Here is a 40,829-nt window from a genome sequence, read left to right as displayed (position 1 = left end):
AAAGCGCAAAAGTAAGCAAAACGCTCTTGCCCCACCACTCGGCACCTCGCCTAGGCTCGGTGTGCCCGTAATCCGCCAGTGATTTGGGGGGCCGCCGCCACGCGCCATCCATGGCGCGGGGCGGCTAAACCGGCATCCCTGCCGGTTTACCCCCCAAATCACTGTCGAATTCCGGCCAGCGTGGTTTAACGGGGCGCCTGAGATCAAGATCAAAAGCAGATCAAGAGCAAGAGCGGCTCGCTTCGCATCGTGGTTACCGCCGATCGCAGGCAAGCCACATTGATCGCATTGCACGCTAGGGTTAGTGGCATTTGGTCATGGTTTGTAAAGGGCCAGCAAGGCGTGTCCCTTTAAATTGCAGGACGTTTCCTAGACAATCCTTGCCGCCTTGTGCCTGCTGGAATCGGTGGCTAGTCTGCGGTCCGTCACTGCCAAATCAGTGATCGGGTTTAGTCGCCCGGTTTGAGAACAGGCGCATGCTCCCATGAAGCTTTATGGTGGCTGTGCGCAGGGCGCCCTCGGGCGCGCCGGGTTCCTGTTCTGTCCGGTCGACTAACCTGCGTACAGCCGCCACCTTCGTTTAGTCGCGAAAAGTGTCAGCTCCTTGATATTCAGACAGGAACTACACCATGAACAAAGTACTACCCGACCCACCCATCGATCCCGCAAAAGACCGCGCCGCGTTCAACCGCGCCATCGACCATTACCTGCCTACCCAAGGCTTCCATTGCGTCAACGAAGACCTGAGTTTCGAAGACGCCCTGCTCTACACCGCCAGCCTGCTCGACAGCGCTTCAGCCACGGCACTCGATTGCGGTGAGCTGCTGCAAAGCCCTGAACGGGCGAAGATCCTGGCGGTGTGGCATCTGCTGGAAATTGCAAAAACCACGGTAGATCGCTCCATCGAGTGCCTGACCGATACCGAAGCCACTGCCTGACTGTAGGAGCGAGCTTGCTCGCGAAAAACTCACAGGCGCTGCGTTTATTCAGGAAGCACGCGTTATCGTTGACGTTTTTCGCGAGCAAGCCCGCTCCTACGATGGGTGGGGGGACAGCGCCCATAAGCCTCATTTTTCCCTCGGGTTATTGCGGATAAAAACTAAAAGTCCATAATGGACAAATTAGTTTACCCGGAGAACCCCATGTCCACGACGCCCCTCGTTATCGACCAGGCCCAGGCCCGTACCTTGCTGGCTCAAGTCGACGTGCCTTTGATCCTGCGCAAATTGTTTCGCGACCTCGCCGCCGGGCAAGCCGTGCAGCCGCCGCAACAGTGGGTGGAGTTTCCCCAAGGCGCCGGGGATTTCATCAACTACCTGGGCGTACTGGCCGAAGACGGGGTGTACGGGGTCAAAACTTCGCCTTATATCGTGCGTGAACAAGGCCCCCTAGTGACGGCCTGGACCCTGTTGATGTCAATGCACAGCGGCCAGCCGTTGCTGCTGTGCGACGCCGCTGAATTGACCACCGCACGCACCGCCGCCGCCACGGCCTTGGCGGTGGATGCGCTGGCCCCGGCGGCGGCGCAACGCCTGGCGATCATTGGCAGCGGCAAGGTCGCCCAGGCGCACCTGCGTTATGTACAGAACCTGCGCGACTGGCAGCAAATCCGCCTGTACTCGCCAAGCCTGGGCAGCACCAGCGCCGAAACGCGCGCGCAGTTGGCCAGCCTGGACCCGCGCCTGAGCCTCGTCGCAAGTTGTGAAGCGGCCCTGGAAGACGCGGATGTGATCCTGCTGTGCACCTCGTCCGCCGGGCCGGTCATCGACCCCTCGCGCCTGAGCAAACCCGCGCTGATCACCTCCATCAGCACCAACGCACCGCGTGCCCATGAAGTGCCGCCGCACTGCCTTAACCAGATGCACGTGTTCTGCGACTACCGCCAGACTACCCCGGATTCGGCCGGTGAGATGCTGATCGCCAGCGAACAGCACGGCTGGGACAAACGCACGATTGTCGGCGACCTGCCCGAATTGTTCAGCGACATGGCCCAACGTCCCGACTACGATCGTCACGTCTTTTTCCGCTCCATCGGCCTGGGCCTGGAAGACATCGCACTGGCTAATGCCCTGTACCGACTGTAGGAGCGAGCTTGCTCGCGAAGACCTCACAGGCACTGCGGTCACACAGGATGGGCGCGTTATCGTCAACGTTTTTCGCGAGCACGCTCGCTCCTACAAGGCTTATTTCAGGAGATCTCCATGAGCCAGGCAGACTTCATCATCATCGGCGGCGGCATTGCCGGCGCATCCACCGGGTTCTGGTTGTCGCAGCACGGCAAGGTTCTGGTGCTGGAGCGTGAAAACCACCCGGCCTATCACTCCACCGGGCGTTCGGCGGCGCTCTACACCGCCGCGTACGGCACCCCGCAAGTGCGTGCGCTGACCTTGGCCAGCCGGGCCTTCTTCGACCAGCCACCCGCAGGCTTCTGCGAACATCCCCTGCTGACGCCCCGGGGCGAAATGACCGTTGATTTCAACGGTGACCCGGCCGAACTCGACAGCCAGTACCTGAGCGCCAAGGCCACCGTGGCGCAGGTGCAGCGCCTGACGGTGGATGAAGCGTGTGCACGCTTGCCGATCCTGCGCCGTGAAAAAGTCCACGGGGCAATCTACGACCCCACCGCTTGTGACATCGACACCGACGCCCTGCATCAAGGCTACCTGCGCGGTATCCGCCGCAACCAGGGCGAAGTACGCACCGACAGCCATGTGCTGGGCTTAAGCCGCGACGCCGACGGCCTGTGGCAGGTGCGCACCCAGGATGCGATCTACACGGCGCCGGTCATCATCAATGCCGCCGGAGCCTGGGCCGACCATATCGGCGGGCTGGCGGGCGCAGCGTCCATCGGCTTGCAGCCCAAGCGCCGCTCGGCCTTTGTCTTTGCTGGCCCCGAGGGCGTGGACAGCCACGACTGGCCGATGCTGGTGGCCCTCGACGAAGCGTTCTACATGAAACCGGATGCCGGCATGTTCCTCGGCTCACCGGCCAACGCCGACCCGGTAGAACCCCAGGACGTGCAACCCGAAGAACTGGATATCGCCATGGGCATCTACCAGATCGAGGAAGCCACCACCCTGACCATCCGCCGCCCCACGCGCACCTGGGCCGGGCTGCGCAGTTTTGTGCAGGACGGTGATTTGCTGTCGGGCTTTGACCCGCAAGTACCAGGGCTGTTCTGGGTGGCAGCGCAAGGCGGCTATGGTATCCAGACCTCACCGGCCATGGGCCAGGCAAGCGCCGCCCTGGTGCGCGGCGAACCGCTGCCGGAGGCACTGACCCGGTTCGGCCTGGACGCTGGTATGCTCTCCCCGGTCCGCCTGGAGCCCCATTGATGAACACTGCTGAACAAGACAAGGTCATGCAGAACTTCCGCGCGATTGCCGATGCAATCGCCACGCTGTTCTTTCCCCATGCAGAAGTGGTGTTGCATGACCTGCGCACGCAAACCGTGGATTACATCGCCAATAACCTGTCCAAGCGCAGCCTGGGTGACGACTCGTCCCTGGAGGACATGCTCGACGGTGACGTCAGCGAGGTGAATATCGGCCCTTACGAAAAGCTCAACTGGGACGGCCAGAAAATCCGCAGCCTGAGCACCGTGCTGCACGACCACAAAGGGCACAGGCTGGCTGTGTTGTGCATCAACCTGAATATTTCAATGTTTGAAACGGCCAAGGCGGCGCTGGATTTGTTCCTGTCGCCGAGCAAGCTGATCGCACAGCCGGACGCGCTGTTCCGTGATGACTGGCAGGAACGCATCAATACCTTTCTGCATGCCTGGCTGCGCGAGCGTCAGTTGAGCCTGAACCTGTTGACCCGCGACCACAAACGCGAACTGGTGCTGGCGCTGCATACCGAGGGGGCATTCAAGGGCAAGAGCGCCTCCAACTACGTGGCCAATGTGCTGGGTATGGGCCGGGCGACGGTCTACAAGCATTTGAAAGAACTCAAGGGCTGACCCCTTTCTGACGACAACGCCGATCCCTGTGGGAGCTGTCGAGCCCCGGCGAGGCTGCGAAGGGGCCGGCAAGGTCAACATTTTCATTGCCTGACCCACCGCTTTCGCAGCCTCGCTAAAGCTCGACAGCTCCCACATTGACCGCGTCTTTGCCTGCGTCAGTCGCCGTAGATATCGGCCTTGAAGTACTGCTGTGAAATCTTCTGGTATTCGCCACTGGCGCGAATGCCGTCGATGGCCGCGTTCAATTCGCTGACCAACGCTGTATTGCCTTTGCGCACGGCAATCCCCGAGCCCTCGCCCACGTATTTCGGGTCCTTGAGTTCCGGGCCGACAAAGGCATAACCCTGCCCGCGCGGCATCGACAGGAAGTCGTTCAGGGGGATGGTGTCGGCAAAGATCGCATCCAGACGCCCCGCTGCCAGGTCCATGTAGATTTCTTCGTTATTGCTGTAGCGCTTGACGTTGATGCCCTTGGGTTCGAACACCTCGGTGGCATAGCGGTCGGTGGTGGTGGCGCGCTGTACACCGACGTTCTTGCCCTTGAGGCTAGCGTACTGGTCATCCACCACGGCGCCGTCCTTCATCACCAGACGCGAGGAGGTGAAGTAGTACTTGTGGGTGAAATCCACCGACTTCTTGCGGTCTTCGTTGATGGTCATGGACGACAACGCCATGTCGATCTTCTTGACCTTGAGGGACGGAATCAGCCCGTCGAACTCCCCTTCGATCCACACGCACTTGACCTTCATTTGCGCGCACAGGGCGTTGCCAATGTCGTAGTCGAAACCCACGATCTTGCCGTCGCCGGTCTTGGAGGCGAACGGCGGGTAGGCCGCCTCAATGCCAATACGCAGGGTTTTCTCGGCGGCCAGCAGGTGGCTGGAGGCAAACAGGCTCAGGGCCAGGACGGGAAGGAGATGGCGTTTCTTCATGGAGGGGTTCTCGCAAGTTGTTGTTGGTTTGGCAAGAGTGAAGAAAAACGGGCAGCGTCTATTTTGTACTTATAATTCCATACTGGACTTTTAAGTGTTAACCCGTCAACAGGCAAAAAAAATGTGGGAGGGCTTGAGCCTTCCCACATCAGATCCAGCAGCACCGCTTAAACCTTACTTGGACACCGGCATCGCAAACTCCGCACCCTGCTCGATGCTCTCCGACCAGCGCTGCATGATCGACTTCTGCTTGGTGTAGAAGCGCACGCCCTCGGTACCGTAGGCATGCATGTCACCGAACAGGCTCTTCTTCCAGCCACCAAACCCGTGCCAGGCCATGGGCACCGGGATCGGCACGTTAATACCGACCATGCCCACCTCGATACGCCGCGCAAACTCACGAGCAATGTTGCCATCGCGGGTGAAGCAACTGACGCCGTTGCCAAACTCGTGGTCGTTGACCAACTTCACCGCTTCGGCAAAATCGTTGACGCGTACACAGGCCAGCACCGGGCCGAAGATTTCTTCGCGGTAGATGCTCATGTCCTGGGTCACGTGGTCGAACAAGGTCGCGCCGAGCCAAAAGCCATTCTGCAGGCCGGGTTCGGTGGGTACGTAGTCGCGGCCATCGAGCAGCAACTGCGCGCCGGCTTGTACACCCTGTTCAATGTAGCCACTGATGCGTTCCAGCGCGGCCCGCGACACGATCGGGCCCATCTCGGCTTTGAGATCGCGGCCATCGGTGATGCGCAGCAGCTTGGCGCGTTCGCTCAAAGCGGCGATCACCTTGTCGCCCACATCACCCACCAGCACCGCCACCGAGATCGCCATGCAGCGCTCGCCGGCACTGCCGTAGGCGGCGCCCATCAGCGCATCCACGGTGCGTTCGATATCGGCGTCGGGCATCACCACCATATGGTTTTTCGCCCCGCCCAAGCCTTGCACGCGCTTGCCGTTGCGGGCGCCGCTCTCGTAGATGTATTGGGCAATCGGCGTGGAGCCGACGAAGCTCACGGCTTTGACGTCCGGGTGTTCGATCAGCGCGTCCACCGACTCTTTATCACCCTGCACCACATTGAACACGCCCTTGGGCAGGCCGGCTTCATGCAGCAGCTCGGCCATGAACAGCGAAGCGCTTGGGTCAGTCGGGCTGGGCTTGAGGATAAAGGTGTTACCCGCCGCAATGGCGATGGGGTACATCCACATCGGTACCATCACCGGGAAGTTGAACGGCGTCACGCCGGCGACCACGCCCAGCGGCTGGCGCATCGTCCAGTTGTCCATGCCACGGGAGACCTGGTCGGAGTGTTCGCCCTTGAGCAGGTTGGGAATGCCACAGGCGAATTCGAGAATGTCGATGCCACGGTCGACTTCGCCCTGGGCATCGGTGAACACCTTGCCGTGCTCGGCGACGATGATGCGCGCCAGGTCGTCCTTGCGTTCGCGCAGCAGGTGCAGGTATTGGAACAATACGCGGGCGCGGCGGATCGGCGGGGTGTCGGCCCAGCCGGCAAACGCGGCCTGGGCGGCGGCGACGGCTTCGGCCACCGTCTGACGGCTAGCCAGGGCCACGCGCGCGGTGACTTCACCAGTGGCCGGGTTGTAGACGTCCTGATAACGGTCATCGCGGCTGACGCGCTGGTCGTTGATGTAGTGCTCGATGGTTGCAGTCATGGCAGTCGATCCAGGTGGGTGGCGTTGGTCCACACGATAGGCTTTCGCTTTGTTCCTAACCAGAGCAGAATCCAGAACTTATTGTCCTTATATGCGAACAATACACCCATGGAAAAGGCTGAGATCGAAGGGCTGTGGACCCACATTCACTGGCTGTCAGTGCTGGAGGAACAAGGCACCTACACCGCTGCCGCCGCGCGCCTGGGGGTGAGTAAATCGGCGGTGAGCCAGCGCATTTCCGACCTGGAGAAGGCCACCGGCACGCGCCTGGTGACGCGCACCACCCGCAGCGTGCGGCTGACCGATGCGGGGCTGTCGTTGACCCGCGAGGTACGCAGCGCCTACGCGCAGATCGCTCGCAGTTTTTCCTCAGTGCGCGACTCGGTCGGGGAAATACGCGGGCTGGTGCGCCTGACCGCCCCCGTGGCGTTCGCCCGGCAACAACTGGTGCCGCACCTGTCCGGCTTTTTGCAGCAGTACCCTCAGGTGCGTATCCAACTGGACGTCTCTGATGCCTTGAGCTCATTGGCCGCCGAGGGTTACGACCTGGCGGTGCGTCACGGCTTCCAGGTGCCCGAGACCCACGTGGCCTGGAAGCTGTGCGACACCACTTCGGTACTGGTCGCCACCCATGATTACCTGCAACGCCACGGCAAACCCCGCGAGCCGGGCGAGCTGTCGGCCCACAACTGCCTGTTTTACCCACGCGGCACCGACCAGCCCGCCTGGACCTTCGAACGCGGCAGCCGCCCCCTAGAGCGCCTCACCGTGCCGATCGCCGGCAGCTTCGCCACCAATAACAGCGAAGCCTTGCGCGACGCCGCACTCAACCACCTGGGCATCGCCCTGCTTCCGGACTTCAGCGCCCAGGCGGCGCTGGCCGCTGGCACAGTGGTGCGTGTATTGAAGGACTGGACACTCAAAGGCGCATTTGCCGATGAAATTTACCTGATTCGGCCCTACTCACCCCATGTGCCCAAGTCGGTGAGTGCGTTGGTAGCGTACTTGAAGGCGCAACTGTCGGGCGGGTTCCAATAAGTGGGAGCGCAGGCCTAATCCTGTCAAATACTTGCCTGATCCTCTGAACTTGAGGGCAATCGGATAGATAGCCCTTGCGCGTTGGTCTAGAGTTCGACGATGGGCGACTTCCAGTCGCACCGCTCCTATAAGAACTCAGCACCACCAACCGATGATCAGCAGGTGAGCCCGCATGGAATTACGTATCAACCAAAAGGCCTATCAGGTCGATGCCGAAGCCGACACCCCGTTGTTGTGGGTGATCCGCGATAACCTGGGCATGACCGGCACCAAATACGGCTGCGGCCTGGCCCAGTGCGGCGCCTGTTCGGTGCTGGTGGACGGCAATGTGGTGCGCGCCTGCGTGACGCCCGTGGCCGGCGTGGTCGGTCGCGAGATCACCACCATCGAGGCCGTGGAGGCCGATGACGTGGGCAAGCGTGTGGTGGCGGCCTGGGTCGAACATCAAGTAGCGCAATGCGGTTACTGCCAGTCCGGGCAGGTGATGGCGGCCACGGCGCTGCTCAAGCACACCCCCGCGCCGACCAAGGCGCAGATCGACGCGGCGATGGTCAACCTCTGCCGTTGCGGCACCTACAACGCGATCCATGCCGCCATGGATGCCTTGGCCGCCGGGAAGGAGACCGCCTGATGAACACCAACGAGATCATTCCCGGCGTGACCCTGGGCGAACCGGTCAACCTGTCCCGTCGCCGCTTCCTGGCCAGCACTGCCGTGGGCGCGCTGGTGATCGGCTTCGGCTTGCCGCTGGGCACCTCCCGCGTGCAAGCCGCGACCGGCGCAGTCGCTGAACGCGGCACTCAAGTACCCGCCTTCCTGGAAATTCGCCCCGACGGCAGCGTGCGCCTGCTCAGCCCCTTCATGGAAGGCGGCCAAGGCACCCACACCGCCATGGCGCAGATCGTCGGTGAAGAATTGGATGCCGACCCGGCCACGTTCATTGTCGAAGCGGCCCCGCCCGGCGAAGCCTATGTGGTGATGGAAAATGGCCTGCGCATCACCGGCGGCAGTATGTCGGTGCGCATGAGCTACCCGACCATGCGCCGCCTCGGCGCCCTCGCCCGCGCGATGCTGATGCAAGCCGGCGCCGAGCAACTGCGCGTACCGCTCAGCGAGCTGACCACCCAGCCCGGTCGCGTGGTGCACGCCGCTTCCGGCCGTTCCCTGGGCTACGGCGAACTGGCAGGTGCCGCCCTGGATATGCCGGTGCCCGACCCGGCCAGCATTACCCTGCGCGACCCGAGCCAGTTCCGCTGGATCGGCAAGCCGGTCAAGCGCCTGGATGCCTATGACAAATCCACCGGCAAGGCGCAGTACACCATCGACCTGAAAATCGACGGCATGCTCCATGCCGCCGTCCAGCATGCGCCACGCCTGGGCATGACCGTGGGCAGCCTGCGCAACCAGGCCCAGGTGCAAGCCATGAAAGGCGTGCATTCGGTTCACACCCTGCCCGGCGCAGTGGCCGTGGTGGCCGAGCGTTGGTGGCATGCCAAGCGCGCCGTCGAAGCCATCCAGGTGGAGTGGCTTGAAGCCGCCGCCGACTCCACCGTGCGGGCGATGCCGGCGGACTTTTCCAGCGACAAGTACCGCGACTTCCTCGCCGCCCAGCAAGGCCCGGCCCGCGATGACGAAAACGAAGGCGATGTGGCCGGCGCACTGGCCAGCGCCAAGACCCGCGTCGACGCCACCTACCACAACCAGTACCTCAACCATGCCCAGCTGGAACCGCCTTCAGCCCTGGCACGCTTTAACCCCGACGGCACGCTGGAGGTGTGGCTGCCTAACCAGGCGCCGGATATGTTCCGTGCCGATATAGCCAAGCGCACCGGCCTGAGTACTGAGCAAATCACCCTGCACTCACCGCTGCTGGGCGGCTTTTTCGGCCGGCATTTCCTGTATGACTCCGCCAATCCGTACCCACAGGCCATCGCGTTGGCCAAGGCCGTCGGTCGCCCGATCAAGCTGATCTGGAGCCGTGAGGAAGAGTTCCTGCGCGATGTGCTGCGCCCCGTCGCCGTGGTCAAGTTCCGCGCCGCACTCGATGATAAGGGCCTGCCGGTGGCCATCGAAGCGGTCAGCGCCACCGAAGGCCCCACAGAAGCTCTCAGTGGCAAACAAGGCGATCAAATCGACCCTACCGCCCTGGAAGGCCTGTCGGGCAAGAGTTATGCGATCCCCAACAAGCGCATCGCGCAGATCTACGTCAAGGGCGCGCCGATGCTTGGCTACTGGCGCTCGGTGGGTAACTCCCTCAACGACTTTTTCTACGAAGCGTTCCTGGACGAACTGGCGGACAAAGGCGGCCACGACCCTTACGAGCTGCGTCTGCACCTGCTGCGCGACAACCCGCGGTTGACCACCTTGCTACAAGCGGTGGGCGAATTGTCGGGGGGCTGGAAGCGCGGCCCTTATACCGCAGAGGACGGCACACGCCGTGCTCGCGGGGTGGCCATGGCTTCGCCCTTTGGCTCTCACGCGGCGGTAGTCGCCGAAGTGTCGATCGAGAACGGCCAAGTCAAGGTCCACCATATCTGGGAGGCCATCGACCCGGGCAGCATCGTCAACCCGGCGATCATTCAAGCGCAGGTCAGCGGCGCGGTAGCCTTGGGGCTCTCGCAAACGTTGCTGGAGGAAGCGGTGTACGTGGACGGTATGCCACGGGCGCGTAACTACGACCTGTATCCGATCCTGCCGCCCTCGCGTATGGCGCAGGTCCACGTGAAGATCGTCGAGAGCGGCGAAAAGATGGGTGGCATCGGTGAACCGCCATTGCCCGCCGTGGCACCGGCGGTGGTCAACGCGGTGGCACAGTTGACTGGCCAGCGCATCCGCAGCTTACCGTTGAGCCGCCACACCTTCAGCTAACCGACAGGGAACGCCCATGAATAACCGCCGATTCGCAAGAACCGCAGGGTGGCTGGTGCTGCCCTGCGTGGTCGCCGCCGGCCTGCTGGCCTGGTATGTCACCCGCGAGCCTGCCTCGCCTTTTGAACAGCAACAGGCCACGAGCTTCGACCCCGCGTTGGTCAGTCGCGGCGAATACGTCGCGCGCGTGAGTGACTGCGTGGCCTGCCACAGCCTGCCAGGCAAGACGCCCTTCGCGGGCGGCCTGGAAATGGCTACACCACTGGGAGCGATCCACGCCACCAACATCACCCCCGACCGCGAGCATGGCATCGGCGCCTATAGCCTGGCCGACTTCGACCGCGCCGTACGCCACGGCGTAGCACCGGGTGGGCGGCGGCTCTACCCGGCCATGCCCTACCCGTCTTACGTCAAACTCAGCGATGACGACATACAGGCGCTGTACGCGTTTTTCATGAAAGGCGTGCAACCGGCCAACGAACCTAACCTGCCCAGCGGCATTCCCTGGCCGCTCAACCTGCGTTGGCCCATCGCCCTGTGGAACGGTGTGTTTGCGCCCACCGCGACCTATGCCGCCAAACCCGGCCAGGACGCGCTGTGGAACCGTGGCGCGTATATCGTGCAAGGCCCCGGCCACTGCGGCAGTTGCCACACGCCTCGGGGGCTGGCGTTCAACGAAAAGGCCCTGGACGAATCCGGCGCGCCGTTCCTGGCCGGTGCCCTGCTCGACGGTTGGTACGCCCCCAGCCTGCGCCAGGACCACAACACCGGCCTGGGGCGCTGGAGTGAGGAACAGATCGTGCAGTTCCTCAAGACCGGTCGCAACCAGCATGCCGTGGTCTACGGCTCGATGACCGAAGCCTTCAACAACTCCACGCAGTTCATGCAGGACGATGACCTGGCCGCGATCGCCCGTTATCTCAAGTCACTGCCAGGCGATCCGCAGCGTGACGGCAGCCCCTGGCAGTATCAGGCGGCAACAGCACGCCAGGATGCCCCCGGCGCCCATACTTACGCGACCCGCTGCGCCTCCTGCCATGGCCTCGACGGCAAAGGCCAGCCCGACTGGATGCCGCCCCTGGCAGGCGCTACCTCGGCCCTGGCCAAGGAAAACGCCTCCGCGATCAACATCACCCTCAACGGCTCGCAACGCGTGGTCACCGCTGGCCTGCCAGACGCCTACCGCATGCCGGCATTTCGTGAGCAGTTGTCCGACCAGGAAATCGCCGATGTGCTGAGCTACGTGCGCGGTACCTGGGGCAACAACGGTGGCGCGGTCGAGCCGAAGGCGGTGAGCAAGTTGCGCGGGCATACTGACCCCGCGAGCAGCAGCCCGATCATCCTGCATATGCGCTGAGGGAAAGCGTGCAACGCCTCGGGCCATTGACGGACCGAGGCGCTGCATTACCGAAGAGAACAGTTACCGCGACGGCTATTTCCGATATTGGGCTTATAGCTAAATAGTTTTCTACTCAGCCTGGCAGGTCATCCGCACCGCGACTAACCTCACCTCAGTATCAGAAAGGACTCAACCCTGCAGCCAAGGAGGCTATCCCCGCCCAATATCATCATGATGCCCACCAACCTCGTGTTGGCACTCATAAACAACACTTTTAGTCTTATAAATGATGTAGGTCTGTGGTCGTTAAGCCGCTCACTCACTTGACAGTAATCAGTAAACAGGGCGCGAGGCGACCTGTTTGATTTCTGCGTTCACCATCGCCTCCGAGCAGTGCAATCAAGTTATGCAGTAAAAAACACTCTGTCGCCAATAGACAGGGGTCACACGTGCCCATCTCACTTCATTGCTATAACCGGAGATAACTATGAGACAAGTTCAAAAAATCACCGTCAACAACAAAGGCGGCTATGTATTTAACTTTAAAGTCCAATGGCTCCAGAGCGACGGCAAGTGGTATACGTCGCAATGGGGCAGCGGTGACTACCCGGTGGCGCAATCTCGGACCACACCGAATCTTGAAACGATTGGCGTACCCTCCGACGCGCTGGCTGTCACGGTATATGGGCATGCACTGGCTGGGTCATCAGGTCAAGGCACGCCGTTTGTGGGGTTTGCCACCAACGGCCAGATAGCAACTTATGATGCAGTAGGAACAACCATCATTGGTTTTGCAATTAACTTGATCGAATAAAAAAGCTCTTTACGACGGAATACCCGGAACCAACTTTTCGTGACTTGCCGTTAGAAGTTGGCGCCGGCTTCCCCGATTGCACATTCAACCCGTCTGACGTTAAAAATCACGTAACAGGAAACCAAAATGAAACAAGTCGAGCGCATTGGTTGCCTTAACAACGGCCTTTTTGTCATGAACTTTTCGATTCAGTGGCTTGATTCAGCAGGCCAATGGCATACCTCCGAATGGAACAGTGGCAACTTCGAAAATGGTGTGTACAAGGTCAGCCCTTCACTTGCATTGCTCGGTATTCCCGCGGATGCAATTGGCGTCGCACCTTATGTGTCCGCCGTCGCTGGCATCCAGAATCAAGGAGAACCTTTAGTCCAGCCGGCCAACAACGGCAGGCTGGCCGCCTATGAGATAACGGGCACGACCCTGAGTTTCAAGGTTCAGCCGCTACCTTGGAAAAACTGGGCTCAGAACATCGTCGACACCCTGGAAATCGATGGTCAATACTACTTCTCGCCAACCCATCTCGCAGAGCTTCAAGACATTGTTCGCCAGGCCGGCGCGGCAGGCACGACAGTACGCGTATCGGGCCAACGACATGCACAGCCGGCCTTGGTTGCCGAAGACAATCGCATCGCCCCAACCCCCCGCCGCTGGCTCATCGACCTCGCCTGTTACGCAGACTTGGGCCCGAATGGAGATAAGTCTATTGTGCTGGGCACCACCCCAAATACGGTCACCGTTAACACTGGCGTGCGCGAGGATGAGCTGGATGCCTTCCTGACCGCCCATGACTTGATGCTCAAGACTGCGACCGCCGGCGGCTTCTTCAGCCTTGGCGGCATGACCGCCGTCGATGTCCACGGCGCAACCATCCGCGCACCGATTTTCGCCGAAACTGCTTCGGCGTTCACCCTCATGGGACCTGACGGCCAGGTGCGGACCATTGACGCACAAACGCCTGCAGTCGACGGTTGGTCGCCCTTGCAGTTTGCACGCGTCTCCCTCGGTGCATTGGGCGTCGTCACGTCAGTGACACTGGATGTATTGCCCCGCCCATGGGCCACCACATTAAACGCAGGCAAAGAAACAAAAGTTGTCTGTGCTGACGAGCCAACCTTCATCTCCCGGTTCAAGGCGCTGCTTACGGACCATGACCGCGTCGAATCCTTTCTCAATCCGTACACCGACAATTTCCTGATCTTGTGGTGGGACGTGGTTGCTTCCCCTGCGACCCAGGTGCCCAACCTTAAGACAAGCGTGCCCAATGCCTGTGCCCTGGCGGGAGAGAATGTATTCGGGGCGCCCTACCTGATACCGTTTGAACCTATCATCGAGCCGCCCCTCATCGCCGCCCAGTATGGCAATAACACGACAACGGCAAGTGCAATCATTGACGCAGGGTTCCTCACGATCGAAACGCTCTTCGATGAAGCCGCGTCGGTCTACTCCGACTTGTGGCTGACCAAGGCATCACGCGTCATTTTCATGTCTTACTTTATCGAGCTCCCGGCTCTGGATGACGAAGGCCTTGGTAAAGCCTGGCAAGGGCTCGACGCCGTGAAAGCGCGGCTCCAGGACTCCGCCGACTTCCTCGTGGTCGCCCCGCTGGAGTTCCGCTTCGTCCGTGGCGGAGACACTGCATTGGCCGGGACGTACACGCAAACCCCAGACGCTACCTTCGTGAACCTTGACCTTATCGGTTACGTGCCGGCTGTGGCAGCGTCTGACTATCCGGGTCGCCTAATGCACTTTTTTGCGGATATCGAACGAGCCTGGGTTGCCCTGGGTGGGATGCCGCACACCGGCAAGATGTTCGGCTTTTACAACCCTGCTCAACCCTCGGGAACGTACTCTGAGCCGTTCAACCCGCAGTTCCTGAAGGACCTTGCACAGCGCCGCAGTGAAAGAACCGCAGCCTTCAACGCCTTTCGCAAGGCCTGCGACCCAAAGGGAGTATTCCACAACCACTTTGTCGCGACGCTGCTGGGAGACGCGCCGTAGAAGGGGTCTTCCTGATGCAATGCGCTTGCCTGCGAATGCATCGACTCGGTTTAACTGATTAACCGAGGTGTTTGCATCGCAGGCAAGCCAGCTCCCACAGCGTCGGCTGCAAGGCCGCGCTATTTATTTTCGTCCGCCTTACCTTCCTGCATCTGCACCGACGACTGGGTGCCACTGTTGTTGTCTTTAGTGGCGTTGTCGGCGTTGTCAAAACAGCCGTGCAGCATGAACGCGCTGCACAGGCCCAGGCACATATAAAGCTTCTTCATGATGGTTCACCTGTTGGCGAGTGAGTGATATCGGCGCGACGAAAGCACGACTCGTCCGCCCATAACCTATCTGGCTGGAACAGAAGCGCTGGCGTTCAAAAAATAGCCCCTTGGCCGACGAATGGGGGCCGCGTGTTATTCAAATGGGATCACCGAGATCTTGCCGTTGCGTTCAAGAATCGCGAAGCGGACTGGCCATGGTGCTGATTGCCAATGGCCGGATCCCCTTCGATCCCGCCAACCCGAGCGGGTCGGTAAAAATCCTGAACAAGCATTTGCAAGCGTTGGAAGCGGCGCTGCGTGAGCAGGCAAGCACCGGCACGCCGCCGACAGAGATCAGCACACGTGAGCGCCTGGGTAAGAACAGCAGCCGCAGGCCCTCATTGGTGTGTGCCGACTAACGTCAGGCTTTGGTTCGGCTACAACCGATCCGGCTCGGCAACTGGCCCTGCCTGGCCTTCAGCGTGGCCTGCATCGCTTGCGGCAAGGTGTTCCAGAACGTCAGCCCCGAGCGCTCCTCGATGTGATCCACAGTGACCTGGTAATCACAGAAGTCTGCGCCCTTGGGGGTTTCCTGGTTCATCACGAATGAGGCGTACAGGCCCGTTTCCGGCGAACTGCCGACCACGATGATTTTCCAGTAGCCGCTGGGGATGGTGTGCACTTTGTTCGTGCCCGGCAACGAGCCGACGAAATGTTCATACAGCGGCCCGGTAGCCACATACACCTGATCGACGCCTGGCTCCTTGCTGAGGTTGCGCTCCTGATCTTCCAGACGCGCCCACGGCCCCTGGTTAAGCTCGGCCTTTTGCGGGGTGATGTTCGACAGGTAGTTGAGCGTTTGCCAATCGGCCACGCCGGCCATCGACGCCAGGTTGGCCTGATGCCCACGGTCGATTTTAAGCGCGACGTTGGCGCCGTTGTAATCCACCGGGTCCAAGGTTTCCCCGGCTGGAATATCCGGGTCGGTGCGCCAGTCGCGAGAGCGTCCGCTGGCCGCAGTGGTCTTGGTGATCTTGTAGGACACCCAATTGGCAAACTTGGTCGAGCCGTTGTTGTTCAACGTGTAGGCCTGGCGGTTCAACGTCACCGGGCTGCCGCCGGTGGGGCAGCCAACCGCACAGTTATCGAACGGCAAGGGTGGCGCCGGGATGATCGCGGACTGGCGTGTGGGTGTGGTACAGGCGGCCATCAACGGGATCAACGAAAACGCCAGGTACTTGAACGATGTGCTTCCTTGCATGGTGTTACTCCTTGGGATGAATCTTTTAAAAGACTGAATGGCCTCCGCTGATGCGCTTCCTGCGCAAGCCGAGATAACCATTGGATCACATAAACATTTCTAAACAACAACAGCAACCAGGCCCGTAGAGGTCACTGCGTTTATCGATAGGGCGGCGCGTTCGTTGTCGTGATGGTGTGATCAGACATGGGTGTACCCAATGGCGCGTTCAGCGTTGCGTCCAATTGAACGCGCCGTATCCCCTTCCTACAGCATTTCCATCAACCTTTCTCATAAACGCCTCCAGCGCTTGCAGATCAGGCAACGGCGCCGCGCTGATCAGCACGTTGGGCACATGGCACCACGCAAGCGCGGGCGAAGCGCGTTCGCTCTGGCCATAGATCAACACATGACGAATCTGTGGGTTGTCCCTGATGAACCAGAGCAAATCGAATTTCACGCTGTGCGCCAGGGCGGCATTGATGATCAGCACATCCAGCGGCGTATCGCCGAACTCCACAGCACTGAGGACTTCATCCAGCCGGTGTATCGGCGCGATGCGGTAATAGCCCAACTGGTTCAACGCCCGCTCGATTTTCAAGCGGTAGAAGTGCTGTCCATCGGCAATCAGAATACGTAGCGCTTTATTGGTCATGTATCCACCACTCACTGATAAATGATCGTGAAGGTTGCCGACGCATTCGCCGGCCCCGGCGTAACCTTGGCCCCGGTTTGCAGGTAGCGCGCGCGCAGCGGGATGGAATAACTGCTTTCGGTACTCCTGAGGGACAGGCCCGCGTTTCGGTTGCTCGCCAATGGCAGGGCAACGCCGTTGCTGGTGGCGACCTGAATGCCGACGCCAGTCGCGGCAGGCGCATTGCCGGCCGTGCTCGGGTCGAGGCTCAGGATGCCGTTGCTTGCATTGATGGCCGTCCGAGCCGGGTCGATGCGGTATTGCAGTGTGTTGTTGACGCGGGCCCCGCTGGTGCCGGTGCCGGTGGGTGAGTTACCGCTTTGTGAAATCCAGCCGGTACCGGTAGTGGAAAACATGCCGTTGAACGCAGGGCAGTCATTCAAGGCGATGGCAAAATCCGTCCAGCCAGTGCTGCTGTTGAGGCCAGTGAATTTATTGACCAGGTGGGTGCCCATGGGCACCGAGACATCCGGTGTACTGCAGGTTCGCGAAACAATCTGGATGCTGCCGGAAATGCCCATCCTGAAGCCGGTCATTCTGGCGTCGCCGAAATTGCCGAACAGACTCACGATCGGCAATGTACTGCCCACCAGCACACCCGGCGTCACCTCGCCAATCTTGATCAATATCAGCTCAAAGTTCGAAGGCCCGTCAAACGGCACGAGGCATCGCCACCCCTGCGTACACGTGGTCCATGCCTTGGCGCTTTGCCTGGGCAGCAGGCCACCGTTGCTATTGAAAGCAACGCCCAATCCGGGAACGCTGGTTCTGTAGACCTTATTGGCATAGGTGCCACTGGTCACATTGGCCAGGGCATAGCTGGATTCAACCGTGAGTTCGGTCCACTGTTGATACGGTGCGAAAAGGCATTCCAGCTTCACCGCCTGACCTGAGGCCATGCTGAACTTTTGACGATAGACCTCAGTGCCCACCGGCACATCACGCCCGACGGTGATCGCCGATATCTGCAACGGCATGGAGCCCACGGCAGGCCGGATACCGTCCATGTAGGAACAAGTGACCGCCATGGCCGTGCCGGCCGAGGCCCACAAGGCCATACCCAACAACCCCAGTTTGATCAAAGAGCCGATGTTCATAACGCTACCTTCTGCTGGGTGTTGGGCCGCACGCTGTCAGCGACCTGTTTGCCGGCCGCACACACGGCGTCCACTTGTTGCAGCTGTTGCCCATCGCCAGGGCCTGGCGGGATCGTCAGCGCACACTGCTGCTGCGCCTGGCTGCCCCAGTTGACCAGCAAGCGGCGCGTCTCGGGTTTGATCCGCGCATACAGTTGCCCGCCCTGCCCGACCACGCCCACGGTGGCACCCTCGCCATCGGTCACTCCCGCGCCGAACGGCAAGCTGCTGCCGTCGTCCAGGCGCACATTGAGCAGCACCGCGCGGCCCTGGTTGGTGGTGTATTTGAGGTGCACGACTGCACCGGCACGCGGCGCGGTCTGTTGGCTGGTTTCGCTCAACTCAACGTCCAGGGAACTGCCGATCGGGTCGATCGCCACCTCGTTCAACTCATACGGGCGCAGGTACGGCACCACGGCGTTGCCGCTGCCGTCGAGCCTCAGGCCCGGGTAGCCGGAGACCTTAGCCCCCTCGGCGCCTGGGGCGCTGACCACGGCCATGGTTTCACCGCGGTAAGGCGTCATGGTCACACCATCGCCATGGGCCACCACCGTGCCGCTCGCGCCCACCGACGCGCTGGTATAGCCATCGCCTCGGCCCAGAGCGGCACTGAGCATGGCGCGGGCGCCGGTGTACTGGCCGTTGAGCGCGGCACTCTTGGTGTTGCTGGCGCCGTCATGGCCGAAGGTGGCGCCATAGCCGTATTGGCGATCCTGGCCGGCAGTGCCGCTGATACCCGCCTGCTCGCTGTAATTGCCGCGGGTGTCACGGCCCAGTTGTGCGGTGACTTGCGGCCCATAGCCCGAGCCGCCAAATTCGAGCGGCATGCTCATGGTCAGCAGAAAACTGTTTTCCATATCGCCCAGGCCCATGCGGCTGCGGTTGGCGTTCACGCTGAAACTCACCCGGTTGAACTGCTTGCTGTAGCTGAACTGGTACTGCACGTCGCTGCCCTGCTGGTTCCAGTAGTTCTGGGCATAGCCGCTGATCGATACCTGGCCCCAAGGCCCGAAGCTCTGGTCGGCGGTGAGTGACAAGCGGCTGCGCGGGCGACCGAACTGGCTGGTGTCCCAACCGTTTTTCTCGGCATCGAGCAGCTGCACGGCATTGCTGAAATCCAGGTAGTCACGGGTGGAAAAACGGTAGGCCGCCACCGAAAAGTTACTGCCGGTGCTAAGAATGTTCTTGCTGTAGGACAGGCGCATGCTCTGCCCCTTCGCCCGACCGGCAGCCAGGTCGGTCTGGGCGTGTGTCACGTCCACCGCCATGGCGCCGATCGGCGTGCCGAACGCCAAGCCTGTGAGGACAGCCGCGTAGTGATCGCTCGATTGCACACCGCCGAACCCGGTGAAGGTGTTGTTCAGGCCATATTGCAGCGTGCCTTGCAGCAGGCGCGTCTGCTCGTCAACGAAATTGTTGCGGGTTTCACCGGCGGTGACGCTGAAACGTGACGTGCCAGGACGCAGCAACTGACTGACCGAGGCATAGGGCACGATAAAGTTTTGTTCGGTACCGTCCGCCTCGGCCACGCTCACGTTGAGATCGCCCCCATAGCCGGTGGAGTACAGGTCGTCAATGACGAAGGCGCCGGGGGCGACCGTGGTTTCCAGCAGCACGTTGCCGGCCTGGCGAATGGTGACGCGCGCATTGGTGCGGGCGATGCCACGAATAACCGGCGCATACCCGCGCATGGAGTCGGGCAACATGCGGTCATCACTGGCCAATTGCACGCCGCGATAAGACAAGGTGTCGAAGATCTCGCCGCTGGTGTTGGACTCACCCACAGTCAGCTGGCTTTTCAGCGCAGTGATATCGCGTTGCGCGTAGCTGTCCAACGCCTGGTACTGGCTACCGTTGCGCGATTGCCAGCCCACCGAGGCATTGTGACGCAAGCGCCAATCGCCAAGGTTGAGGCCGGCATTGAGCCCCAGGAAGGCCGAGTCATTGTTGCCACTGCGGGTGCGGTTGCGATTGGCATTGAAGTTGTAACTGAGCAGGCCTGCGGTGACGCCACGGTCCCACAGCTCAGGGCTGACATAACCCCGCGAATTTCGCTTCAAGGCCGCCTGGGGGATGCTGAGGTCGAGTGCCTGGTTCTCCGGGGAGAAGTTCGCACTGGCACCCTGGATCAAACTGCTCAACGCCGTGCAACCTGGACCGTCAAGCGCCTGGCGGGCTTCGGGCGACAATTTGGCGATGTTCACGCCCTGGCGCTCAAGCAAGCCATGGTCCATGCACACCACCGGCTTGCTGCCGTCGGGCTGGGCTTCGATACGAATGTCCTGGCGGCTGTTCAACTGGCCGTTGAGCACAACGTCCGCACGGTACTGCCCTGGGGTCACCGGGTTACCGGCCTGGTATTTGCCGAGGTCGAGATTGCGTGAGTCTTCCGGCAGGAATGCATCGTTGAACTGCACCTCTTGCGCCAGCGCGGCGTGTACACCCCAGGCGCCTGACGTGACGGCCAATACCTTGAGTATCAAGCGGGTGAGCGGATTCAGGGCGAAGCGAGGCGGCGCCCCCAGAGGCGGCCTGGAGCGGGAAGAGGTCTGCATAAATGACTCGCGGGTAAAGACGTCAGGAATTGATCAGGGCTTGAGTGCTTTCCGAGTCGGGATCAGCGCGCCGTAATCGTTGATTGCGCTGAACTCCACCTGTGCGCCTGCGGCGGGTGGGGTTTTAAGAGTTGGCAGCGGGAATTGCCGGGTTTGACCCGGGCTCACCATGCCGTCCTCACTGCGCGCACGCTGACCGCCGGCCACCAGGTCCAGCTCGACCAGCGATACATGAAACGCCGACGGGTTGAACGCTTGCAGGGCCAGGCCCTGACCATCGCTGGCCGTAACCAGTTGCCATTGCACCTGTTCAATCGCTTCGCTGGCAGTACCTGCAAGGCCGGTCGGGCGATAGAACAATTTGATCCGCGAACGGAAGGCCATTTGCAGGGTGTTAAGGTCTGCCCCGGCCTCGGGCTTGGGCGGAATTTCCAGCACGTTGAGCCAGAACACCGACTCCTTGTCTTGGGGCAGCGCTGTCCCCGTGAATAGCACTCGCAGGCTTTGGCCCTTGGTCGGGTCGATACGCGCCACCGGAGGCGACAGCAGAAACGGCGCCTTGGAGCTGGTGGGGGTGGACTCCACACTGCCGGTGTCAATCCACGCTTGCATCAACGCGGGTTGAGTACCGTTGTTATTGAGTTTTACCGTGACTTCTTTCTGGTCCGCCGGGTAGATCACGCGGGTGCCGGTGATCACTACACCCGCCAGCGCCTGGGAACACCCAAGTGCCACAAGACTTGCCAGAAGCATTTGTTTAAATGGAAGTATGCAAGGCATGACTTAGTCCCAATGCCGCCCCGAAAGCACGCCCTTTAAATACACAACAGGGCGTGCCTTCATTACTGGCGTCTTACTGATAATTGATGGAGTAAGTCACGTTGCTGATAACAGTGCCCGGCGTGGTCGCGGCCTGGGCGTAGTACTGAACAGAGTACGGCAGGTCTGCGCTGAGTGTGGTGGCATCGATGTCGATACGGCTGGTGGACGCCACTTGTGCGGTATCACCGGCCTTGATGGCCTTGCCATTGGATGCGTCGACCAATTGCAGTTGAACCTTGGTGGCACCGCCGCCCATGTTCTTCAAGTTGCCGCTGGCCGGGTCAACCGAGCCACCGGCTTCAAAGAATGCAGCCGCGGTTTTCAGCGCTGCCGAGCATTTGCTCAACTGAATGCTGAAACCGGTCTGGCCGGCCACCTGACCAGCCGAGGTCAACGAGGCAGTGGAAATGGTCGGCAGCGTGACGGTAGAGCCTGCCGAGCCGGGCTGCCCATTCACTGCAACCTGGCAGGTCTCGGCCTTCAGTTCACCGTTGAAATTGATGGTGCCATCCGAAGCCATGGCAGCGGAGGTGGCGGTGGCGGCGACCAGTGCAGCGAGGACGCGGGCTTTGTAATTCATGAGTAACTCCGAGAGAGCGATATACCAGGTAAGTGAAGAAGTTTCCGGTGCTGGATAACTTCTGTGTTGTTGCGCAGTGAAGTGTAGGGAGTCCGCGCAACACCCAATATAGGAGTGCTCCTAAAAACAACTAAGCCACTCAATATTTTCAACAATGAACGTCTGTTTCGCTCGGCAAAAACTTACGCACTTCAACTTATGTTATTTGTTTTTAGAGTCACTACTTCGTCTATAGGAGTGGTCCTAAAAACCAGGCTGTCGAGGCAAGACGCATTATTCAATAACCGGCCGCAGCCCAGTCTTGCGCCATAAGATTGAGTTGATCCGCAACCGCTACGGTTGGCCAGTTCACTTCATCGTGCAACAACGACTCGATCCCTTCGGCGCCGGCCGCAATCGCAGTCCAGCCTACCGTCTGTGCAGCCCCCTTTAGCCGATGCGCAGCCTGCAGGGCAACCGGGCGATCACGCAGGGCAACAGCGCTGAACAGACGGTTCAGATCCTGGCGCAGTGCTTCTTGCCGCCCTTCCCGCTCTTGCCCTGAGGCAGCATGCACCTGCGCCGCTGGTATCAGGACCTGATCGCACCACAGCTCGATCATTTGCTGCAATTTGTCCTGACGCACCGGCTTGCTCAGCACGCCGTCCAGGCCGGCCTCAAAACAGCGTTCAAGATAGTCATTACCTGTTACCTGCGACATCGCAATGATTGGGCAATGCCCGCGCTGTTGTTGGCGCTCCACGTCGCGCAAAGGGCCGCTCAGGTTGAACGCCTGATGCTCATCAATCAGTACCAGATCGACCCTGTGCTGATTGAAGAGCGCCAGCGCCTCGTCACCCTCGGCCGCCAGCCGTACGCCCAGGCCAAAACCTTGAAGCAATGCCTGTACTGCTTGCTGATCGGCATATTCACCTCCCGACACCAGCACCCATAATGAAACCTCCCTGGAAGCCGCATCAGGATCGGCTGCCCGCACAGGCGGCTCAAGCGGTCCGGCCCACTCGACGGGCAACCTCACGTCGACTTGAGTGCCGCTCCCCGGGACGCTGCTCAAGGTCAGCTGGCCGTGCATCAACTTCACCAAACGGCGACAGATCACCAGCCCCAAACCGGTGCCGCCGCTACGCTTGAACGACTGCCTGGCGCGAGCATAGGGCCGAAACAGCGCAGCTTGCGCCTGGTCGGACAACCCAATGCCGGTGTCGACCACGCGAATCAACGCCTGCGAAGTTACCCCCGGCTGTGCGTCGGGCAACAGCAGTTGCACCTCCACTCGGCCGTGCTCGGTGAACTTGATGGCGTTGGAGATCAGATTACCCAGCACCTGGGCCACCCGCTGGTCATCGAGCAGTGCTGAAGCGATTGGGCGCTGGCCAGTCAATGTCAACGTCAGGCCCTTTTCCTCGGCATAGCCTCGGTAATCATCCACCTGCTGTTGCAACAGTGACCACAAGTCCACCGGCTCAAGATTGAGCTGCAATTGCCCGGCCTCCATCTTGGAGATATCCAGCACATCGTCGACCAGGCGCAGCAAGGTATTGGCGCCGGTATTGGCCAGGTCCGTGAAGTGCCGCTGCTGTTCGTCCAGCGGGGTGTGCTCAAGCAGCTCGACCGCCGCCAGCACTGCATTCATGGGCGAGCGCACTTCATGGCTCATGACCGCGAGAAACATCGCTTTCTCGCGCTCACGCTGCACCGCGCGCCGCCGCTGCAACCGGCTTTGCCACACCAGCGTAATGAGCAACAGCACAATGGCCAGCAACAGCCACAACTCACCCGCGTAATGTTCGGCGATGGACCTGATGGTCGGGATATCCAGGTTCATGTCGGCAAACCAGGCATCGAAGATCGCCTTGCGCTCATCCCCGGTGATGGAGGCCAATGCCTTCTCCAGGATCGACAGCAGGATCGCATCGCTGTCGCGCACCGCCATGCTGACGCCGGTGTGCAGTTGCGGCACCACGCCGGATATCTGCAAGACGCCCTGGTACTGACGGGAAAGATACGGGATCAACAACCACTCCGAAGCGATAGCGGCGTCTGCCTTGCCGTCCTTGACCATCGCCATCATGTCGACCGCGTTCTGGGCGGCGATGAGCGTAACTCCTGGGGCCTCTTCGCGCAGGAATGCGCCATAGACTTCGCGTCCCAACATGACCAAGCGTTTGTGGGCAAGCTGTTCCAGGCCTGCCAGCGGCTGATCGCCAAAACGACTGACAAGAATCGTCGAGCTGGTGTTGTAAGGCAGGGTGTAAAGCATCCCACGATCCTGGGCCGGGTCGTCGGAACGCCGCCGTGTGGACAATATGTCCACCTCGCCGCTGATCAGCATATCCTTGCGCGCACTGCGCGTGGTGGTCAGCACCGGCTCGAAATGCAGACCGGTACGCAGGCTGATCAGCCTCAGGTATTTAGCCGACAGACCGCGCAATTGGCCGCCACTCATGTATTCGAAAGGCAGCAGGTCCTCGAACACACCCACACGCAGCACCGGATGAGCAGCTATCCAGTCCACCTCCGGCTGCGTCAATCCCATGGGTGGTGAACTGGCGTACACGCCCACCGACGCCGGAAGGCACATCAACGTCAGTACCAGCAGCAGGCGCCGCATCAGCGTGCCGTCCGCTGCGCACGCGTCGCCGGCAGTACGTCGAGCGCTGTATCGCCGCTCAACGCGGCCCACTGTTGCAACAACGGCTGCAAGGCTTGGGCGTGCACTGGCCCCCACTCTGCTTCGCTGTACAGCAGACGCTCCATGTACTCGGCGGCCTGCGCCAGTGCCGACCACTCCATGATCAATGCAGCCCCATGCAATCGATGCGCTACGTGCTGCGCCGATGCGCGGTCGCACAGGGCGACGGCTTTGACCAGGTTTGCCAGGTCACCGGCCATTTCACGGTTGATTGCGGCTTGATCCAGCAAAGGCGCCATCAAGCTGGTACTGGGGGCGGCCAGCTTGACCCCGCACCAGCGTTCAATGACTTCGCACAACTGCCCAAGGCGTATGGGCTTGCTCAAGGTCGCGTCCATGCCCGCCTCGATACAGCGTTGAAGATGACGGTCGCCGGTCAGGGCAGAGATCGCGATAATCGGGCTGCGTGTGCGCCCCAGTTGCATTTCCAGGGCGCGCAACCTGCGCACCAGGCCATAACCGTCTTCATCGGGCAAATCGCAGTCCATCAGCACCAGGTCGTATACGGTTTCCCTGAACAGCGGCCAGGCTTGCGCGGCGTCGGCAGCGATCACTGGCTGACAGCCAAATGCACTGATTTGCGCGCGTAATACCTCCTGGTTGGCGTAGGTATCTTCCACCACCAAAATCTGCAGGCCGCTCACGGTTGGCTGGGTTGAGGGGGCCGCTTGCGGCATCAAGACCGCTGGCTCCTCGCCGATGCTCACCGGTAAGCGGATAGCCACTGTCGTGCCTGAGCCCGGCTCGCTGGTCAGCGTCAACGTGCCCTGCATCAAACCCACCAACTGCCGACAAATCATCAGGCCCAACCCGGTGCCCCCCGTGCGCCGGGAGGATTCGCGGGCCTGGGCATAGGGGCGAAACAGGGCGGCCTGCACCGCGTCTGAAATGCCGACGCCACTGTCGCGCACCTCAATCTGCAATTGCGCAGTGCCGTGCACTGCAACCGCTAACGCCACAGTGATGTCGACACCGCCTGTGTCGGTAAACTTGATGGCATTGGAAAGCAGGTTATGAAAAATTTGCGTGAGCCGGGAGCTGTCGAGCAACAACAAGGGGAGCTGCGCCTGAATATGGCAGTTCAAGCTCAGGCGTTTTTCCCGCGCACGCAGTCGATGCAGGCCGACTACGCCTTGGACCAATGCCTCCATGTCGATTGCCTCGACGGCCAGCCGTGGCGGTTTGGCATGCGAGCCAGGCCTGTCCAGGACATCGTCCAGCAGGCGCCCCAGCGCGTTGGCCCCACTGTTGGCCAAATGGACCAAATGGCGCTGTTGCTGGTTGAGCCGGGTATGCCCGAGCAACTCCATCGCCGCCAGCACCGCGTTCATCGGTGAACGGATTTCATGCCCCATCACCGCCAGAAACATGGTTTTTTCCTGCTCGTTACGCACCGCCAGGCGCCGTTGACGCTGGCCTCGATACAGCAGTGCGCACAGGCTGACCAGCACGAGCGCGCCAAGGATCAACACATGCAAATAATGGGCGGCGATACTGGGCAGCGATGGAACATTCAGGTCCAGATCCTGGTACCAGCGCCCATACAGACCGTTGCGTTGCTCGACGGTGATGGAGGCGAACACCTTCTCCAGTATTGAATACAGCATGACCTGGTCTGTACGGGTCACCATGCTCACATCCAGCACTTGGCTGCCGAGCACACCGGATACTTCCAGAATGCCCTGGAACCGTTGATACAGATAAGGCATTAGAAAGATGGCTGACGCGATTGCCGCATCGGCACTGCCGTCTTCAACGCTGGTCAGTATCTCCAGGGCTGAAGCGCTTTTTTTGAAAGTGGCCTGAACTCCTTTACGCCGGAAAATTTGCTCGTAATACGCCACATTGTTGGGTATCGCGACGGTTTTACCTTGCAGTTGATCAAGATCGAAAGCGTCGGGGCTCTCAACCCGCGTCACAATGACAGGTGAGGTCGATTCGTAGGCAAGCGTTCGAAGCCCCTTGGTAGTGGGTTCAGACCTGAAGCGTAAATAAGACGACAGCAGGTCAACCTGGCCTTCAAGCAACATTTTCTCGCGCTCGGCCAGCGTTTTTCCGGGTACGAACGTGAACTGAAGGCCGGTCGCGGCCGTGACGAATTGCAAATACTCTATCGACCGCCCGCGCATGACTGCGTTGCTGATGTATTCGAAAGGCATCAGGTCTTCGACCACGCCGACCCGTAATACTGGATGCGTCTGGACCCAATCCTTTTGCTCTGCACTCAGCTCGACCGGACCGGCCCTTGCAGCAGGCACCATCATTATCAGCAAGCTACATAACGCCACGGCACACAGCCCCGTTTTCATGGTGTACCGATAATCTTGTTGAGCTTGAACAGCTCATTGTTCGACGTCACCCCAAGCTTGCGGAATGCCGAGGTTTTTTGCGTGCTGATGGTTTTGATGCTGCGATTGAATTTCTCGGCAATTTCACTCACGGTCATGCCTGCCAGATAACAGCGAATGACTTCCTGCTCGCGGCTCGTCAGTTCTGCCAGCGCCAGTGCATCGCGCTCCTCGTTGGTGCTTTCACGCGTCTCACCCGTGACCGTTTCCGCCAAGCGATAGGTCATGTCGGTGTTCAAATACACGGCGCCCGCTGCGACTTTGCGAATCGCTTTCACCAACTGGCTCATGTCTTCGCCCTTACCCACAAAACCACGGGCCCCCACGCGCATGGCCAGGCCCACTGTCGCCGGATCATGATGACTGGACAAGATCAGGATGTGGCAATTGGGAAATTTGACGCGTAACGCACGGATCAGTGATACACCGTCCAACTCATTGGGATTAAGAGAGAAATCCAGCAGTAGTAAATCTGCCGGTGCTGTAACAAGACCGGCAATCAAGTCGCGGCTTTTTTCATAAATGCCAACCACTTCAAAGTTCACCTCGGCTGCCAACGTACTGGCAAGGCCATGTCGAACGACTGCGTGGTCATCCAATAACGCAATGCGTATGGGTTTCATCGTGATCGTACCCTCTCGGCCCGGCGCGCGCCGCACCGTCGAAACACAGGGATAACTCATCGATACAACGTCTAACACGCACATGAGTATATGCAACAACCGCAAAATGACACGCGCACAGCAGATGAATTCGCACCGTTCAAATTCCTTCGATAATATGCCTGATCCTGAATAGCTCATTGTTCGACATCACCCCCAACTTGCGAAATGCGGCGGCTTTTTGCGAACTGATGGTTTTGATACTGCGGTTGAATTTCTCGGCGATCTCGGTGATGGTCATGCCGGCCAGGTAACATCGAATCACCTCCTGCTCGCGCGCAGAAAGGCTGACAAAGCGCAGGGCTTCATCCCTGCCCTTGGTCTCGCCGTCATAGCTCACGGCGGTGGCTTCTGCCACGCGATAGGCCATGTCCGGGCTCAAGTACACGGCGCCTGAGGCCACCAGCCGGACCGCGCAGATCAACTGCTCCATGTCTTCGCCCTTGCCCAGAAACCCGCGTGCGCCGACCCGTAACGCCAGGATTGCGGTCGCTGCGTCATGGTGCGTGGAAAAGATCAGAATCCGGCAGGCTGGAAACTTCACGCGCAGCGCGCGAATCAACGATATACCATCCAGTTCGCAGGGGCCCAGCACAAAATCCAGCAGCAATATCTCGGCCGGTGCTGTCGCCAGCCCGGTTATCAGGTCACGGCTACGGCTGTACACGCCGACCACTTCAAAATCCGGTTCCTGTACCAGTCGATTGACTAAACCATGTCGTACAATTGCATGATCATCCAGCAAAGCAATGTGTAAACGTTTCATAGATCAAGGAACACTCTTTATAACGAGCAAAAAGACGAGAACAGCAACTTTATTGACTGTTAATTGGTTCTCGACTTCTCAAGCGCAAGTTCGCCAGCCGAGCTGGCCACGCCTCAGCAGCAGGACATTCAAAAGTACTGAACAATTGAAAAATCAGACGATGCGAAACTTAATGCAATTGCATTAAAATGAATATCAGACTGCTCTTAAAAGCGTAGGGCTCACTCAGCCAGCGATGTACCGGGACTGCTCTGTTGAATCACAAAGTTGAGGAAAGCATCGATTTCCATTGGCCGCGCCAAGGCATAGCCTTGTCCGATCCGGCAGCCCAAACGGTGCAGCAACGGGATCGTTGATTCATCCTCGATCCCCTCCGCCACCAGGCTCAGGTTGAGCAGCCGCGCCCAGTTGACGATGCCGGCGATGACATTGCGCGACGAGGAATGCTGTTCGACACCCCGGACAAACGAACCATCGATTTTCATCTCGTCAAACGACAGGTTTGCCAGTAAGGCGAAGGTTGCCGCCCCGGTACCGAAATCGTCCATCGACACCTGGAAACCCTTGGCCCGAATCGCAGTTAACGAAGCCGACAGGTGCAGCTCATTGGGTTCGGGGACGTCTTCGGTCAGCTCAATCTTGAGCAGGTGATTGGGCAGCTCTGCCTGGCGCATTCTGGCCGCCAGGCGATCGGCGAAGTTGGGCGTACAAATCGTCTTGGCTGAAGCATTCACGGCGATGGGAATCTGGATGTTCGCGCGTTTGAGCGACAGCATGACCTTGATCGTCCACATCTCCACCAGGCTGAACAACAGCAAATCCAGGCCCAGGCGGTTGACCAAAGGCATCAGTACCGAAGGCGGTACTTCACCAAAGCGTGGGTGCTTCCAGCGCACCAACGCTTCGGCCCCCACAATGCGTCGGCTGAGCAATTCGAACTGCGGTTGAAACACAAAGCGCAGCCCGTCGCCGGTCGTCAGCGCATGGATCACCTCATCTTCGGCCAGGGCGTCGAAGGTGTTTTTGCGTAGCGAGGGGTCGGGTTGCACGCGGGTCAGTACCGTGGCGCGCAATGCATCGCCCAGGTCCAGGGTGCCGCCTTCGCGCACGATCTCGACGAAAATGCCCGCCGCCCTCGCCAAACGGGCATGGGACTCCAGGGCGCTGACGGCGACTCCACCCATGTACTTGACCCACAGCGGCTTGGCCGACCTTTCACGTGCAGACGTACGTGCACCGTCAGCGGCCCCACCCGGCGCGCCCAGCGTGGTTTCGCCCATCCAGAAAATGCCTGGAAACTGGGCCAGTTTGCCTGACTCGTGACGGGCCTTGAGCAAGCTCGGCAACATCAAGCCATCGCCGCATTCAGGGCGAATTTCACACACGATGACATCGACCGGATAATCCTCCAGCCACGCCTGCAGCGCGTCCAGGGATTCGACGTTGGCCAGGGGCAGAACGCCCATGCCGCTCAAGGCGGATGCAAGCCGATGTGCGCACGCCGCATCGGATGCCAGCGTAATTACACGTAACGCGCTGAACTCGTTGGGCACGGCGACATTTAGGATCATGACAAGGAATTTCCCGAGACTATTTCTTCAGGGAAAAAGCTTATCAGCGCCAAAAAAGAAACAAATAGGACTGGGACTAAAATCCAGCGCGGCATATGCGCGTGTGCCGCCAGAGCTTCCAGACTCAAGGCTTGCTTGAAGTTTTTCCTGAACCAGGAAAACGTCTTCACCATGCGCTGACGCAGCGTGCCGTCGCCGACGATATACTATCGATAAGGCGGCGCGTTCGCTGTCGTGATGATGTGATCAAGCGCGGGAGGGTAATGAAGTGTTTAAACAGAGGATGCTCAACGACCATGACTGAATTGCCCCCCGCTGCCCCACACTGGCTGATCCGCCAAGCCACCCCCGACGATGTGCATGCCTTGGTCGCATTGGATGCCTACGCAACCGAACATGCCAGTCGTCGCGTGTTTATCTATGACGCCATGGTTCGCCAGCAATGCCTGGTAGCCGCCGACGCCAACCTGTGCGCCGGCTACCTGGTGCTCACCCACGATTTTTTCAACCATGGGTTTATTGCGCTGGTGGTGGTTTCACCGCTGTACCAGCGCCAGGGCGTCGCCCTTCGTCTGCTGGCAGCGGCCGAAGCAGCCTGCAAGACGCCCAAGCTGTTCGCGTCGACCAATGCCTCCAACAGAGCGTCACAGGCCCTGCTGATGAAAGCTGGCTTTATTCCCAGCGGACAGATCGAGAATCTGGATGAAGATGACCCTGAACACATTTACGTCAAATTCGTCCATTGATCCCGCTCAGGCCCAGGCAATCAGCCGCGCGGCCAAGTAAAGGCCCAGCCCAAACACCCCATGGTTGATCACACTGCGCAGGCAATTCTTGCCTGGCGCGGCTGTTTTGGAGGATGCAAACCCGGCCCCCATCGCAGGCTGTATCAGCAACAGCGGGACGGCCACTGTCACCACACCCAGTATCAGTGCCGGCAAAATGGTGGGGGCCTGCAGCCAGGCAATCCCTTCAACCCACACCAGCGTGATCGCAAAAACAACGCCGGTGACGTAATGCGCGACCCAGCCCAGGGCCACTTCACCTCGAACGGATGACGCCTGCCCGATGCTGGCGTGAACAAACCGCCCTTGGCACGCATGACCGACCCAACGCCCCACAAACGCGAAATTCAGCGTTGGAACCCCAAGAGCCTTCATCAACAGCATCCACATATCCATCACGGCGGTAGCTCCCGCCCCTAACAACACAACCTGTGCGACCACTTCCAGCGCTGCCATATCTACCTCTTATTCATGGACCCATCGAACGTGCGCAGGCATCATAGAAGTTGAAGTCAACTTCAAGTCAATGGGTTACCAATGGATATCGCAGAGGTCGTCAAGCGCACGGGAGTCCCTGCCCATACCTTGCGTTTTTATGAGAAGAAAGGCTTGATCACCTCGATCAGCCCGGCCGGTATTCGCCGCCAGTTTCCAGCGGCGGTGATTGAGCAGTTAGCGCTGATTGCACTTGGGCAGGCGGGTGGACTTTCGCTGGATGAAATACAGGCCATGCTATCGCCAAACGGCCAGGCTGATGTGGACAGAGCGGTGCTGCTGGCCAAGGCCGACGAGATTGATACGACGGTCAGGCAACTGCGCGCCATGAGCCGTGGCTTGCGGCACGCGGCAGCCTGCCCTGCGCCTGATCACGCGCAATGCCCGAACTTTCGTCGGCTGCTCAAAATCGCTGCCGCGGGGGTCTTTAAACGCGACAGCGCCCACCGCCCCGCCGGTGTTCGCCCTGCACACTCAAACGTTGAGGCCGTATGATTCGCGACTTTCGAAACGCTGATGTAGAACCTGTGCTGGACATTTGGTTGCAAGCGTCAATCCTGGCCCACCACTTCATTGCCCCTGAGTTCTGGCATGAACAATTGGGCGCCATGCGCGAGATCTACCTACCAAGCGCCGTGACACGCGTGTTTGAGGTTGATGGACAAGTCCGGGGGTTCAGTTGCGTATATGAAAACACCTTGGCGGCGCTATTTGTCTCACCTGCTCATCAGGGCCGCGGCGTAGGCACGCAGTTACTGGAAGATGCCATGGGCTCTAGAGCCGCTCTTCAACTGAGCGTGTATTCGCAGAATGTTGCCAGCCTTCATTTCTACCAGATGCACGGATTTATTTTCCTCAGCGAACAACGGGACGAACACACGGGTCACCTTGAAAAGGTAATGCGCTGGGCATCTGATAGCTCGCCTAACGCACGGCCCTACCCCCGGTGATCCGGCAAACAGCGGCCTTGCCGGGGCCCCTACGCAGGAACCTTCTCTTGAATGTGCAATCTGTGGTTCACCCTTTGAACCGATTGTGAGACCCCGCGCATGCTTCTGAAAAAAGCCGTCCTCTGCCTGGCACTGCTAAGTGCCGGCTTCATCGCAGGCTATGCGGCAAAACCCACCCCGCAGCTGCAAGTCACCGCTGGCCAATTGATGGAGTGCGGTGAACTCATGATCCCGACGCTTGGGATGTGAGTCGCCAACCTCCAGGTACAAGCCGTTTTCAGCCATTCGAAATCATGTCCGCAGGATGCACGTTGAACCCATTGCGCCCCGCCGCCTTCGCGCCGTAAAGCGCCGCATCTGCGGCCTCCACCAGCCCCAACACCGGCTCCAGCCGTGAGCCCATGCCCGTCGCAACACCGATACTCACACTCACGCGCCCGAAGGGGCTGCCTGGATGTGTGATGTTCTCCTGCTGCAGACGCGAAAGAATGCGTTGCGCGACCACCACAGCGCCTGCGCTGTCAGTCGCGGGCAGGATGATCGCCATTTCTTCTCCGCCATAGCGCGTCACCAGGTCCGACGGCCGCCGCACGCACGTTTCCAATAACGTGCTGACCGCCTGCAAGCAAGCATCTCCCGCGACGTGACCAAAGGCATCATTGAAGCGTTTGAAATGGTCGATATCGAGCATCAGCAATGCCAGCGACGTACCCTCGCGCTGCGCCCGACGCGCTTCAACGGCCAGCGTTTCGTCAAAACAGCGGCGGTTGGCGAGTCCGGTCAGCGCGTCCTTTTTCGCTAATAGCGCCAATTGCCGATTGGAGTCGAGCAACTGTTGCTGGGCGACACGCAACCCCTCTTCGGCCGCTGTTCGCCTGCGGATATCCAGGATCAGAAACCAGCCGATCAACCCCGTCAGCCCCAAAAGCCCCGCCACCACAACCGCTGACAGTGCCGCCTCGATGCGCCACGCCGCGAGGGCTTCGTGCTTGCCCAACGCGACGGTGGTGATCAGCGGCAGGGTTTCGCTTTTGCGAAAGGCATAGAGCCGCTCTACCCCGTCCAGGCTGGAGGTATAGGCCGCAGTGCCCACAGGCTGGTCGACGAGGTACTTGGAATAAATAGGCGAGGTGGAAAAGTTGCGGCCCATGTCCTGCTCGCGGAAGGGGTAACGCACCAGCAACGTGCCGTCGGCGTAGGACAGGCCGATGGCGCCCTCCTGGCCTACATCGAGCTTGCCGAATACCCGCAGAAAGTTTTCCACCCCCAGGGTCACAGCGACCACGCCAGCGAAGTTGCCGGCCGCGTCGTTGAAACGGCGGCTGATGGTCACCACCCATTCATGGTTGGCGCGGCTTTGAATCGGCGGGCCAATAAAAGGTTCAGCGCTCGGATCGCCGCGATGGTGGATGAAATAGGCCCGATCACTGCTATTGGCGCCCTCCGGAATCGCACGATTGGAAGACAGCAGCCACCGGCCCTGATGATCATAAATGGTGATGCCGCTGAGCTGCGGCATCAGCGGCTGTTGTCGGTTGATCAGCGTACTGATGCGCTGGATTTGCACCGGGCCACTGCCTTCGGTTTCCAGGCGCTCAACCAACCCCAGCAACAGCAACGAGCTTTGCCGCACGATGCCTTCGGTATAGGTGTTAAGGGCCTGGGTCAGGTTCAAGCCATGCACGTCCACTTCCGCCAGCGCACGGTCGCGGGAAGACAGGACTTTCCAAATCGTCAGCGAAGTCAGGGAACAGCCGATCACCAACAGCAAGAGCATCACAAGACGGGTATCACGCTTCACGTCAGCACCTTAAGGAAGCCCGGTTTCCATTCCAGCCATCATTCGAACGTCGGTACTCACAGGGGCAACCGGTTCCAGAGTGCCAGCATACAAGCAGTCTGTGCGGGCTGCAGCAACAGAGTGTGCGGTTAACCCCTGCCGGCGGAGCAGCATCAGGCGGGGCGCAACGCCATACGAACAGCGAAGTTGTCTAGTTGGCCCATTACCGTTCATCCCCGTTTTTGAAAACTTTCAATCGTCCTCGCGGCCAGCAATACACGCCTGACCGAACCGACCGGCTGGGCGTGCAGGGTATTCGGATTTTCGATTGTACTGATGTTGGCGCTTAAACGGGTGCTGGCGGTGCTGAGGTAGCTAAGTGGGAGCGCGGGATTTACGGTTATGTCGGCGGCAAGCCCTAATGCCACTGTGCCAAGCGAACGCAATGCTCAAAGCAAAGAAGATCCAATGTGGAAGCTGGCTTGCTGCGAAAGCGGTCGTGCAGTAACAAATGCGGAGACTGACACACCGCCTTCGCGGGCAAGCCCGCTCCCACATTTTGAGCGCATTGGCCTGCTCGATCAGGCATCGAGCACAGCCCGGATTTTTCGGGGCAACTCAGCAGGCTGATACGGCTTGGAAATCAGCTCAAACTCATGCACCTCTATGTCCGCGCGGGCCAGCGAATCTTTCGCATAGCCGGTGGTCAGCAGTACCCTGATGTGCGGATACAAGCGCGACACCTCCCGCGCCAACGCCGCGCCATTCATTGCGCCGGGCATGATCAAGTCACTGAACACCAAGTCATACGTCGCCTGCCTGAGCATGCCCAATGCCTCGGCGGCATTGAGGGCGATGTCCGTGTGGTAACCGTAGTCAGACAGAATGACCTGCGCCAACTCAGCCACCTCGGGCCGGTCCTCCACAATCAGGATGCGCTCGTTACCTTGGGGTGAGGTCGCCTCAGGTGCCTGCTCGACCCACAGCTGGCTGTCATCGGCCGGAAAGTACAAGCGAATTGTCGTACCGATGCCCGGGTCTGAATGAATCCGCGCTGTGCCGCCCGATTGCTTGACGAAGCCGTACACCATCGACAACCCCAGGCCCGAGCCCTGGCCTTCTTCCTTGGTGGTGAAGAACGGCTGCATGACTTTGTCCTGAATTCCTGCGTCGATGCCGTTGCCGTTATCCGAGACCGAAATGCTCACGTAACGGCCCTCGACCAAGCCATCACGCTCGGCATCTGCATCGCCCGGCACCTGGACATTGCAGGTCTTGACGGTCACCGCCGGGTCAGCACGCCCGTGCAAAGCATCCTGGGCGTTCGACAACAGATGCTGCACCGCCAGCTCCGCCTGGACCGGGTCGATGCGGCAGTTCCACAGATCTTCGGCAAGTTCTACATGCAACTCGACGCCCTGCAGCGCATGCGCCATGAATTCGGGGCGGCTGAGCAAGCTATTCAAGTTGATCACCCGACTGTCGAGCCGTTGCTTGCGCGAAAACGCCAGCAACTGCTGAGTCAGGTTTTGCGCTTTTTCCCCCGCCGCCCTGGCACGGTTGGCGCTGTTGACGATGCGCTGCAGATCGCTGCCGGGGCGCTTGGCGCTCTGCTGGATCAAGTCGAGATAACCCATCATCACTTGCAGCAGGTTATTGAAGTCATGGGCGATGCCACCGGTCAGTTGCCCCAGCGCTTCCAGGTCTTGTGCACGACGCACGCGCTGTTCAGCGTCATGACGCCGGCTCACGTCCAGCTGCGAGGCGAAAAAATACACCAGTTGCCCACGTTCGTTGAACAACGGCGAAATGAACAGCTCGTTCCAGAAGGTCGAGCCGTCCTTGCGGTAATTGAGCACCTCCACACAGGCCTCATGGTGCTGCTCAACCGCGCGCTGCACCTGGTGCAGCGCGTTTTTGTCGGTTTGAGGCCCCTGCAAGAACCTGCAATTACGTCCGATCACTTCGTCCAGTTCAAAGCCTGTCAGGGTCAGGAACGCCTGGTTGGCAAAGATGATCGGGTTATCAGGCCCGGCGGGGTCGGTCACGATCATTGCACTGTGGCTGGCTTGCATGGCCGCAAAGAACAGGTCTTTGCGGCAGGCAGACAGCATTGCCAATTCCATACCGTCGACTACAGGCTTCTTCTTTGTCGCCAAGGTTCACCTCCAGATACGTGGTACGTGTTCCATGGACCGTGAAAACGCTGCGCGGTGCCATCTACCACCTAAAGGGCGCGGCGCCTTACGGTGGGCGCCGCGCGACAGTACAGCCTTGGATCATGGCTCAGGTTTTGGCTGCAGCCCCCTGCCCAGGTCAGCGCCGGTCGTGGGGTCGTTGGTGGGGTCCGAGAGCGTGCGGATTTTCATCATGCTTTGCGCCCCGGATCGTCTTCGGCCAAGGCTTGGGTGAAGTAACGGAACGCGATTGAAGTCGCTTGTTATGTAGAAACATGAACAAATCTCCTCCGGCTTACGGAAAAAGACGGCCAAGCATCGCGCGGCAACTTCGCCAACGACTGTGAAAACGCCTCGGAAGCATTCAACAACGAGCTAACCTTCAGCATAGGTTTCACGTAAAGGCTTTCGACGCTAAGTTCTGGACGACCCTCCTTACAAAACCATTACTTTGCCAGTATTTACGCCCAGTCATTGTGAGCTAGCCTTATCGCGCTGAGTCCTTTATGCGGTGAACTCATGGATACGTTAACGAAAGCCGAAATCGAAACGGCCCTTTCCGCTCGCCTCCCCAAGTGCGCGGTCAAGTGCTCGCTCAACGCGGACGGCAGCCTTTCAGTCACCGTAACGGCGCACGGTATGGATCAATTCACCGTCGCCAACATCAACCGCGCCCACTATCACGGTGTCTCGGGGATCAACCGGCTTGTGCGCGAAATACGTGAGGAAATGGTCATGGCCAGGCAGTCTTTCTGGCGGTCGTCGGTGGGGTAAATGACATGTCGGACTCTACTGACGCAACGCTTCAACCGGTCAACATTGGATACTTGCAGGACACGCTGTTCGGTGTAAACACGCTCGCCAGCAAGTGCCTGGGGCGGCTTGTGCGCACTGCGCCCGGCGTGCAGTTGCGGCTCGCGCCGCCATGGCCGGGGCAATTGCTGAAGGCTCACAGGATTACCTTTGTATGGGACGGTCAGGCCTATCGTGGCGTGGTCCAGCAGGCTGAATCCTTGACCAACGGCGACTTGCTGCTGGACATCGAACCGCAGCCGTAAAAGCGCGCACTTGGCAGCATTAGGCGCGTTCACCCGCTATCGCCCGCCGGTGAAAATGCGGCAGCCATTTCAACGCATGAAGAGACGCGGCCAACTGTACTTGCTCACGGGAGCCCATGAAGCGTTCCTTGCGACTGAACACACTCAGTGCGCCCCCGTTTCGATAGGCCCAGGCGAAACAAACGGTGCCTGGGGGAATGCCATCAATTCCATCCGGCCCCAGCAGGCCCGTGGTCGCTACCGCTACATCCGCAGGGCTGTCGCGCAGCGCGCCGTGAGCCATTTCCTGGGCGACCTCACAGCTGGTGAGATTGAACGTTTCGATGGTGTAAGGGCGCACGTTCAATAGCCGCTGTTTCGCTTCTGGCGAATACACCACGTACCCGCTTTCGATCCACGAACCACTGCCGTCGACCTGCGAAAGCAAGGTGATGATCTTGCCTGCGGTACACGACTCGGCCGTCGTGATGACCAACTGATGGTGCTTGAGGTATTCAACGATAGAAGCAGCGACCGACATGCTGAGTGCTCCTGCGCAGAGGGGTTTTGCTGATCGAATTTTGTCAAAAAAAATCGATTTGTAAAAAAGAATTTCGAAATTCTGCCGAGGTCTACAGAGGAACATCCCCCAGGAGACAGCATCATGAAGTTCGCGAAATTCTGCCAAAAACTCTCCAACCAGGCGGGCAGCTCAACAACCTTTCTGACGGCCGTCTCCCTGATTGCTGTCTGGGCGCTCACCGGGCCTTACTTTCATTACAACGACACTTGGCAGTTAATCATCAATACCTCCACCACCATCATCACCTTCCTGATGGTGTTCCTGATCCAGAATACCCAGAACCGCGACAACGATATTCTTCATCTGAAACTGGACGAGCTGATTCGTGCCACCAAAGAAGCTCACAATGCGGCGTTGAGCCTGGATAAACTCGGGGCGCACGACCTGCAAAAATTGCGTGAGCAATACAGCAAGTTGGGGCAGCCTAACGCGGTCGATGACATCGGGCGGGAAGCGGATTCTTCCAGTTCTTCTAACGGTCCGGTTTGAGGCCTACGCCGGTCAGTGTGCCTTGCACAACGCCGTAGTGATCGATGGTAACCACGATGCGAAGCGAGCCGCTCTTGATCTGCTTTTGATCTCAGGCGCCCCGTTAAACCACGCTGGCCGAACGCAGGCTTGAATTCGTGGGTAACCCGGCAGGACGCCGGGTTAGCCGCCCCGCGCCATGGATGGCGCGTGGCGGCGGCCCACGGATTCAAGACTGTGTTCGGGCACACCGAGCCTAGGCGAGGTGCCGAGTGGTGGGGCAAGAGCGTTTTGCTTACTTTTGCGCTTTTCAAAAGTGAGCCGCCGTAAGGGCGGACCCCTAAGTGGCCGTTACCTAAATAACGGATATGTACTCAATCTGGTCCCACATCCCGGTCGGCTATCAGGCCGCCTTCGCGAGCAAGCCCGCTCCCACAGTTTGATCGCAGGGCGTCAGGTAGATAGGTGTCGACTGTCAGGCAGTCATCGCAGGCAAGCCAGCTCCCACAATTTGATCGCGGGGCGTCAGGTAGGTGTCGGCTATCAGGCCGCTTTCGCGAGCAAGCCCGCTCCCACAGTTTGATCGTGGGGCGTCAGGTAGATAGGGGCCGTCTGTGAGGCCGTCATCGCAGGCAAGCCAGCTCCCACATGAGTGAGTGTTCAACTCAAAGCATTTTGAACGGCCCGTACGCTCGTCTCTCCAACGAGAACAGGATCAAACCTGGCGCAGATTACCGGCAACAGGAGGCAGCCGACCATGACTGACACCCCACCCCACCGAGTGACCCAATCCCTAGCCGCAGCAGTGACACTGGCCCTGCTCAGCGCCTGCGCTGGCAACAACTCACCTTCGAATGTCGAGGCACCTGGGAAACCGACAACGCCTTCGACCCGAACGCTGGAGGCCGGCGCCGCCCTGCTGCAATCACGCCCACCGATTGACGCACTGAACGCCTACCTGGACGGCTTTCACTTCTACAACGGCCATCCCGATGTGCAAATGGAAGCGCATCACTACTGCGCAATCCTCAACGAGGAGGTCATCCAGTGTGTGATCTACGACGGTAACCGCAAGGATGCCAAGTTGATGGGCGTGGAGTACATCATCAGCGAGGCGCAGTTCAACACGCTGCCCGCGTCTGAAAAGGCGCTGTGGCACAGCCATGTGCATGAAGTGAAGTCAGGGCAACTGGTCGCTCCGGGAATTCCTGAGGTGGCGGAACATGCGCTGATGGAGAAGCTGGTGCACACCTACGGCAAGACCTGGCACACCTGGCATACCGATCTGGATAAACGCCTGCCTTTAGGCGTGCCTCAGCTGATGATGGGGTTTACCGCAGACGGCCAGGCTGACCCGCGTATGGTCGCCGAACGAGATAAACGACTGGGCATCGACAGTGCCGACAAGAAAAAGACGCGCGCCGATATCCCCGCGCCGCCCATCGCCCCCGGCGCGGACGCGTGGCGCCAGGGCAAGGTTATCCAGATCGCCGACCCAACACTGAAGGTTCATCAACACTGACACCGCCATTCAATCATTTGGATTGAACGCTCATGTGCGTGCCTTTCTCTACCCAAGACCAGCCACAGATGGCCCAGCCCTGTGCCGTCGCCTACTCAACCAATGAACACGGGGGCAACAGCCCCTTTACATGAGGTAACCCAGCATGTCTTACGACTACCAAGGTATTGCCAGTGTCATCACTGCCTCGCGCCATCTTGGAACACCCTCAGATGAACGCCTTAACGAATCAAAAAACATCCAAATGACCAGCAGCGGTAAACCGACCATCGCGCGCTTGGACTTTGACACGCCAATGGATTGGCCCGGCAATCCCAACTTTATCACCGTCAATTTGCCCGACGGCTCTTCCGTCAGCGGTGTCATCGCCGAGCTGGAACGCCCAGCGAATGGGCCGGGATGGGTCACCTTTACGGTAGATGATTAGGCCTCATCCACCCCTGCGCCCAGTCATCGAATTGTCGGACAACTTATTTGAATTTTTTTTGACGTCAAATATCTGTAGCTCATGAGTATCAAGGAGGCCTCATGAAACACAACGACCTATTCACTATCGAGTATCAGCTGCATGGCGAGCCTAAGTCCTTCATCGTGCGCGCACCGCGCATGGACAATGCCGAGGCTTGGCATTGGGCCAGTTGTGACGCTGGTGTGGCGGTCATCCCAAAATTTGGGCAACACACGTTCAAGCGTGTGTCCAAACCCATGGCGGAAAAATACGGCATTACCCAGGTACGCTGGAGTAGCGCGGCACAGATTCAATGGGCGGAGGGCCTCAGAGGATGAACAGCCAGACTCTTGGTTACACAACTACAAACAGGCGGGACGACGAGGTCACGCGAAATGCCGAGATGTTCTTCGAAGCGGATCGATTGGACGCGCTGGCGTACGAGATCATTGAGTCCTACAGCGGCGATGCGCAGACGTGGTCGCGCTTTACCGAGGCGAAGAAACGTGCGGATGCGCAGCGTACAGTGGCCTATCGGGAGTGGATGCGCATTCATCGTTCCAAGCGAAAATAACGGCAGCCGGCCCGCATCGACCTGACACCCCACGATTCAAATGTGGGAGCTGGCTTGCCTGCGATA

Annotated in this window: 40 protein-coding genes; 22 read left to right on the top strand and 18 right to left on the bottom strand. The window is 59.7% G+C overall.

Going from position 1 to position 40,829, the window contains the following annotated elements; all coding sequences use genetic code 11:
- Nucleotides 1–629: 629 nt before the first annotated feature.
- From CER19_RS24255 to CER19_RS24235, 4 genes are all read left to right on the top strand, one after another.
- The gene (locus tag CER19_RS24255; RefSeq protein ID WP_116668270.1) at nucleotides 630–938 is read left to right on the top strand and encodes a DUF6124 family protein; all 309 of its coding nucleotides are present in this window, start codon (nucleotides 630–632) and stop codon (nucleotides 936–938) included.
- A gap of 204 nt (nucleotides 939–1,142) precedes the next feature.
- Nucleotides 1,143–2,084, top strand: coding sequence for an ornithine cyclodeaminase family protein (locus CER19_RS24250; protein ID WP_116668269.1), 942 nt, complete (start codon nucleotides 1,143–1,145; stop codon nucleotides 2,082–2,084).
- A 117-nt stretch (nucleotides 2,085–2,201) separates the two neighbouring features.
- On the top strand, nucleotides 2,202–3,335 hold the full coding sequence (locus CER19_RS24240; protein ID WP_116668267.1) for an FAD-binding oxidoreductase: 1,134 nt from the start codon (nucleotides 2,202–2,204) through the stop codon (nucleotides 3,333–3,335).
- Complete coding sequence (locus tag CER19_RS24235; protein ID WP_116668266.1) at nucleotides 3,335–3,961, top strand: transcriptional regulator; 627 nt, start codon at nucleotides 3,335–3,337, stop codon at nucleotides 3,959–3,961. The genes CER19_RS24240 and CER19_RS24235 overlap by 1 nt, the downstream gene beginning before the upstream one ends.
- A 158-nt stretch (nucleotides 3,962–4,119) precedes the next feature.
- Here CER19_RS24235 and CER19_RS24230 read toward each other — a convergent pair whose 3' ends face one another.
- Together CER19_RS24230 and CER19_RS24225 are read right to left on the bottom strand one after the other, a co-directional pair.
- Entirely contained in the window at nucleotides 4,120–4,896 is a 777-nt protein-coding gene (locus CER19_RS24230; RefSeq protein WP_116668265.1) for an ABC transporter substrate-binding protein, read from the bottom strand.
- 174 nt (nucleotides 4,897–5,070) lie between these two features.
- The gene (locus CER19_RS24225; protein WP_116668264.1) at nucleotides 5,071–6,570 is read right to left on the bottom strand and encodes a CoA-acylating methylmalonate-semialdehyde dehydrogenase; all 1,500 of its coding nucleotides are present in this window, start codon (nucleotides 6,568–6,570) and stop codon (nucleotides 5,071–5,073) included.
- 108 nt (nucleotides 6,571–6,678) lie between these two features.
- On the opposite strand from CER19_RS24225, the gene CER19_RS24220 reads away from it, so the two are divergent.
- The 6 genes from CER19_RS24220 to CER19_RS24195 all read left to right on the top strand — a co-directional run bounded on the left by CER19_RS24220 (nucleotide 6,679) and on the right by CER19_RS24195 (nucleotide 14,627).
- Nucleotides 6,679–7,608 (top strand): LysR family transcriptional regulator, encoded by a 930-nt coding sequence (locus tag CER19_RS24220; protein WP_116668263.1) that lies wholly within the window; start codon nucleotides 6,679–6,681, stop codon nucleotides 7,606–7,608.
- A 172-nt stretch (nucleotides 7,609–7,780) separates the two neighbouring features.
- On the top strand, nucleotides 7,781–8,239 hold the full coding sequence (locus tag CER19_RS24215) for a (2Fe-2S)-binding protein (protein ID WP_014718046.1): 459 nt from the start codon (nucleotides 7,781–7,783) through the stop codon (nucleotides 8,237–8,239).
- Entirely contained in the window at nucleotides 8,239–10,476 is a 2,238-nt protein-coding gene (locus CER19_RS24210; protein WP_116668262.1) for a molybdopterin cofactor-binding domain-containing protein, read from the top strand. Before CER19_RS24215 ends, CER19_RS24210 begins: the two co-directional genes overlap by 1 nt.
- 16 nt (nucleotides 10,477–10,492) lie before the next feature.
- Nucleotides 10,493–11,833 carry a cytochrome c gene (locus CER19_RS24205; RefSeq protein ID WP_116668261.1) on the top strand — a complete coding sequence of 447 codons (1,341 nt, stop codon included), beginning with the start codon at nucleotides 10,493–10,495 and terminating at the stop codon, nucleotides 11,831–11,833.
- A gap of 469 nt (nucleotides 11,834–12,302) precedes the next feature.
- Nucleotides 12,303–12,629, top strand: a complete 327-nt coding sequence (locus CER19_RS24200; protein ID WP_116668260.1) for a hypothetical protein — start codon at nucleotides 12,303–12,305, stop codon at nucleotides 12,627–12,629.
- Between the two features lie 126 nt (nucleotides 12,630–12,755).
- A complete protein-coding gene (locus tag CER19_RS24195) occupies nucleotides 12,756–14,627 on the top strand; it encodes a D-arabinono-1,4-lactone oxidase (protein WP_116668259.1) in 1,872 nt (623 codons plus the stop codon).
- Nucleotides 14,628–14,746: 119 nt separating this feature from the next.
- On the opposite strand, the gene CER19_RS28855 is transcribed toward CER19_RS24195, so the two are convergent.
- Nucleotides 14,747–14,896 (bottom strand): hypothetical protein, encoded by a 150-nt coding sequence (locus CER19_RS28855; protein ID WP_164919367.1) that lies wholly within the window; start codon nucleotides 14,894–14,896, stop codon nucleotides 14,747–14,749.
- 197 nt (nucleotides 14,897–15,093) lie between these two features.
- On the opposite strand from CER19_RS28855, the gene CER19_RS24190 reads away from it, so the two are divergent.
- Nucleotides 15,094–15,297: a hypothetical protein gene (locus tag CER19_RS24190; RefSeq protein ID WP_178088127.1), complete on the top strand. Its 204-nt coding sequence runs from the start codon at nucleotides 15,094–15,096 to the stop codon at nucleotides 15,295–15,297.
- A 2-nt stretch (nucleotides 15,298–15,299) separates the two neighbouring features.
- On the opposite strand, the gene CER19_RS24185 is transcribed toward CER19_RS24190, so the two are convergent.
- The 11 genes from CER19_RS24185 to CER19_RS24135 form a co-directional block, all read right to left on the bottom strand.
- Nucleotides 15,300–16,139, bottom strand: coding sequence for a DNA/RNA non-specific endonuclease (locus CER19_RS24185; protein ID WP_116668258.1), 840 nt, complete (start codon nucleotides 16,137–16,139; stop codon nucleotides 15,300–15,302).
- A gap of 208 nt (nucleotides 16,140–16,347) precedes the next feature.
- The gene (locus CER19_RS24180; RefSeq protein WP_116668257.1) at nucleotides 16,348–16,773 is read right to left on the bottom strand and encodes a response regulator; all 426 of its coding nucleotides are present in this window, start codon (nucleotides 16,771–16,773) and stop codon (nucleotides 16,348–16,350) included.
- 11 nt (nucleotides 16,774–16,784) lie between these two features.
- Nucleotides 16,785–17,909 carry a fimbrial protein gene (locus tag CER19_RS24175; protein ID WP_116668256.1) on the bottom strand — a complete coding sequence of 375 codons (1,125 nt, stop codon included), beginning with the start codon at nucleotides 17,907–17,909 and terminating at the stop codon, nucleotides 16,785–16,787.
- The gene (locus CER19_RS24170) at nucleotides 17,906–20,503 is read right to left on the bottom strand and encodes a fimbria/pilus outer membrane usher protein (protein WP_116668255.1); all 2,598 of its coding nucleotides are present in this window, start codon (nucleotides 20,501–20,503) and stop codon (nucleotides 17,906–17,908) included. The genes CER19_RS24175 and CER19_RS24170 overlap by 4 nt, the downstream gene beginning before the upstream one ends.
- 33 nt (nucleotides 20,504–20,536) lie before the next feature.
- Complete coding sequence (locus tag CER19_RS24165; RefSeq protein WP_116668254.1) at nucleotides 20,537–21,283, bottom strand: molecular chaperone; 747 nt, start codon at nucleotides 21,281–21,283, stop codon at nucleotides 20,537–20,539.
- Nucleotides 21,284–21,356: 73 nt separating this feature from the next.
- Nucleotides 21,357–21,905 carry a fimbrial protein gene (locus CER19_RS24160; protein ID WP_116668253.1) on the bottom strand — a complete coding sequence of 183 codons (549 nt, stop codon included), beginning with the start codon at nucleotides 21,903–21,905 and terminating at the stop codon, nucleotides 21,357–21,359.
- A gap of 277 nt (nucleotides 21,906–22,182) precedes the next feature.
- Nucleotides 22,183–24,516 carry an ATP-binding protein gene (locus tag CER19_RS24155; protein ID WP_116668252.1) on the bottom strand — a complete coding sequence of 778 codons (2,334 nt, stop codon included), beginning with the start codon at nucleotides 24,514–24,516 and terminating at the stop codon, nucleotides 22,183–22,185.
- Entirely contained in the window at nucleotides 24,516–26,858 is a 2,343-nt protein-coding gene (locus CER19_RS24150; RefSeq protein ID WP_256660529.1) for an ATP-binding protein, read from the bottom strand. Before CER19_RS24150 ends, CER19_RS24155 begins: the two co-directional genes overlap by 1 nt.
- Before the next feature lie 44 nt (nucleotides 26,859–26,902).
- Nucleotides 26,903–27,568 carry a response regulator transcription factor gene (locus CER19_RS24145; RefSeq protein ID WP_116668250.1) on the bottom strand — a complete coding sequence of 222 codons (666 nt, stop codon included), beginning with the start codon at nucleotides 27,566–27,568 and terminating at the stop codon, nucleotides 26,903–26,905.
- Between the two features lie 139 nt (nucleotides 27,569–27,707).
- Entirely contained in the window at nucleotides 27,708–28,373 is a 666-nt protein-coding gene (locus CER19_RS24140; protein WP_116668249.1) for a response regulator transcription factor, read from the bottom strand.
- Nucleotides 28,374–28,594: 221 nt separating this feature from the next.
- Nucleotides 28,595–29,944: an EAL domain-containing protein gene (locus CER19_RS24135; RefSeq protein WP_116668248.1), complete on the bottom strand. Its 1,350-nt coding sequence runs from the start codon at nucleotides 29,942–29,944 to the stop codon at nucleotides 28,595–28,597.
- A 296-nt stretch (nucleotides 29,945–30,240) separates the two neighbouring features.
- Between CER19_RS24135 and CER19_RS24130 the strand changes: the two genes are divergently transcribed.
- Nucleotides 30,241–30,690 (top strand): GNAT family N-acetyltransferase, encoded by a 450-nt coding sequence (locus tag CER19_RS24130; protein ID WP_116668247.1) that lies wholly within the window; start codon nucleotides 30,241–30,243, stop codon nucleotides 30,688–30,690.
- Nucleotides 30,691–30,696: 6 nt separating this feature from the next.
- Here CER19_RS24130 and CER19_RS24125 read toward each other — a convergent pair whose 3' ends face one another.
- A complete protein-coding gene (locus CER19_RS24125; RefSeq protein ID WP_116668246.1) occupies nucleotides 30,697–31,185 on the bottom strand; it encodes a DUF2938 domain-containing protein in 489 nt (162 codons plus the stop codon).
- 81 nt (nucleotides 31,186–31,266) lie between these two features.
- On the opposite strand from CER19_RS24125, the gene CER19_RS24120 reads away from it, so the two are divergent.
- The 3 genes from CER19_RS24120 to CER19_RS28850 all read left to right on the top strand — a co-directional run bounded on the left by CER19_RS24120 (nucleotide 31,267) and on the right by CER19_RS28850 (nucleotide 32,423).
- Nucleotides 31,267–31,719: a helix-turn-helix domain-containing protein gene (locus CER19_RS24120; protein ID WP_116668245.1), complete on the top strand. Its 453-nt coding sequence runs from the start codon at nucleotides 31,267–31,269 to the stop codon at nucleotides 31,717–31,719.
- Nucleotides 31,716–32,174, top strand: a complete 459-nt coding sequence (locus tag CER19_RS24115; protein WP_116668244.1) for a GNAT family N-acetyltransferase — start codon at nucleotides 31,716–31,718, stop codon at nucleotides 32,172–32,174. The genes CER19_RS24120 and CER19_RS24115 overlap by 4 nt, the downstream gene beginning before the upstream one ends.
- A 99-nt stretch (nucleotides 32,175–32,273) precedes the next feature.
- Entirely contained in the window at nucleotides 32,274–32,423 is a 150-nt protein-coding gene (locus CER19_RS28850; protein ID WP_165861668.1) for a hypothetical protein, read from the top strand.
- Nucleotides 32,424–32,451: 28 nt separating this feature from the next.
- Here CER19_RS28850 and CER19_RS24110 read toward each other — a convergent pair whose 3' ends face one another.
- Together CER19_RS24110 and CER19_RS24100 are read right to left on the bottom strand one after the other, a co-directional pair.
- The gene (locus CER19_RS24110) at nucleotides 32,452–33,975 is read right to left on the bottom strand and encodes a sensor domain-containing diguanylate cyclase (RefSeq protein WP_116668243.1); all 1,524 of its coding nucleotides are present in this window, start codon (nucleotides 33,973–33,975) and stop codon (nucleotides 32,452–32,454) included.
- A gap of 560 nt (nucleotides 33,976–34,535) precedes the next feature.
- A complete protein-coding gene (locus CER19_RS24100; RefSeq protein WP_116668242.1) occupies nucleotides 34,536–36,113 on the bottom strand; it encodes a histidine kinase famiy protein in 1,578 nt (525 codons plus the stop codon).
- A gap of 537 nt (nucleotides 36,114–36,650) precedes the next feature.
- Between CER19_RS24100 and CER19_RS24090 the strand changes: the two genes are divergently transcribed.
- Nucleotides 36,651–36,905 carry a hypothetical protein gene (locus tag CER19_RS24090; protein ID WP_116668241.1) on the top strand — a complete coding sequence of 85 codons (255 nt, stop codon included), beginning with the start codon at nucleotides 36,651–36,653 and terminating at the stop codon, nucleotides 36,903–36,905.
- A 5-nt stretch (nucleotides 36,906–36,910) separates the two neighbouring features.
- Nucleotides 36,911–37,189: a hypothetical protein gene (locus CER19_RS24085; RefSeq protein ID WP_116668240.1), complete on the top strand. Its 279-nt coding sequence runs from the start codon at nucleotides 36,911–36,913 to the stop codon at nucleotides 37,187–37,189.
- Between the two features lie 19 nt (nucleotides 37,190–37,208).
- Here the strand turns inward: CER19_RS24085 and CER19_RS24080 are convergent, their stop codons facing one another.
- Complete coding sequence (locus CER19_RS24080; RefSeq protein ID WP_116668239.1) at nucleotides 37,209–37,709, bottom strand: CinA family protein; 501 nt, start codon at nucleotides 37,707–37,709, stop codon at nucleotides 37,209–37,211.
- 123 nt (nucleotides 37,710–37,832) lie between these two features.
- Between CER19_RS24080 and CER19_RS24075 the strand changes: the two genes are divergently transcribed.
- From CER19_RS24075 to CER19_RS24055, 5 genes are all read left to right on the top strand, one after another.
- Nucleotides 37,833–38,240, top strand: coding sequence for a low affinity iron permease family protein (locus CER19_RS24075; protein ID WP_116668238.1), 408 nt, complete (start codon nucleotides 37,833–37,835; stop codon nucleotides 38,238–38,240).
- Nucleotides 38,241–38,976: 736 nt separating this feature from the next.
- Complete coding sequence (locus CER19_RS24070) at nucleotides 38,977–39,741, top strand: OBAP family protein (protein WP_116668237.1); 765 nt, start codon at nucleotides 38,977–38,979, stop codon at nucleotides 39,739–39,741.
- Between the two features lie 145 nt (nucleotides 39,742–39,886).
- Nucleotides 39,887–40,168: a hypothetical protein gene (locus CER19_RS24065; protein ID WP_044273258.1), complete on the top strand. Its 282-nt coding sequence runs from the start codon at nucleotides 39,887–39,889 to the stop codon at nucleotides 40,166–40,168.
- 101 nt (nucleotides 40,169–40,269) lie between these two features.
- Complete coding sequence (locus tag CER19_RS24060; protein WP_116668236.1) at nucleotides 40,270–40,527, top strand: DUF6555 family protein; 258 nt, start codon at nucleotides 40,270–40,272, stop codon at nucleotides 40,525–40,527.
- Complete coding sequence (locus tag CER19_RS24055; protein WP_116668235.1) at nucleotides 40,524–40,763, top strand: hypothetical protein; 240 nt, start codon at nucleotides 40,524–40,526, stop codon at nucleotides 40,761–40,763. Before CER19_RS24060 ends, CER19_RS24055 begins: the two co-directional genes overlap by 4 nt.
- The last annotated feature ends 66 nt before the right edge of the window (nucleotides 40,764–40,829 follow it).

It is taken from the genome of Pseudomonas sp. GL93 (assembly GCF_003408955.1).
Classification (GTDB): Bacteria; Pseudomonadota; Gammaproteobacteria; order Pseudomonadales; family Pseudomonadaceae; genus Aquipseudomonas; species Aquipseudomonas paracarnis.
The sequence above is the reverse complement of the archived record's forward strand: the minus strand, read 5'-3'. Positions and strand labels throughout refer to the sequence as shown.

Excerpts from the sequence above, each read along its gene's own strand:
- CER19_RS24075 (WP_116668238.1), top strand. The coding sequence starts at position 37,833 with ATGAAGTTCGCGAAATTCTGCCAAAAACTCTCCAACCAGGCGGGCAGC.
- CER19_RS24070 (WP_116668237.1), top strand. The coding sequence starts at position 38,977 with ATGACTGACACCCCACCCCACCGAGTGACCCAATCCCTAGCCGCAGCA.
- CER19_RS24080 (WP_116668239.1), bottom strand. The coding sequence starts at position 37,709 with ATGTCGGTCGCTGCTTCTATCGTTGAATACCTCAAGCACCATCAGTTG.
- CER19_RS24130 (WP_116668247.1), top strand. The coding sequence starts at position 30,241 with ATGACTGAATTGCCCCCCGCTGCCCCACACTGGCTGATCCGCCAAGCC.
- CER19_RS24225 (WP_116668264.1), bottom strand. The coding sequence starts at position 6,570 with ATGACTGCAACCATCGAGCACTACATCAACGACCAGCGCGTCAGCCGC.
- CER19_RS24185 (WP_116668258.1), bottom strand. The coding sequence starts at position 16,139 with ATGCAAGGAAGCACATCGTTCAAGTACCTGGCGTTTTCGTTGATCCCG.
- CER19_RS24205 (WP_116668261.1), top strand. The coding sequence starts at position 10,493 with ATGAATAACCGCCGATTCGCAAGAACCGCAGGGTGGCTGGTGCTGCCC.
- CER19_RS24240 (WP_116668267.1), top strand. The coding sequence starts at position 2,202 with ATGAGCCAGGCAGACTTCATCATCATCGGCGGCGGCATTGCCGGCGCA.
- CER19_RS24065 (WP_044273258.1), top strand. The coding sequence starts at position 39,887 with ATGTCTTACGACTACCAAGGTATTGCCAGTGTCATCACTGCCTCGCGC.
- CER19_RS24255 (WP_116668270.1), top strand. The coding sequence starts at position 630 with ATGAACAAAGTACTACCCGACCCACCCATCGATCCCGCAAAAGACCGC.
- CER19_RS24220 (WP_116668263.1), top strand. The coding sequence starts at position 6,679 with ATGGAAAAGGCTGAGATCGAAGGGCTGTGGACCCACATTCACTGGCTG.
- CER19_RS24140 (WP_116668249.1), bottom strand. The coding sequence starts at position 28,373 with ATGAAACGTTTACACATTGCTTTGCTGGATGATCATGCAATTGTACGA.
- CER19_RS24200 (WP_116668260.1), top strand. The coding sequence starts at position 12,303 with ATGAGACAAGTTCAAAAAATCACCGTCAACAACAAAGGCGGCTATGTA.
- CER19_RS24190 (WP_178088127.1), top strand. The coding sequence starts at position 15,094 with ATGGTGCTGATTGCCAATGGCCGGATCCCCTTCGATCCCGCCAACCCG.
- CER19_RS24055 (WP_116668235.1), top strand. The coding sequence starts at position 40,524 with ATGAACAGCCAGACTCTTGGTTACACAACTACAAACAGGCGGGACGAC.
- CER19_RS24160 (WP_116668253.1), bottom strand. The coding sequence starts at position 21,905 with ATGAATTACAAAGCCCGCGTCCTCGCTGCACTGGTCGCCGCCACCGCC.
- CER19_RS24085 (WP_116668240.1), top strand. The coding sequence starts at position 36,911 with ATGTCGGACTCTACTGACGCAACGCTTCAACCGGTCAACATTGGATAC.
- CER19_RS24135 (WP_116668248.1), bottom strand. The coding sequence starts at position 29,944 with ATGATCCTAAATGTCGCCGTGCCCAACGAGTTCAGCGCGTTACGTGTA.
- CER19_RS24215 (WP_014718046.1), top strand. The coding sequence starts at position 7,781 with ATGGAATTACGTATCAACCAAAAGGCCTATCAGGTCGATGCCGAAGCC.
- CER19_RS28855 (WP_164919367.1), bottom strand. The coding sequence starts at position 14,896 with ATGAAGAAGCTTTATATGTGCCTGGGCCTGTGCAGCGCGTTCATGCTG.
- CER19_RS24125 (WP_116668246.1), bottom strand. The coding sequence starts at position 31,185 with ATGGCAGCGCTGGAAGTGGTCGCACAGGTTGTGTTGTTAGGGGCGGGA.
- CER19_RS24145 (WP_116668250.1), bottom strand. The coding sequence starts at position 27,568 with ATGAAACCCATACGCATTGCGTTATTGGATGACCACGCAGTCGTTCGA.
- CER19_RS24180 (WP_116668257.1), bottom strand. The coding sequence starts at position 16,773 with ATGACCAATAAAGCGCTACGTATTCTGATTGCCGATGGACAGCACTTC.
- CER19_RS24165 (WP_116668254.1), bottom strand. The coding sequence starts at position 21,283 with ATGCCTTGCATACTTCCATTTAAACAAATGCTTCTGGCAAGTCTTGTG.
- CER19_RS24175 (WP_116668256.1), bottom strand. The coding sequence starts at position 17,909 with ATGAACATCGGCTCTTTGATCAAACTGGGGTTGTTGGGTATGGCCTTG.
- CER19_RS24235 (WP_116668266.1), top strand. The coding sequence starts at position 3,335 with ATGAACACTGCTGAACAAGACAAGGTCATGCAGAACTTCCGCGCGATT.
- CER19_RS24115 (WP_116668244.1), top strand. The coding sequence starts at position 31,716 with ATGATTCGCGACTTTCGAAACGCTGATGTAGAACCTGTGCTGGACATT.
- CER19_RS24170 (WP_116668255.1), bottom strand. The coding sequence starts at position 20,503 with ATGCAGACCTCTTCCCGCTCCAGGCCGCCTCTGGGGGCGCCGCCTCGC.
- CER19_RS24090 (WP_116668241.1), top strand. The coding sequence starts at position 36,651 with ATGGATACGTTAACGAAAGCCGAAATCGAAACGGCCCTTTCCGCTCGC.
- CER19_RS28850 (WP_165861668.1), top strand. The coding sequence starts at position 32,274 with ATGCTTCTGAAAAAAGCCGTCCTCTGCCTGGCACTGCTAAGTGCCGGC.
- CER19_RS24210 (WP_116668262.1), top strand. The coding sequence starts at position 8,239 with ATGAACACCAACGAGATCATTCCCGGCGTGACCCTGGGCGAACCGGTC.
- CER19_RS24195 (WP_116668259.1), top strand. The coding sequence starts at position 12,756 with ATGAAACAAGTCGAGCGCATTGGTTGCCTTAACAACGGCCTTTTTGTC.
- CER19_RS24150 (WP_256660529.1), bottom strand. The coding sequence starts at position 26,858 with ATGGTGCCTGCTGCAAGGGCCGGTCCGGTCGAGCTGAGTGCAGAGCAA.
- CER19_RS24060 (WP_116668236.1), top strand. The coding sequence starts at position 40,270 with ATGAAACACAACGACCTATTCACTATCGAGTATCAGCTGCATGGCGAG.
- CER19_RS24120 (WP_116668245.1), top strand. The coding sequence starts at position 31,267 with ATGGATATCGCAGAGGTCGTCAAGCGCACGGGAGTCCCTGCCCATACC.
- CER19_RS24155 (WP_116668252.1), bottom strand. The coding sequence starts at position 24,516 with ATGCGGCGCCTGCTGCTGGTACTGACGTTGATGTGCCTTCCGGCGTCG.
- CER19_RS24230 (WP_116668265.1), bottom strand. The coding sequence starts at position 4,896 with ATGAAGAAACGCCATCTCCTTCCCGTCCTGGCCCTGAGCCTGTTTGCC.
- CER19_RS24250 (WP_116668269.1), top strand. The coding sequence starts at position 1,143 with ATGTCCACGACGCCCCTCGTTATCGACCAGGCCCAGGCCCGTACCTTG.